The sequence below is a fragment of the Microvirga sp. genome, assembly GCF_014699075.1.
Lineage (GTDB): Bacteria > Pseudomonadota > Alphaproteobacteria > Rhizobiales > Beijerinckiaceae > Microvirga.
On record NZ_JACXAB010000012.1, the window covers coordinates 57,399 to 108,637 of the forward strand.

Here is a 51,239-nt window from a genome sequence, read left to right on the forward strand (position 1 = left end):
GACGAGATCCTCGATCAGATCGAGATTGCGCCGCACTGTTGCAATCGTCGGCTCATCGAGAGATTGCTGGCCTTCCAGAACCTGTGAGAACAGCGCCTCAAGCTGGTGCGCAACCTCTTCCACTACAGGCAGATCGACGGCGCGAGAAGCGCCTTTCAGGCTGTGCGCCCGGCGAAAGACATCCGTCAGGTCGATCTCGCCCCGGCCTGCCTGATCGAGCGCTGACCGGATCGCACCGAGATGCTCCCGATGCTCCGCGTCGAAGGCTGCCAGCAGCTGTTTGCGGATGTCCGTCACGATGCGCGCATCTCCCTATCCGCCCCGTCAGAGACGGTAGCGCTCGGCGAGGCCGAGGAGTTGCTGCGAGAGCTGGGACAGATTGGCCGCTGCGGTGTCGAGTTGCCGTGTGCCGGCCGCCGTCTGCTGGCTCGCCTGGCGAATGTTCTGGAGGGCGCCCATCACCTGCTCGATGCCGAGCTGCTGCTGGTTGGTCGAGGCGACGATCTGCTGAAACGTCTGCACGCTCTCCTGGATCTGGCCCGAGATGCCGGTGATCGTCTGCTGCGTGATGTCGGTGCGTTCCTTGCCGGCGGTCACGCGCTTCACGGCCTCCTCGGTCAGCATCACCGACGAGTTGATGCCGCGCTGAATGTCGCCCAGGATCGAACGCACCTGCGTGGTCGCGTCCTTGGCCTGGTCGGCGAGCGTCTTCATCTCGGATGCCACGACCGCGAAGCTGCGGCCGTTCTCGCCGGCTGCTGCCGCTTCGATGGCTGCGTTGAGTGCCAGAAGATGCGTGCGCTCGGAAATATCGTTGACGGAGGAGATGATCTCGCCGACAGCCTGGGTCTTCTCGCTCAAGGCGACGATGTTTTCCGCCACCGCTTCGGCCTGCTCGCGGATCGCATCCATGGCGCGCGCGGTGTCGTCAACAGCCTGGAGGCCGGCCATGCTGGTCTGCGCCGCCGCCTGTGCGGAAGCGATGACCTCCTGCGCACGCTTGCCGATCTGGGCTCCCGAATGGGTGATCTCATCGACTGTCGCGGCGGTCTCCTGAACGGCAGCCAGTTGCTCCTCGACGGAGGCCGCCTGCTCCTGGGTTGAGGCGCGGATCTCGGCTGCGGCCGCATTCAGGTTCTCCGTCGCCTCACGGCTCTGGCGGGCGAGCTGGCGCAAGCCCTCGACCATGGAGTTGAGCGTGGCGCCGAGATGCCCGATCTCGTCCTTGCCGGTCGTGGCCATCTGGCCACCCAGCTCTCCGCGTCCGATCCGCTCGACAAAGCCCATGAAAGCACCGAGGGGCGTGATGATGGAAGAGCGCAGGAGATAGCTGATGATCAGGCTCAGCAGTGCGATGCCCGCGATAGCGACGATGATCGAGGTTCGGCTCCTCTCATAGATTTCGCTGGCCTGCCGCTGACCGACCGCATTGGCCTCGAGCATGACGGCTCTGGCGCTGTCGAGCGTTCTGACCCATTCGCTGCGCCGCGCATCCAGGATTGCTTGCGTTCTCTGCATGGTGGCGAGGTCGCCACTCCGCAGTTCCGCGAATTGCTGTTCACTTGCGGCTCGCAACTGGCGGAGACCTTCGTTGGCTTCTTTGAGAAGTTCCGCGACCCGTTGCCAGGCGGCTCCGCGCTCCTGGGAGATGGACTGCGCGGCGAAGCCGTTCGCCATGGCTGTCGCATGGGCGATATCCGCCTCCGCCTTCGCCGCCACCCTGCTCCATTCCTGGATGCGATCCTCAAAGGAAGCCTGCTGGCCCAGGGCGCGAAGCAAATATCCTGCCATGATCTGCTGCCGCAGGTTGCGCATGACGTTCTGGTCGTCGTCGATGACCTCGAGCTGGCGCATCAGCGAGATGTCCCGCGAGACGATCCGCTCGGTTGTCTGACGAACGTCGTCGAGCCGGTTGATGGCGTAGAGACCAAGCCCGACCATCAGGGTGACGATGACGGCGAAGCCGAGAAGAATACGATTGGCGATCGAGATCGTCACGTCAGACTCCAGGAACAGGGGAAGGGGACAGGAAGGGGCGCAGAAGCCGCTCGGGATCGAGAAGCGACAGGATGTCGGTTTGATCGTCAGCGATGTCCTGCACGCGGGCATAGCCGGTCACTGCATCGCTCCGGTAGCCCGTGGCGTCCTCGCGGGTCAGCAGACGAATGTCGGCGACTGCAAAGGCGCGCTCGACCCTGAGAGCCACCTGCGGCTGATCGCGGCGGAGCAGCACGAAATGGTGGTCTCCATGCTCGGTGGAGGATGGTTCGATGCCCAGCGCGAGCGCCAGATCGATCACGCTCACCAGCCGCCCGCCCCGACCGAACAAGCCGACCAGTGCCGGCGGTCCATCCGGGACAGGCATAACTTTCTGTGGAGGCAGCACTTCGGCGACAGTCTCAATCGGAATCCCGAAGCGCTCGCGGCCTGCGCCGCAGACAAGGGCGCGCGGCAGGGTCTCAACCGGCGCTGCCTTATCCTTCCGCCGCGATGCAAGGCTCTCGGTTCTCTCATCAAGGATATGCTGCACCCGCTCCTCGGCCGAGCGGATCCTGCCTCTCTCGATCTGCCTCAGCTTCCGACGCACCGATTTCACCATGGTCATGCCTTCCGCCTGGACGGCGTTGCCGCGTCGAGGTGGATGCGGATCAGGTCACGCAGTTCCTTCGCAGTCACACCGTCGCCTTCGTCGAGCGGGTGATCGTCAGCCAACGCTGCGACGCTCTGGGCCGCATGGGTGAGCGAGCGCCGCCCAGGGGCCGTTTTTCCCTCAGAGAGCAGCAGGAGTCCGAGATGGTAATGAGCCATGGTGAAGTTTTTATCGAGATAAAGACTTTTGAGGAAGCTTTTCTCAGCCTCGTCAGGATGCTCGAGCGCCCGAAGAACCAAGCCTTGGTAGTAATGCAGCGCGGCTTTCAGCGGCTCGGCGATGAGAGCCTTCCGGCAGAGATCTGCCGCCGCAGCGAAGTCGCCCGCATCGGCGCGCGCCCTGATATCGCCGAGCAGGTCGCCGACTGATTGAGGGGCAGGACAAGCAGGCGCCTTTTGCGGAGCCTTCGGGGGGCGCGGGAGGGCTGGTCTGTGAGCTGACGCTTCAGGTTTCGGTTCAGGCAGGAGCGGCTTCCACTCCGGCAGGGTGGTCTTGGGTTGCAAGGGAGCAGGCACCGGCACTGGCGCATCACCGGCGCCACGCCGGTAGGCGACAGTTCCCGGCAGGCTCAGGGCCTGCATCATTGTCGCGAATACAGGATTCGGCTCGGCATGGCCCAGCAGCATCCAGCCATCGTGGTCCAAGCGGTCGCGCAGGGCTCCGACGATCCGGGTGACCGTGTCGGGATGGAAGTAGATCAGCACGTTCCTGCACAGGATCAGGTCGAAGTCTGAGAGTTCAAGCGGCGAGGTGCCATCGAGAAGGCTCAGCAGGTTGTGCCGCTCAAACCGCACCAGGGAGCGGAACTCCCGCCTCACTTCCCATTGCTCCTTGCCTGCTTCGGTAAAGTAGCGCTGTCGCTGCTCCTCCGGCATGGAGCGAAGCGCCCATTTGCCGAATCGCGCCTGCCGGGCCGCTTTCAGGAAGCTGTCGTTGATGTCGGTTCCGACAATGCTGACGCGCCACGTCCCGAGGCTCTCGCCGAGAATTTCATTGGCCAGAATCGCAATGGAGTAAGGCTCGGCCCCGGTGGCGCATCCGGCGCTCCAGATCCGCAGCCGTCGCGTGGCGGCCTTCCTGGCGATGATCTCGGGCAGAATGGTCTCGCGCAGGGCCGCGAACTGTTCCGCGTAGCGGAAGAAGAACGTCTCGCCGATGGTGATCTCGGCCTCTAGCTTTCCCCATTCCGCCGGGCCCGAGATTGGATCGTCCAGCAGGGTCAGATAGGCGCCGGAATCGGACAGGCCCGTGGCGCGCAGGCGCTTGCGCACGCGCTCCCACAGGAGGTCGTCCTTGTCCTGGTAGTAGAAATGTCCCGTGCGCTCGATCACACGGCTTTTCAGATGAGGAAAGCCGGCATCAAACAGCGGAACAGGATCGGGTCGTGCGGCCATCAGGCCGGCACCGCCCATTCATTGAGGCGGCTCTGCGCCTGGTGTCCGAGTTCCGCCAGCGCCTGCTCTTCTTCCGTAAGCAGGATCCGCTCGGCAGAGAGAAGATGAACGAGCCGGTCATTCCAGGTGACCTCCGCCTCGACGCAGCCGTTCAGGCTTCCCGCCTGCCTGACGTCGGAAACCTGTGCGGCATTCACTGTCGCCACATCCAGAACGCGGTCGACACGGAGCGCAGTGGGGCTGGCTGAGCCGCTGGCTCCGATCAGGATCAGGTGCCGGTAGAGATCGGCCTCCGGATCATCCTCATCTTTCTGGAGGCCGAACAGCACGTCGAGCCGGAGCACGGGAACCGCATCTCCGCCGAGATTGAAGAAGCCGGCGACTGGCCGGGGCAGGGCTGGCGGACGCCACAGGCGGGGCAGGGGCAGGAACTCGCGCACGGCGCTCCGGTGCAGGGCACAGGCGGTGCCGCACACGTCGAAGATGATGATCTGCAGGCTCGCCATGGATCAGATCGCTGGACGCCGGTTCCGGGGGAGGGGTGAAGGCCTTGGTGAGCATTAGATAGGCACCGGGTGACCTCCGGCAACCGCGGCCAACCTATTGAGACACCTGGTCCGTGGCCTCTTGAATGGCGTTCAGGCCCACGCTGGCCTCTTCGGAGTGCCCCGTCCGCTGGACGGCCCGGAAGACCTGCTCGGCGTCTTTGTAGCGGCCGAGATTGAAATACGACCAGCCGCGAATCAGCAGCAGATCATTCTGCTCCGGCACGAGCCGCGCCCGCTCGCTGAGGGCAAGAAGAGTCTCGACGTAGCGCTTGTCGCGGTATGCCGCCAACGCCCGCTGGGTCAGGATCGACGCTCCGAGCTCGACCTGACGCGACCGGGTCTGCGGTGCCTCGGCCGCCGCAATGGCTGCCTCGGAGGTCAGGTTCTTGCGCAGGTAGGCCAAAGACTTGCCGTAGGCGGCTTCTTCGCGGGTGCGGCCACTGCCGGTGGCGATGGCTTGGTCGAAGGCGGCGACCGCCTCCAGAGGCCGGTTGATCTCCATCAGGCACCAGCCCCGGGTGAGAGCCGCGTCACCCGAGAGACCTGTGGGGTTGCGCGTCATGGCGCAGCCGCGCCCCAGAGTGGAGCGGGCCTGGGTCTGGCGGAGCCGCACTCCTTCCTCGGTCCGGGCGAGAGGCTGTTCGACCTCGATTCGCTCCACGGCAACTTGGCGGGCGGCAGCAGGGCGGGGCGCTGTCTCCATCTCGGCCCGAGGCTGGACGGGAGCGGATCGCCGTCCGGAGCCGGGGTTGGTGCCGTCCGCGAGATCCGCGATGCGCTCGGAGCGCCCCCGCCATTGGGAGACGACGGCGTTGAAGGCGGCGCGCTCGTTCAGGCGCTGGGTCGACAGGGCAAGGCCATAGGCCGAGGGTTCGTCCTCAGGCCTCCAGCCGAGAGCGGTTCGGAACCAGTCCCGCGCGGTCCGGATCTGCTGCGTGTTGTAGGAGTACCAGCCAAGCGCCTGAGCACCGTCGGGGAAACGCTGCGCCGTCACAACCGGGACGATCCGCGCGACCACCCGGGCATCGAGCCGCGGCGCCGGATCCTGGCTGAGGAGGGCCGTGGCGACGTCCAAGTAGATCTTCATGTTCTCGGGAGCGCGCTCGCGCCACTCATAGGCGAAGGCCTCGGCGTCCGTGAGGCGCTCGAGCGCCCTTAAGGACATGGCATAGCCTTCGGCCGCCTTGGCGCCGCCGTTGCGGTCGAGAGCCGTCTTGAACAGTTCGAGCGCCCGCGCCGGATTGCCATGGTGATAGTTGTACCAGCCGAGGATCAACACGGGGCCGGCCTCATTGGTATTCCGGATCAGCCGCTCGACCGCCGCGAGATCCTCGGCCGACGCGGTCATTTTGCTGTCGAGAGACGCCCGCTCGACCCTGCGGCGGGCCAGCTCGTCGCGGATGGAGCTGAAATCGTCCGGGCTCTCGCCGGTCCTGCGCTCGAACTGGAGCAGATCGGCTACCTGCTGTTCGGGCAGGAGGGTGAGAGCCTTCTGCAGCGTCGCGAGGCGTTCGGCCGGATTGGCGCAGTTCGTCAGGAGATAGGTGTACACATCCCGGGTGCGGATGGGCTGATCCGTCCGGGCGAACGCCTCCGCCACGCGCCAGAGCACATCCACATTGGTGCAGGTGAGAAGGCTCGGCGACTCGGTCGCCACGGACAGCACGGTCTGCCATTGGCCGGAATCGGAGGCATTCACCAGACGGCGACGCGCCTCCACCGTTTCCAGAGCCGTAACAAGCTCCTCCGGCGGCTTCCAGTTCGTGTCAGCGGCCTGGCGTTCGGCGATGGCGGCGCGGACTTCGGCGATCCGGTCCTCGCGGTAGAGGTTCCATAGGCGCTCGAGGAGCGGATCCGGCGGTGCGCTTCCCCCTGCCGAGAGCTGCGACAGATCGCTGGGCGGTGTCCAGTTCGGATAGAGCGCCCTGAGCCGGGCGATTTCCGCATTCACCCGGCGTGTGTCGCCCTGGGACGCGAAATAGCGAAGCGCCGATTCATCGACCTGCGGCTGAGCGCCGTTGGCGGGAGGTGACCCGGACGGCAGCGATCCGGCGGGCGGTTGGGAGCCGCCGGGGCCGGTCTGCTGCGCGATCGCTGCGAATCCCAGGATCAGGATCGCAGTCGTTATGGCGCTGCCGACGAGACGCATTGCGGATATTTCTCACCCAGCAGGGATTTCGCCAAAAGGTACAGGGTGGACGGATAATAGAGGCTCGGCTCGAAGGTCCTCAGCGCTGCCGGAACGGGCGTTCCTTCGAGCGCACAGGCCAGAGCGGCTTGAAGAATGGCATAGCCCTGGTCCGTGAGCCGCTCCCGGATCTGACCGGTCACAACGTTGACCACGGCAACGCCTTCGTTCTCCGCAGACCAGCGCTGCTTGAGGGCTCTCAGCCACTCCAAATCAGTCATCCCTGCTCTCAACAGGTAAAGCGGTATCCTTAAGGAGTTGTAACCAAACTCGGGCGGGAAGCCGTCTGCCGGTTTGGGCTGCAATCCGCTCTGAAGGGAGAGCCAGTCCGCCGGAAGCCGCACGCGGCCCGCGGTTGACTGCTGAAGAAGCATCACCCCATCGCGCCAGACGCGGTTCCATTCGTATTCCGGCGCAAGCACCGCCATCACGGGGAAAGCCTCGAAGACCCAGTAGGAGAGGTTGACCACCGGACCATCGGGACGGTCGCCCGCTCCGAAACCGTCAGCGCCTGGCAGAAGCACGAGGGAGCGACCGCTGCGACCAAGGGTGTTCTTGCCGATCGCCCTGGCGATTTTCTGCGCGGCGGTGGTGTAACGGGGCTCCTGCCAGACTTCTGCAGCCTTTGCCAGCGCATAGGCGATGAGAAGATCGCCATCGGTGGCGTTGTTGCGGTCCGTCACCCTGGGCTTTGCGCCGGGATCCCACTTCCACACCGCCAGGCCGTCGTCACGAATGAGGAGTTCGGTGAAGGTGAAGCTCAAGATCTGCTCGAAGGAGCGTCGGTCGGACGCCGCCAAGGCGAGGAGGAGGCCGTATCCCTGCCCCTCGCTGTGGCTGATATTGCCGTTGGCCGTATCGACCACGCGGCCGCTGTCTTCGACGAAGCGGGAGCGGTAGGCCTCCCAATCCGCCGACGAAATGGTACCGGCAATCTTCAGCGGCTGCACGGAGAGGCTCTGGGAGGATGCCATCGATGTCATGACGAGGGAGATCATGGCGAGGAGCCATGGCAGAAGCGATGCGCGCCTGGCACATCGTGCAGAAAAGGGGTCCCGGTTTTCTGCGCTAAACGATGCGCTATTAAACAGATTGAGCATCGGATGGATCCCAAAAATGGTGTCCACTTTTGGGTCCGATGCTCTGGGCACCTGCCGCGTCATGAACGTCGTCCCAGCCTGCTCAGGAGCAAGGCGGTGGCGACGCCAAGGAACGTGCAGCATGCCAACATGACAAGAGCATATTGGAGGATGTTGGCGGACATCCAGTTCGCTGCGACAAGGCGAAGATTCGTCAGCGAAGGCGGCTGGGTCTGCACAAAGCGATAATCGCTGATGGGCTCCACCTGCAGCTTCATCTCCCTCGGCTCCAGAGCGATGGCGCGCCCCGAGACCTGGGACCAGAGCAGGGGATTGGACAGACGGGCCATCTCGTCCGCCAGCGCACGATCGGTGCGGGCCGTCACCAGGGTCCAGACTCCGGCTCCCTCACTGCGGCTCTGCGCCATGAGAAGGGATGCGCGCTGCGGCGGTTCGTAGGGCGCATCGGTCCGCTCTTCCAGCTTCAACGACGAGAGAGAGAGGCTGAAGGTCTTTTCCAGCCAGTCCTGCACGGAGCCGATGGTCTGCTGAACGATGCCGCGGCGCTGGAACGTGTCCGACCAGCGCCTGCGGACCTCGTCTGTCGAGGCCGTGGCCGTGCGGTCGGGCGAAGCCTGGCTCAAAGGCATGGTGAAATCCGCGCTTGCCGTCTGTGACGCTCCTTTGTCTGCGACCGGCGTCGACGGCCACATCATGCGCAGGTGCTCCGTCACTCTCACGCGGTCGAGCATGCCGGGCGGGATCTGGTCGACGGCGCCGATGAACAGCACGGAGTCATCCTCGGCGGAGGCCGCATTGGCGAACTGCGCCTGCACCGGCCGGCCGGCGTTGCGGGCCATGCGGGCCAGCAGGGTTCCGGCAGCGGACAGGTTCAGCGCGTCCGGACGCGCAAGGACGACGGTGGTGGGGAGGTCTTCGTCCGAGAAACGGCCGGCTCCGAGAACCGCCAGATCGGGCAGGCGTCCGATCCGGCCGAATTTCGGGAATTCCAGGGTGGTGGTGTCGAACAGAACGAAGCGCTTCGTCTCAGATAGGGTTTCCCCCGGTGCGCAGCGGGCGTCTGCGTCCGTCATCAGGGCCGCCTCGATGGTGACGCGGTTGAACCCGGACTTGAAATTCTTGAGTGGGACTCGGACGGTATGCCGCCGGACGATGTCTCCCTGCGTGGTGATCGTCATCTGCGTGCTGATCTGGCCGTTGACGAACACGTTCACATGACTGCCGGGCCGGACCGCGGACGTATAGGCTGCATCGAGATGCAGGATCGCTTCTCCATACTCGGTGGCATAGAAGTCCGAGGGAAGATTGATGGCGAGATCCGCCTTCAGGCGCCGACCGGAAAACTCCTGCGTCGGCACGCCCAGATCCGCAAAGCGGAAGGTCTGATCGCCGAATGCCGTAGGAACCTCGGGCCAATGCCAGGAGGCGGTGTCGATGATCCCGCGCTCGGCATTGAGAGGGTTGAGGGTCTGCGTTCGGACGATCCCGATTGCCGTGTCGAGATCCTGCCAGGTGGGTCCTGCCACCACCAGTGTTGAGCCGATGGAACCGGGCTCCTGCATCATCATGGTCAGCGGCTGCACTGAAGCGGCGTCCGGAATGCCGGGCACAAGGCCGCGCAGCTCGCTGGCCAAGCCCATAGCGACCTTGATGGTCCCGACAGGCGAGGGGCCCGGATCGGATTCCATCACCTGGATCACGGGATGGGCATAGCGTCCGCGCAGGGCAACCGTCTGCGCAAGACGCAGCAGCCGATCGCGGATCTCCGGCCGGTAGATCTTGGGGGCAACCACCCGGATCGTGGTGACGCCGGTGCTGTCGACTCCCACGGCGGGCAGATCGTCCAGGCCACGCAGGGTCTTCGTCGCCCCTTCGGCGAAGATGAGGCGCGTGGATGCCGAGTCCACATCGGTCCAGAGTTCATAGGTCGCCGCAATGGTGCAGTCCGTCCGGTGACGCTGAAGGGTCTCCATGCGGATAATGTTCTGCCCCGGACGCAGAAGGCCGGGACGGATCGACGATGTCACGCGCTTGATGTCGTTCGACGAGGCGATCGGCGTGTCGAGCACGGATTCACCGTTGATCGCGATCCTCAGGCGAGAGCCCTCGGGCATGACCACGACCGCGTTCTTGTATCCCATGGAGAAGGTCGCGCCGCTTGCGGCCTCGTCCTGCGTGAGATGGAAGGTCCAGGACCGGGCGTCCGTCTCACCCTCAAAACGGAGCGTCTCGAAGGGAAGAATCGGCCGCTCGATCCGCGCGACGTTGCGCACCGGTAGAGCATTGGTGACGACCGGCGCACGGACGGGCGAAGGAGCGTTTCCAACGGCTCCTGCCGAGGGCGCTGTATTGCGCGGTCCCATGCTGAAGGGCGCGGCTGTGCCGGCTGGGGATGCCGGCTGCGGATCTACCGGTCGGGGAGACGGCGCTGCAGCCGGTGGCGAGCCGGGCTGGCGCATGTCGAAGGGCCCGGCAGGTGCGGCCTGATTGGGCGCAGGCGCAGGGCTTGTCTGCGGCGCTCTCGCGCTGCCGGGTGCCATGTTGAATGGCGCCGCCTGGGCGAGGGCGTTTGGTGCACCGATCGCTTGCAGCCCTAGCAGGAAGGGGATCAGAACGCGGCGCACGACACACCTCTACTTGACGGCTGCGACTACGGACGGAGCCGGTGGGGAGGAGCGGCCGATCCGCTGCAGTCCCAGGAAGTAGGAGAGGCCCCGGCCGGTCTGATAGAACGCAACCATGAAGAACCAGAGCGTTCCGCGCAGCACGCCGATGTCGTAGTGGCGATTCTTTTGGAACTCGCTCCACTGATCCGCATTGGCGAACACGAGGTCTGCGATCATCTTCCGGTGCTCGGCCTTCTCGATCATGAAGCGGCATCCCAGCAGCAGCCCATCGTCATCCATGCCGACCTTGCGGATCTCCACCGGCAGATGCTGGATGGGAAGGTTGGCGAAGGGCTGGAACTCGATGGTGCCTGCGGCTCCCTTCTTCAGTCTGGGCTCGACGGATGGCGGCACGTGAACCCTCGCGCCGCCGACCGACACGTCCCGCAGGACAGCATCGATGATCTCGTCGCCCATCACAAAGCGGCAGGGGCGCTCGACGCGGACCCGGTGGCTCTGGCGGCGCGTCGCACGCTCCGACACGACGCCCAGGGCGCAGCCCGCAATGATCAGGTTGAGGATGTTCCAGGCTCCCGTGACAAGGGTCAGGTCCGCCTTGTAGGGCTCAGCCCAGACCCGCACTCCCGTCGCCACGACACCGAGGAGCAGGATGCCGAAGATGATGAAATAGGGGGTGCCCAATTCCGAGACCCGGCTCTCGTCCATGGTCTCGTTCTTGGACGTGACCTTGAATGTGGGCTTGCTCGGATTGGCGATCACCGACAGGACGGCGGGCAGAAGATAGATCGTCTGAACGTATTCGTAGAGATCCGAAATCCACGGCCAGCGATAGCGGCCATAGAGATAGTTCTGCATCATGAAGTTCACCATCATGTAGGTGAACGTATAGGCGAAGAACTCGCCTCCGGACGCAGTGAAGATCTCCAGCGAGAAGAAAAGATAGCAGAGCGGCGAAACGAGGAAGCAGAACCGCGAGAACGGGAACAGCCAGAACATGCTGCTCGACATGTAGCACAGGCGCTGCGACAGCTTCAGACCGCGCTTGAAGGGCGGGAACTTGTAGCGCAGGATCTGCATCATGCCCTGTGCCCAGCGCGAGCGCTGGCCGATGAAGCTGGCGAAGCTGTCCGGCTGCAGGCCCGCAATCAGGGGCTTGTCCACATAGGCGCTCTTCCAGCCCCGGGAATGGAGCTCAAGGGCGGTTTCGCAGTCTTCCGTGATGCTGACGCCGCTGAAGCCGTTGGTCTCCTGAAGCGCTTCGCGCCGGAGAACGGCGGCCGAGCCGCAGAAGAAGGAGGCATCCCACTTATCAAGGCCGCGCTGGATAACGCCGTAGAACATCTCGTTCTCCGACGGCATGGTCTGGAACGTGCCGAGATTGCGCTCAAGCGGATCGGGATTGATGAAGAAGTGGGGCGTCTGGACGAGAAACAGGTTCTTGTCCGATGTGAAGTACCCGACGGTCTCGGCTAGGAAGTTCCGGGCCGGGGCATGGTCGGCATCGAAGACCGCCACCAGATCGCCCGTGGAATGCTCGAGGCCGTTATTGAGATTGCCTGCCTTGGCGTGCAGGTTGCGGGCGCGGGTCAAGTAGCGGACATCGAGCGCGGCGCACAGGGCCTGCAACTCCGCGCGGCGTTCCCGGGCCTGCAGCGCCGCAAGTGCATTCTGCGAGCTGCATTTCTCGTCCGTGCCGCCATCGTCCAGAAGCCAGACTGTCAGCTTGTCCTCCGGATAGGTCATTGCCTTGGCGGCCGCCAGCGTGGTCGCAAGGAGATCGGCTCCCTCGTTGTAGCTCGGGACGAAGACATCGACGGTGGGCAGGTTGTGCGGGTCGATCTGGGGCGCCTTGCGCGAGGGCATCGGGCTGGAGACCACGAAGAGGCTCAAGAACAGCATCATGACGCTGTACATCTCGGCCAGGTACAGCAGGAAGCCGGGGATGAAGTTCGCCACTTCCGTGATCGGCGGGATGGTGCTGGTGGTCCGCCAGAACACATAACGCAGGACAATCGCAGTGCCCAAAGCCAGGGCGATCTGGCGCCAGATGCCTTGCGCCCGGAAGAACTTGATGATGATCATGCAGGCCACGACAGTGAGGCCTGCCACGAGGTGCGCCTGAAGACTGATGGGAAGAACGACAAGCGAGACAATCAGGATCGCCGCCACTGCCCAAAGGGCCACGATAAGACCTGCTCGCATTTGTCCGGATTCTCGGCCTGAGTGTTCGCGTGAGAGAGTGCACGCTTAGTTCAACACTGGGGGCAGGTCTATTAATATATCTCTATCGTTGCTTAGGCCTATTGTCACATCGATAAATAAAATTTTATATAACGTTATTACATAAAACAATATAGACTTGGCTTTACTCAGCCGGGGGAGGCGGCACCACAGGATATCCCCCCAGCGGAGGTGTGTTCAGTGGCGCAGGCGTGCCAGGGCCAGCGGGCACGACCGTATCCTTGTCGATGAGGCGCCCCGATGCCTCATCTGGGGGAGGCGCGCGGCGGCTTTCCGACGACAGGGCGCGCCGGCGGATGACGGTGGCGTCCTCCCTCCTGTCGAGGCCCAGGGGGTACATCGGCGCACCGGTTTGCCCGAAACCGGCAGGCGGCGATGGCGGATCGCCGTAGGGATTCCAGGATTCCTGATGGTAATAGGCGGCAATCGTGTAGCCGTACATGACCCGCAGCAGCTGGTCGACATTGGCATCGGCGTCGCAAAGGCGCAGGCGAACCGAGATCGCTCCCCCGGGCACCAGAACGGCGGGCTTGTCGGGTTCGATCTGCTGCCAGGCGTAAAGGCAAAGATCGCCCCGAGAGGAGCGCCCCGTCGCAAAGCCGAAGGGGCCGAACTTGTTCTGGACGTAGACGAGAGACGTCTCCATCGTGACGCCGGGGATCCGCTCCTCCATCTCCCGCTCGATCCGGTCCGGGGTCAGAGGAGGCAGGGAGAGTGTCTCCGGGATCTCCATGTTGCTCGCGGTATTGTTGAGCAGGCTGACATAGAAGGCGTTCTGCCCGCTTGTCAGCGAGGCTGTCGATAGGGCGATCTCCTGCGAGATCCCGTTCTGGTAGGTCTGCTGCAGAACAGCCACGACGGAGGGCCCTCCCGGCGGAGGGACGATGATCGCGCGGGTTGCCGGCACTTCGGAATTCAGGGCGGCGTAACCGAGATCCGAGCGGCCTGCGCAGGCGGCAACGGTCAGCAGCGCTGCCGCGGCGGTGAGCCACTTCAGGAGCTTGCCATAGCCGCCTGCATGCCGATGGTCACAGGCGATGCAGGCCTCGGGCGTCGGGGCGCCGAAGTGCATCTGAGTCCTGTGCGTTGAGGCGATCATGCGGAACGTGAAAACTCTATTAGCTGGTCAGCCGAGAAGAGGCTTGCTCATTGAAGGGATGCCCCTGGAGCGGATGGGCCCATTCAGCCGGATGGTTTAACCAGCTATGACCATTCATGGTTAACGAACAGTAAGCATCGGCTTAGGGGCGGATTTTAATCCGGCCCGGATGGGTGCTTCGCCTTGACCTCCCGGCCGGACGGCATACAAACGGCGAACCGCTTTCAGGCATGATTGGCTCTGAGGCGCCTCCCGAGTCTCCCGATGACATTGCTTGGCCTGTCTGATGGACCGGGCAGGCCGATTTTCGGTTCCGGCCCTTGGGCCGGTTTGAAGAAAGCCTTTTCGATGCAATCCGCCTTTTTGCGCAACGCGCTTGTCCTCGGCATGCTCTCCGCCGTGGGGCCGTTCGCCATCGACATGTACCTGCCTGCCTTTCCGGCAATCGCCCGGGAGTATCAGGTCGATGTGAGCGGCGTGCAGATGAGCCTCATGAGCTTCTTCCTGGCCGTTGCCCTTTGCCAGAGCGTGTATGGGCCGCTCTCCGACCGGTTCGGACGCAAGCCGCCGCTCTATGCCGGGTTAGGATTGTTCGCACTGGCCAGCATCGGCTGCAGCTTCGCGCCGAATGTCGAGACCCTGATCGCCTTCCGCTTCCTGCAGGGCGTCGGCTCCTGCGCGGCCATGGTGATCCCCCGGGCGATCATCCGCGATCTGCACACCGGACACGAGGCAGCCCGCTTGATGGCGACAAGCATGCTGGTCTTCAGCGTCTCCCCGATCCTGGCGCCGCTGGCTGGAAGCGCCCTGACCGCATTCTTCAGCTGGCGCGTAATCTTCTGGGCCATCGCGCTCATCGGCCTGGGCGGCCTTGCCGTCGTGCTCTTCCTGTTGCCTGAAACCCACAAGCCGGATGAGGGCAAGGGAGGCATCGCTCAGGCTTTCCGGACTTATGGCAGCCTGCTGAGGGACCGGCGCTTTCTTGGCCTCGCCTTCATCGGCGGGTTCAGCAGGCGAGCTTCTTCGCCTATCTCGCCGGCTCCTCGGTGATCTTCATCGAGCATTTCGGCATGACGCCCTCGGCCTACAGCATGATCTTTGCGTCGAACGCCATTGCGTTCATCGGCAGCGCCCAGTTCAACAGCACCCTCATGCGCCGCTTCGGCGCCGAGCGCGTGGTGCGGATCGCGATTTCCTGCTTCGCCAGCTTCGTGACGCTGCTCTTCCTGTTGACCGTCTCCGGCGTCGACAACGCGTTCGTCCTGTGGGGCCTTCTGTTCGTATCGTTCGGCTGTCTCGGCTTCGTCATTCCGTCCACGGCGGTGCTCGCCCTTGAGGAACAAGGCGCCGTGGCCGGCACGGCCTCGGCCCTCATGGGCACCCTGCAGCTCGGCACGGGTGCCATAATCATCGCGCTGGTCAGCGCCCTCTATGACGGCACGTCCGTCTCGATGGTCAGCGCCATCTACTTCTGTGCCCTCGTGGCGCTCACCTTGAGCTTCCGGACGATGAAGCCGAAGCGTCTCTATCCCTGACGGGTCTGGTCGAGGATCCAATCGCGGAAGGAGCGCAGCAGCGGTGTCTCCGCCTTATGCTCCGGGTAGACGAGATAATAAGCCCCGCCGCTGACGAGACTGTTGGGGAAGAGGATCTCCAGGCGTCCCGATGCCAGCTCGTCGGCGATCAGGAAGTGCGGAATGAGAGCGGCGCCGAGGCCCGCAGCGGCCGCCTGGGCCACCATGGCGAATTGCTCGAAGCGCGGGCCGCGGAGCGGATTGCTCGCCTCCACGTCAACGCTCGCAAACCACTCAGCCCAGGCGGTGGGGCGCGTGCTCTGCTGGAGCAGGGTGGCCCGGGCCAAGTCTCGTGGCGAATGGAGGTTCTCGCGCTCCCGGTAGGCCGGGCTGCAGACGGGCACCGCTTCCTCGGTCCGCAGCAATTCGCACACGGCGCCGGGCCAGTGCGGCTCGCCGAAGTGAATGGCGGCGTCGAACGGCTCCGTGTCGAAGTCGAACGGCACGAGCCGGACGCCGAAATTCACCGTTGCACCCGGATGCTGGGCGAAGAAGCCCGGAATGCGCGGGATGAGCCATCGCGTGCCGAAGGTCGGCAGGGTTGCGAGGTTGAGCACGCCGGTCGTGCCGGACAGCGCAATGGCCTGGTGGGTGGCGTCCGACAGCTCGGACAGGGTGCTGCGCACCTGCGACGCATACAGGCGCCCCACATCCGTGAGCACCACCCGCTGCCGGGAGCGGCTGAACAGGGAGACGCCGAGCGATTCCTCCAGCTGCTGGATCTGGCGCGAGACGGCGCTCTGCGTCAGGTTCAATTCCTCGGCGGCTCGCGACACGCTGCCATGGCGGGCCGTGGCCTCGAAGGCCAGGAGATTGCCCACATTGGGCAGGAAGCCGCGACGAAACACACGTTCATTCCAATTATGAATAACCTGCTGCGAAGATGTCGATTTACTTTTGGCCTGTCCAGCGCGATTTTGCCGGTCAAATTCAATGGGTTTGTCTGGCCTGACGCCAGTACCCGAACGCTCTCATGGGAAGGATGAACATCATGGCCGGTGCTCAACAGGAACTCGCGAAGCTCAAGTGGGAGGATCCTCTCCTTCTCGATGACCTTCTGACCGACGACGAGCGCATGATCCGCGACACGGCCCGGGCCTATGCCCAGGACAAGCTCCTGCCGCGCGTGATCGAGGCCTATCGCGAGGAGAAGACGGACCGCGCCATCTTCAACGAGATGGGCGAACTCGGCCTTCTCGGGGTGACCCTGCCGGAGGATTACGGCTGCGCCGGCGCGTCCTACGTGGCTTACGGCCTCGTCGCCCGCGAGGTGGAGCGGGTCGATTCCGGCTACCGCTCCATGATGAGCGTGCAGTCGTCTCTCGTGATGTACCCGATCTATGCCTACGGCTCCGAGGAGCAACGCCGCAAGTACCTGCCCAAGCTCGCTTCCGGCGAGTTCGTGGGCTGCTTCGGCCTCACCGAGCCCGATGCCGGTTCGGATCCGGCCGGCATGAAGACCCGCGCCGTGAAGACCGATGGCGGCTATCGGATCAGCGGCTCCAAGATGTGGATCTCCAACTCTCCCATCGCCGACGTTTTCGTCGTGTGGGCGAAGTCGGAAGCCCACGACAACCAGATCCGCGGCTTCGTGCTCGATAAGGGCATGAAGGGGCTGTCCGCTCCGAAGATCGGTGGCAAGCTCTCGCTGCGCGCTTCCATCACCGGCGAGATCGTCATGGACAATGTCGAGGTGGGCGAGGACGCCCTGCTGCCGAACGTATCCGGCCTCAAAGGCCCCTTCGGCTGCCTCAACCGCGCCCGCTACGGCATCTCCTGGGGAGCCTTGGGAGCGGCGGAAGATTGCTGGCACCGGGCGCGTCAGTACACGCTGGACCGCAAGCAGTTCGACCGGCCGCTCGCCGCGACCCAGCTCGTGCAGAAGAAGCTCGCCGACATGATGACCGAGATCACGTTGGGCCTTCACGCCTCGCTCCGCGTCGGCCGCCTCTTCGACGAGGGCCGCGTGGCGCCGGAGATGATCTCGCTGGTCAAGCGCAACAATGTCGGCAAGGCCCTGGATATCGCCCGCGTCGCCCGCGACATGCATGGTGGCAACGGCATCCAGGAGGAGTACCACGTGATGCGCCATGCGCAGAACCTGGAGACCGTGAACACCTATGAGGGCACCCACGACGTGCATGCCCTGATCCTGGGCCGCGCCCAGACCGGCCTGCAGGCATTCTTCTAAGAGGGCACATCGATGGCGCTTCGGATCACCCTGGCAGGATCGACCGGCTGGGTCGGCAAAGCCCTCGTGGAGGCGATTGTGGCATCCGACGACCTCGCGTTGGTCGGTGCCGTGAGCCGCAGCGCTGCCGGTCAGGATGCGGGAGAAGCCGCGGGCCTCGCTCGCCTCGGTGTTGCGATCAGCGCAACCCTCGAGGAGGCGCTGCGCGAGCCGTCCGATGTGGTGATCGACTACACCAAGCCCGGTGTCGTGAAGGCCAACACCCTCACGGCTCTGGCTCAGGGCCGGCATGTGGTCGTCGGCACCTCAGGGCTCAGTGCCGAAGATTATGCCGAGATCGACGGTGAGGCGCAGAAAGCGGGTCGCGGCGTGCTCGCAGCCGGCAATTTCTCGATCACCGCGACGCTGCTGCGCCGCTTCGCCCTTGAGGCCGCGCGCTACGTGCCGGATGTCGAGGTGATCGACTACGCCTCGGCCAAGAAGCCCGACACGCCGTCAGGCACCGCCCGCGAACTGGCCGAGCTCCTGAGCGAGGCGCGCCAGGCTGCCACCTCAAAGCCCGTCGACGAGCTGACCGGCGTTCGCGAAACCAGAGGCGGTGCGCTCGGCGCCAAGGAGCCGGTGCAGGTCCATTCCCTGCGCATGCCCTCCTTCGTCCTGTCCTGCGAAGCCGTGTTCGGGGCCGATAATGAGCGCCTCGTGATCCGTCACGATGCCGGGTCGTCGGCGGCCCCCTATGTGGCCGGCACTCTGCTGGCCGCCCGTCGCGTCGGCTCGTTTACCGGCCTGCGGCGCGGTCTCGACACCATCATGGATTGATCCGCATGAAACCGCTCGCTGGCCTTAAAGTCCTCGAACTCGCGCGCATTCTCGCCGGTCCCTGGGTCGGCCAGCTGCTCGCCGATCTCGGTGCCGATGTGGTGAAGGTGGAGCGGCCGGGCGCGGGCGACGACACCCGTGGTTGGGGGCCTCCCTTCGTGGAGGCCGTCGATGGCGGCGATCTTTCGGCGGCTTACTTCCATTCCTGCAACCGCGGCAAGCGATCCATCGCGGTGGACTTCGAGACGCCTGAGGGACAGGAGCTCGTGCGCAAGCTCAGCGAGCAGGCCGATGTGGTGATCGAGAACTTCAAGGTCGGTGGCCTGAAGAAGTACGGACTTGACTATGAGAGCTTGAAACAGGTCAACCCGCGCCTGGTCTACTGCTCGATCACGGGCTTCGGCCAGGACGGGCCTTATGCGTCCCGCGCCGGCTATGACTTCATGATCCAGGGCATGGGCGGGATCATGGACCTGACGGGCGATCCCGCAGGCGAACCGCAGAAGATCGGCGTTGCCTATGTGGACATCTTCACCGGCGTCTATTCGGTGGTCGGCATCCTGGCTGCCCTTCGCCAGCGCGACGCGACAGGCGAGGGGTCGCATCTCGACATGGCGCTCCTCGACGTGCAGACGAGCGTGCTGGCGAACCAAGCCATGAACTACTTGGCCTCCGGCAAGTCGCCGCGGCGCATGGGCAATGCCCATCCCAACATCGTGCCGTATCAGGTTTTTCCGGTGGCGGACGGTCACGTGATCGTGGCGGTGGGCAACGACGGGCAGTTCGCCCGCTTCGTGTCGGTTCTGGGGAAACCTGAACTGGCCCAGGACGAGCGTTTCAGTTCCAATGCAGGCCGGGTGGGCCGCCGGGCCGAACTCGTGCCGATCCTTACCGAGCTCACCCTGAAAACCACCCGCGAGGCGCTGCTGTCGGCACTCGAGAAACAGGGTGTTCCGGCCGGCCCCATCAATACAGTGGCGGATGTCTTCGCCGATCCGCAGGTCATCGCCCGGGGCATGAGGATCGACCTGTCCTCCCCAGGGGCCAAGGGTGGGGCGATCCCGTCCGTCCGCTCGCCGATCGTCATGAACGGGGAGCCGATGGCGGCCCAGCGGCCTTCGCCGCGCCTTGGCGAACATACGGATGAGGTGCTGAGCGACCCATCCTGGATGGCCTGAGCAGCAAGCTGCCTATTCGACGATTCCCTTGGCCAGCAGGCGGGTGATCGCCTGCAGGATCCGATCCCTGTCTTCGGTCGAGAAGGGGCTGAGGTCGTGCATCTCGAAGCTGTTGAGGCCCTCGACGGCGAGCCAAGCGATGAGGGCCGCGTCGAGATCGTCCGACGTTTCCTTGAATGACCTCAGGGTTTCCCGGATGACCTCCCGCAACGGATCGAGGAGGCGCGGGTTCTCGGCCGTTGCGGCCAGCATGCCGTTGGCCGTCTCCTTCATCTGACCGCTGCACAGCTTCAGCAGGGCCGCCGTGCAAAGGCGCGCCTCCAGGTTACGCCCAGGCGGTGTCCTCTTGCGGATCTCTTCTTTCTCAGCCGCCACATTGTCGATGAGGCGCTGGATCATTCCCTGAAGCAGGGCTTCCTTGGTGGGGAAGTTGTAGAGCAGCCCGCCCTTGCTGAGCCCGGCCTTCTCCGCCACGGCCTCGAGCGTCAGCCGGCCGGCTCCGATCTCGCCAACAAGTTCTGCGGCCGCATCGAGAATTTTTTCTCGTGAACTCTTACGGCCTCGGGTACAGGGAAACAGCATCCACCACTCTTGTTTTGTGCGTTACCGCACTTGCGACTAAACCGTCCAGACGGTATATAAATTATTCCACGGCATTGGCGTCAAGGAAAAGTCGCGTTAATGCCGCACCTCCTTAGTCTTAGATGAGCCTGGTGACCCGGGTTCGCAATGTCGGAAGAAGCCTATGAAACGGCGCCTTGTAGTCGGTCTTGTGTTCATTCTCGCGGTTGGCCTGTGCGGCGGCTTGATCTGGTTCAACTTCTTCCGCGACAAGATGATCACGCAATTCTTTGCCACCATGCAGCCGCCGGCGCAGACGGTCTCGGCTGCCAAGGTCGAGGCGAAGACTTGGACGCCGGCAATCGCCGCCATCGGAACGGCCAAGGCTGCCAACGGTGTCGAACTGGCTTTCGAGACGGCCGGTATCGTCAGCCAGATTAAGTTCAAGGCGAACCAAAACGTTCGTCAGGGCGAGGTCCTCGTCCAACTCGACGACACTGTCGAGCGGGCTGACATTCAGGATGTCCAAGCGAATGTGAAGACTGCCGAAAGCAACTTCGAGCGCGCCAAGACCCTGTCGGCCCGTGGCTATGGGACGGAAGCGAACCTTGATCAGGCGAGCGCCCTGCTCGCGGCTGCCCGGTCGCGCCTCGCACGCCTGCAGGCCACAATCGAGCAGAAGACCCTGAAGGCGCCGTTCTCCGGCGTTACCGGCATTCCGCGGATCGATGTCGGGCAGTACCTGCAGCCGGGAACGGTCATCGCAAGCTTCCAGGATCTGTCGTCGATGAAGGTCGATTTCACGGTTCCGGAGCAGCGGGCCGGCGAGATCAAGCTTGGGCAGGAAATTCGTGTTGGTGTGACCGAAACGGATCTGCCCTTCAAGGGACGTATCATCGGTAAGGATCCTCGCGTCGATCCGGCGACCCGTTTGGTTTCCGTTCAGGCGCTCATCGAGGACAACAAGGACGGGGGCATTCTCCCCGGTCAGTTCCTCCACGTGGAGGCGATCCTGCCGGAGCAGCCCAACGTCATGACCCTGCCACAGACGGCGGTTATCACCAGCCTCTACGGGGATTACGTCTATACGATCGAGCAGGAAGAGCGGGCGGGCCAGCAGGTCCAGGTGGTCAAGCAGGTCTTCGTGAAAACCGGCCGCCGCCGCGGCGGGGCTCTCGAAATCGTCTCCGGCCTCGCTGTCGGTCAGCAGGTGGCTGCCTCGGGGCAGAACAAGCTGCAGGCCGGCTCGACCGTCAAAATCGACAACACCATCGATGTGACCAAGCTCGACGCGACGAAGCTCGCAAGCGGGCAATAGGCATCAGCCATGAGTTTCACAGAACTTTTCATCCGCCGCCCCGTCCTGTCGATGGTGGTGAGCCTCCTGATCCTGCTGCTGGGTGCACAGGGTCTGATGAACCTCCAGGTGCGCCAGTATCCGGAGGTCGAGGAAACCACCATCACGATCACGACGGTCTATACGGGCGCCAGCGCCGACCTGATCCAGGGCTTCATCAGCACGCCCATCGCCAAGTCCGTGTCGAGTGCGGAAGGCGTCGACTACGTGACGACGCAGAGCCGCCTGGGCGTGAGCACGGTGTCCGTGCGCATGCGCCTCAACACGGATCCGAACGCGGCGCTTACCGAAGTCACCTCCAAGGTGCAGCAGATCCGCGCGCAGCTTCCCTCCGAGGCTGAGGATCCGGTGATCATGAAGGGTACGGGGCAGAGCTTCGCCCTCATGTACATCACCTTCGGCAGCACGGAGATGAACCCGGAGCAGGTCTCCGAATTCCTCACCCGCGTGGTGCAGCCGCGTTTCGCCACGCTCGAAGGCGTCGGCAATGCCGAGATCCTCGGCGGGCGCGACTTCTCCATGCGTGTCTGGATCGATCCCGTGCGCCTGGCGGCCCGCGGTGTCACGGCCGGCGACGTGGTGGCGGCGATCCGGGCCAACAACTTCCTGGCTGCACCCGGCAAGACCCAGAGCGAGTACGTCGCCTACAGGCTCGACATGCAGACCACCCTGCAGACGCCTGAAACTTTCGGCACGCTGCCGATCCGCTCGAACGGCGACCAGGTCGTGCGTCTGCGCGATGTGGCGGATGTGGAACTCGGGCCTGAAAGCACGGACACCATCGTCAGCTTCAACGGCAGCCAGGGCACCTTCATCGGCATCACGCCGACGCCGTCGGCCAACCCGCTGACTGTTGCCGAAGAGGTGACGAAGGCCATTGAGGGCATCCGCGCGACCCTGCCTCAGGGCATGAATGTCGAGATCGTCTACGATGCATCGAACTTCATCTCGGCTTCCATCGAGGAGGTGTTCAAGACCATCGGCGAGGCGGCTCTCATCGTCGTGGTGGTGATCCTGCTGTTCCTGGGGTCGTTCCGCTCGGTGCTGATCCCCATCGTGACGATCCCGCTCTCACTCGTGGGCGTGTGCTTCTTCCTCTATGCGCTGGGCTACTCGATCAACCTCCTCACCCTGCTGGCCATGGTCCTGGCCATCGGCCTCGTGGTCGACGACGCCATCGTGGTGCTTGAGAACATTCACCGCCACATCGAGGAAGGTCTCAAGCCGGTCGATGCGGCCGTCACCGGCATGAGGGAAATCTTCGTGCCGATCGTCTCCATGACGATCACGCTGGCGGCCGTGTACGCCCCGATCGGCTTCACGCAAGGGCTGACGGGCTCGCTCTTTCGCGAGTTCGCCTTCACCCTGGCCGGAGCCGTGATCATCTCGGGCATCGTCGCCGTGACGCTCTCGCCCATGATGTCCTCGAAGCTGCTGAAGGGACACGGCGGCCAAGGGCGCTTTGCCGCTTTGGTCGACCGGGTCTTCACCCGGATCGAGAACTGGTACGCCCGGCGCCTGAAGGGATCGCTGGACTATCGCGGCGTGACGCTCGTCATCGTTGCGGTCCTGCTCGGCACCACGGCGTTCATGTTCACCAAGACCTCCTCCGAGCTTGCGCCGGAAGAGGATCAGGGCGCCTATCTCGGCATCCTGAATGCGCCGAAATATGCCACCGCCGAATATACCCAGGCCTTTTCCAAGCAGTTCACCAATGCGGCGGAGAAGATCAAGGAAATCGACGATAGCTTCCTGATCGTCGGCATTGATGGCGGCGGCGGCGGCTTCTTCGGCTTCAAGCTGAAGGAATGGAGCGAGCGTGAGAAGAAGGGGGCAGAGACCAAGCAGGACATTCAGAACCTTCTGAATGAGAATGCCGGCCTCCAGGCCTTCGCCTTCGCGCCGCCATCCCTGCCCGGAGCCGGTGACGGCCTGCCGATTCAGTACGTTCTGCGCACCATCGGCGACTCCTCCCAGGCCTATGAGACCGCGGATGACATCCGCAAGCGGGCCATGAAGTCGGGCAAGTTCATCGTTGTCCAGAACTCCATTTCCTACGAGTCCCCGCGGGCACGCATCACGGTCAACCGTGATCGGGCTGCAGCTCTGGGTGTGCCCGTGTCCGAGATCGGCAACACGCTCGGGGCTCTCGTCGGCGGTGCGCCGATCTCTAAGTTCGACCGGGACAACCGGAGCTACGACGTCGTCAGTCAGGTCCGGCAGGAGGACCGTCTCAATCCGGAGCGGCTTGCCGCGTATTATGTCCGCGCGTCCGACGGCTCCATGGTTCCGTTGTCGGCCCTCATCAGCATCAAGACGGATGCGGCTCCGGCGGTTATCGAGCAGTTCAACCAGCTCAATTCGGCAACCCTGTCGGCCCTGCCGCTGCCTGGGGTGACCACCTCTGAGGGTCTGGCGACCCTGCGTTCCATTGCCAAGGAAGTCATGCCGCAGGGCTTCTATGAAGACTATGCCGGTCAGTCGCGCCTGGAGATTCAGGAAGGCAACTCGATCTTCCTGGCCTTCGGGCTGGCCGTCATCGTGATCTACCTGGTGCTGGCGGCGCAGTTCGAGAGCTTCCGCGACCCGTTCATCATCATGATGTCGGTTCCGCTCTCCATGTTCGGCGCCATGATCTTCCTGAACTTGGGTCTGGCCACCCTCAACATCTACACGCAGGTGGGACTGATCACCCTCGTGGGCCTGATTACCAAGCACGGCATCCTGATGGTGGAGTTTGCCAACGAGCAGAAGGAGAAGCACGGGGTCAGCAAGCGTGAGGCCATTGAAGAGGCGGCGCGCGTCCGTCTGCGTCCGATCCTGATGACCACGGCCGCCATGGTGCTTGGCGTCGCGCCTCTGCTTTACGCCAGCGGCGCCGGTGCGGCGGCCCGCTTCTCCATGGGCCTGGTGATCGCGTCCGGGATGTCCATCGGGACGATCTTCACACTCTTCGTCGTACCGATGTTCTACACCTTCATCTCACGGGAGACGGTGCGGGCCCATCGGGCGGAAGACAGGGCCCCTGAGAAGCGTCATCACCATCAGCCGGTTGCGGCGGAGTGATAACGAAAAGGCCGGGCGATGCCCGGCCTTTTACGTTTCGTCCTGAGAGGCAGGTCGGTGTCGATCCTGCCTCTTCCTGTATTATTGAGCGATCTCGCCTTCGACTTCCATGAACGGCGAGACCGATTTGAAGCCGGCCTGCTCCGCAGCCTTGCGGACAGCCTCGGCAACCTCGCTCGAATGAACCTCGACGGTCTCACCGGTCTTCGCATCCACGAACATGATCTTCATCGCGTTCATGTCTGGCTGACCGTGGGAGATCACATAGGAGTTCTGGGTGGCCAAGCGATGGACGAGACCTGCGTCGCGCAGGAAGTCCAGGGCACGGTAGATGGTCACCGGAGCAAGACGCTTCTTCTCGTTGCTCAGGCGATCGACCAGATCGTAAGCCCCGACCGGGCCGCCGCTCTGGACCAACTCGCGATAAACACGCTCCCGGATCGGGGTGAGCCTGAGGTTGTTCTGCCGGCACAGATCGTCGGCACGACGAAGGAGGTTTTCCTCTTCTTCCTTCCTGAGGGCCTTGGTGCTCATGAGCCACACTCCTGTTATTACGGAACCTATACATTCATATAGGTAAAATCTGGCCCTGACAATGTGCTATCGTTGCGAAAGGTGCCAAAACTACACTTTTTCCTCAACGGAAGGCACATGATAGCCATCAGACATCCCGCTGATAAGTGGAATATCATGTAATAACGTGATAATTGTAATTAAGTTCCAGCCTTGGTGACTACTTGGCGCAAACTTCGCAAAGGCCCCGGATTTCCACCGTCACCTTCTTGGCCGAGAACGCGTGGTCGTCGCCCCAGTGGGACAGGCGCTCGCTGATATGCGGGTCGGTAAATTCCTTGACCAGACCGCAGCTTTCGCAGATCGCAAAAGCCGCCATGTCCTGGTGGTCATGGGGGTGCTTGCAGGCGACGTAGGCGTTGAGGCTCTCAAGTCGATGGGCGAGACCCTTCTCGATGAGCTTGTCCAGCGAGCGGTACACCGTCGGCGGCGTAACGGCCCCCTTGCCGCGCATCTTATCGAGAACCTCATACGCCGAGAGCGGGCCCTGGGCGGAGCACAGAATCCGATGAACCCGCTTCTGGGTCTCGTTCAGGTCGTCGAGGCTGTGGTGATGCGTATGGGCCATCTGGTATCGTTGGTTCCGCCGGGCATGGTCACCCTATACGTCATGATTGCGGAAGCGATTTCAAGACACCTGGGCCGATTGCCCTGCCGAGATACCCGGCAGGGACTTTCAGTCTGTAGACTTCCTTACAGATCCACCCAGGCCGCCTTGCGCTGCGAGGAGCGCACCGCCGCTTCGATGAAGCGGACGCCGCGAACACCGTGGTCGACGGTGGGGACCTGAAGCGCGAAGGGATTGGGCTCACGCTTTTCGATGCGCGCCGTGATCTGCTCGGCCACATCCGTATAAAGCTGGGCGAAGCCCTCAAGATAGCCTTCCGGATGCCCGCCAGGGATACGCGAGGCGGCGCGAGACGCCTCGTCCGCCCCGTAGCCGTTGCGGCGAATGGTGCGGGGCGGCTCACCGAGAGGCGAAAAGGTGAGGTAGTTCGGGTTCTCCTGGTGCCACTCGAGGCCTGCCTTCTCGCCATAGACGCGGATCTTGAGACCATTCTCAAGGCCTGCCGCCACCTGGCTGCACCAGAGCATGCCTTTCGCGCCGGAGGCGAAGCGCAGCATCATATGCGCATTGTCGTCGAGCCTGCGGCCCTCCACGAAAGTGTGAAGCTCCGCAGAGAGCGACGCGACCTCGTCGCCCACGATGAACTCGGCGAGGTTGAACGCATGCGTGCCGATGTCGCCCACGGCGCCCGCGGGGCCCGAGCGCGCCGGGTCCGTGCGCCATTCGGCCTGCTTGCTGCCGGTCTCCTCCATCCGGGTGGCAAGCCAGTCCTGCGCGTATTCCACCTGGACGACGCGAATGGCTCCCAGCTCTCCCGCCTGAATCATGGCGCGGGCCTGCCGCACGAGCGGGTAACCGGTGTAGTTGTGGGTCACCGCGAAGATGAGGCCTGACTCGCGGGCGAGCTTGGCGAGCTGATCGGCCTCGCGCCGCGTCGTCGTGAGCGGCTTGTCGCAGATCACATGGATGCCGGCTTTCAGAAACGCACGGGCGGCAGCGGCATGGGCATGATTCGGGGTGACGATGGCCACCGCATCGATTCCGTCCTTCAGCCGACGCTCGCGGCGCGCCATCTCGTTGAAGTCGCCATAGATCCGGTCAGGCTTTAGGAGAAGATCCTCGCCCGAGGCCTTGGCGCGATCCGGATCGGACGAGAGGGCGCCTGCCACCAGCTCCCACCGGTCGTCGATGCGGGCAGCGATGCGGTGCACCGCGCCGATGAAGGCGCCGCGTCCGCCGCCGACCATGCCGAGGCGCAAACGGCGGTTCAGCTTCTGATCGGGAGATCCTGCAATTGTCATGTCGTGCCCCCGTCTCGCTTAAGCTGCGCCGATGCCGAGCATCCGGCGGTTCGCCGCCTCGTCCGTTCCGCCAGCGGCGAAATCGTCGAAGGCTTTTTCCGTCACGCGGATGATGTGCGCCTTGATGAACTCGGCGCCTTCGCGAGCACCGTCTTCCGGATGCTTGAGGGCGCATTCCCATTCCAGCACGGCCCAGGACTCGTAGTCATACTGGGCGAGCTTGGAGAAGATCGCGCCGAAATCCACCTGTCCGTCGCCGAGCGAGCGGAAGCGACCGGCGCGGTTGATCCAGCTCTCATAGCCGCCATAGACGCCGATGCGACCGGACGGATTGAACTCCGCGTCCTTGGCGTGGAACGCCTTGATGCGCTCGTGGTAGAGATCGATGAAAGCCACATAGTCGAGCTGCTGTAGCAGGAAGTGGCTCGGGTCGTAATTGATGCAGGCGCGGGCATGTCCGCCGACCGCATCCACGAAGCGCTCGAAGGTGGCGCCATCGTGAATGTCCTCGCCTGGATGGATCTCATAGGCGACGTCGCAGCCTGCATCCTCGTAAGCGTCGAGGATCGGCCGCCAGCGCCGCCCCAATTCCTCGAAAGCGGTCTCGACGAGACCGGCCGGACGCTGCGGCCACGGATACATGAAGGGCCAGGCAAGCGCCCCGGAGAACGACACGCTGACGTTGAGCCCTAGGCGCTTCGAGGCTTGTGCTGCCATCAGCATCTGGCCCACGGCCCATTCCTGCCGCGCCTTCGGATTGCCCCTGACTTCGGGCGCCGCAAAACCGTCGAAGGCCTCATCGAAGGCCGGATGAACGGCCACGAGCTGGCCCTGCAGGTGGGTGGAGAGCTCCGTAATCTCCAAGCCGTGGGAGCGCACGACCCCTAAGATCTCGTCGGAATATGTTTGCGACTCCGCAGCCTTCTTCAGGTCGATGAGCCGCGCATCCCAGGTGGGGATCTGCACGCCCTTATAGCCGAGGGAGGCCGCCCAGCGGCAGATCGCGTCCAGCGAATTGAATGGAGCCTCGTCGCCTGCGAACTGCGCAAGGAAAAGGCCGGGGCCCTTCATGGTCTTCATGGGTGAACTCCCGAGGTGGCGTGGGGAAGGCGGAAAAGCCGGCAAGGGGAAGCCGCCCTGAGCATCGGACTCAAAAGTGGATTTGCACTTTTGGGATTCATCCGATGCTCCTTCTTAGAAGAGCGCATCGTTCGGTGCGGACCCGGAGGGCCGCGTCAGCGAAAACCGTTTTCCACTTTTCCGCACGATGCGCTAGCGAGCAGCTTGCCGTTGCCTCGTCCCTTCCCGGAGGAAGGGACGAGAGCGTCACGCGCCTTAGAACGGGGAGTTCGGGAAGTAGTGGTCCTTGGCGTTGTCCTTCGTGATGAGCTGGGCATTCAGCGTGTAGGTGCCGCGCATGGGGGCATTGGTGTAGAAATGCGCTGCGGTCACGCCCATGGCGGTCGAGATCATCGACGGCGGGTAGGACACGTCGGCCGGGATCATCTTGTCGCCGTCCATCACCTTCTTGATCATGTCCTTCATGCCGGCGCCGCCGAGAACGAACTTGATGTCCTCGCGCTTGGCCTGACGGATCGCCTCCATGACGCCGAGCGCCATGTCGTCATCCGATGCCCAGACCGCGTCGATCTTCGGGTGCTTGGACAGGTAGTCCTGCATCACCTTGAAGGCGTCGTCACGGTTCCAGTTGGCATATTGCTTGTCGATCACCTTCACGCCCGAGCCTTCGAGAGCCTTCTCGAAGTTCGTCACGCGCTCCTCGTCGATCACGGTCGGAATGCCGCGGAAAACGACGACGTTGCCCTGCTTCAGGTTATCGACGAAGTACTTGCCGGCAACGCGGCCGAATTCCGGATTGTTACCGGCAACATAGATATCCTGGATTGCCGGATCCTTGAGGCCGCGGTCCACGATGGTGATGAGCGTGCCGCGCTTCTTGATCTCGCGAAGCGGGTTCGTCAGCTCATCCGAGTTGAAGGGCAGAACCACCAGAGCGTCGACCTTCTGCGAGGTGAGGTCATCGAGGGCGTTTGCCTGGGATGCGCCATCCGGCGAGGTCTTCACGATGACCTTCAGGCCCGGATAGCCCTTCTCGAGCTGCTTGGCGGTTTCCTGCGCGTGGTAGACGACGCCGCCGGTCCAGCCATGGGTCGCGGCTGGGATCGAGACGCCGATGGTGACGTTCTTCTGCTGGGCCGTCGCGCCGGTGGCAACACCTGCCATCAGGCCTGCCGCGAGGGCGAATTTCAGTACCGTTGCTTTCATCTCATTCCTCCCTGGAGGGTTGGTTTTATAAGCCCTTCGTCCCTTTTCCGGTGGGCTTAGCCCGGTTTCATCGCCCGCGGTGGACTGACCGCTGCACGAGCATGGCGATAATGATGATGGCACCTTGAACCGCGCCCACGAGGAACTCGGAGACGAAATTCGACAGCACCATGATGTTGGCGACGAGTTCGAGGATCACCGCGCCGACGACGGTGCCCCAGACGCGGCCGATGCCGCCCTTGAGGGCCGTGCCGCCGATCACCACGGCGGTGATCGCCTGCAGTTCCCACAACAGGCCCGTGGTCGGGGTGGCCGAGCCGAGGCGCGGCACATAGACCAGCACAGCGATGCCGACGCAGATGCCCTGGATGATGTAGGTGAGCGTGCGCACGCGCCAGATCGGCACGCCCGAATAGCGGGCCACGTCCTCGTTGGAGCCGAGCGCCACCACATGGCGGCCGAAGGACGTGCGGTAGAGGATCAGCGCCCCGATGGCGGCCACAACGAGAAAGGCGATAATCGGATAAGGGATGCCGAAGATGCTGCCGAAATAGACCGGGCGATAGAGTTCGCGCAGCTCGAAATTGCGCATGGTGATGGTGCCGCCGGCCGCCAGCCAGATGACCAGGGAGCGGAAGATGCCCATGGTGCCCAGCGTCACGATAAAAGGTTCGATGCGCCCGAAGGTGACGATGAGACCATTGGCCAGCCCGCAGGCTGCACCGAGCGCGATGGCGGCCAGCAATCCGAGCGCCAGCGTGCCCACATCCCCGCCGCCGAGATTGTTAAGCGTCAGAATCATCACGCCGGCGATCAGCGCCGCCATGGAGCCGACAGAGAGGTCGAGCCCGCCGCCGGCAATCACGAAGGTGGCGCCCACTGCGATGATGGCGATGAACGCCGAGCGCGTCACCACGTTGAGCAGGTTCGAGGCGGTGAGAAAATCGGGATTGATCAGCGCGCCTGCGATGATCAGAACGATCAGCGCGATGAAGGGCGAGAGCGCCCGCATATCGATCGCGAACTTGCGCTTCTCGGCGCGGGTGGGGAGCACGGTTTCTGTCATGCATGGCCCGCGGCGATTTCCGCCGCCCTTTCTTCATGAACGCCTGTGGCGAGGTAAACGATAGCGTCTTCCGACAGGTCTGCCTGCGCAACCTCGCCGGCGACGCGTCCATTGCGCATCACGATGACCCGGTGGCAGAGGCCGATCAGTTCCTGCATTTCGGACGAAATGACGACGACGGCCTTGCCCTCCGCCGCAAGCGACGCGATGAAGCGGTAGATCTGTTCCTTGGTACCGATATCGACACCGCGTGTCGGCTCGTCGATGATGACGATCCGTGGCTCCAGCAGCATCATCTTGGCAAGCAGGAGCTTCTGCTGGTTGCCGCCGGAGAGCTGGCCTGCCAGCAGGTCGCGGCTCCGGGTGCGGATGTCGAAATCCTTGATCGCCTGATCGAGCGCCTTCTCCTCCGCGCCCGTGTCGATGAAGGATCCGCGGCTGAACTTGTCCAGAGCCGCGAGGGAGAGGTTGATCCGCAGGTTCTGCTGCAGGAGCAGGCCCTTGCCCTTTCGATCCTCCGAGAGATAGACGATGCCGGCTGCCATTGCTTCCCGCGCGTCGCGGAATTGGACGTTCCTGTCGTCGAGCGTGACAGTGCCGTGGCCCGGGCGCAAGCCGACGATGCCTTCGAACAGCTCCGTTCGGCCCGCACCGATCAGCCCGCCGAAGCCAAGGATCTCGCCGCGACGCAGTGTGAAGGAGGCGTTCTCCACATAGCCCGGCACGGCCATGTCGCGCACGGTCAGCACGATCTGGTCGGAGGCGGTCTGCGGCTTCTCGGGGTAGAGCTTGGACATGTCACGCCCCACCATGAGACGCGCCATTTCGAGGGGTTCGAGCCCTTCGACGTCGCGGGTGGCGATGTGGCGCCCGTCCCGCAGCACGGTCACGCGGTCGGCAACCGCCTTCACCTCGTTGAGGCGATGGGAGATGTAGAGCACCGCTACGCCCTGGGCTCGCAGCTTCCGTATGATCTCGAACAGGCTCTCGGCCTCGATCGGGGTCAGAACGGCAGTCGGCTCGTCGAAGGCGACCACCTTGTGCGGCACGAGAAGCGCGCGGGCGATCTGGACGAGCTGCCGGTCCGCGATGGACAGGCGGCTGACCTCGCGGTCGGGATCGATATTGGTGCCGAGCTCGCGCAGGATGGCCCGCGTGCGATCCCGCATGGCCTTGTCGTCCACGAAGCCAAAACGCTTGATCTCGCGGCCCAGAAAGAGATTCTGCGCAACCGTCAGATCCGGGGCGAGCAGGATTTCCTGATGCACCAGAACGATGCCGTGAGCCTCGGCATCCACAGGGCCCGAGAAGGTGATCGGCTGGCCGTTGAGGTGCAGACTTCCCTTCGTGGGCGGGAGATGCCCCGACAGGATGCGCATGAGAGTCGATTTGCCGGCTCCGTTCTCGCCGATGACGGCATGAACCTCGCCTGGCCTCAGATCCAGCGAAATGCCGCTCAGAACCTCAATAGGTCCGAAGGATTTCGAGATGTTCTCGGCGCGAAGAACGGAATCCATCACCTGCTCCGGATGCGCAAAATCTCTCGCCTTCGATCATGTGAAGGCGGGCACAAGAAGTCTCTACCGGATGCAGATCAGCTGGACGGCACGGGAGCGGGCATTCATGTCCTCCTGTTTGTCGACTGGTCCTCTGTCGGGACCTTTCTTGAAGAGGTGCTGTCGAACGGCTCGACAACAACCCCATGTAATCGATTACATGCAACTTTACCGAAATGCTGGCATCTGTCAAACAGTACCATAGTCGGGGAGAACCATGGACGATTTGGGACAGAGCGACAGTGCCGAGCGGGAGGATCCCCGGATCCGTGCCACGCGAATCCAGGATGTCGCCAAGCTGGCCGATGTCTCGACCGCGACGGTGAGCCGGGCGCTTGCCACGCCAGAGCGCGTGTCCCCCGAGGCCCGTGCCCGGGTTCTGGAAGCCATCGCCAAAACGGGTTACGTGCCCAACCCCGCTGCCCGGTCCTTACGCTCGCAGAAGACCTTCATGGTGCTGGTGGTTCTGCCGGACCTGTCGAACACCTTCTTTTCGAAGATCTTGCGCGGCATCGAGGAGACGCTCTTCGATGCTGGTTACGGGATGATCATCAGCGATCTCGACGGCTCGCCTGCGAAGGAGGCGCATTTCGCAGCCTTCACGGCTGCGGGCCGTGTAGATGGCGCCATTCTGCTCAACGGTCACCTGTTCGGGCAAAGCCGGGAAGGGGAGGGGCAGCCTGCCCGGATTGCGATCCCCCTCGTGGCTTTGTGCGAGGCGATTCCGGGGGCCGACATTCCGCAGATCGAGATCGACAACCGCGCCGCCGCTTCTCGCATGACCCAGCATCTCGCCTCGCTGGGACACCGGCGTATCGCCTATGTGAGCGGACCGGCGAGCAACATCCTGGAGCGCGAGCGCTTCCTAGGCTTCAAGGACGGTTTGGAGGCCGCAGGCCTGCCGTTCGATCCGGCGTTCGTGATCCCCGGCGACTACACGATCGAATCCGGCGTGGCGGCAGGCCAGGGTCTGGTCGCCCGAAAAACACGCCCGACGGCGGTGTTCTGCACCAGCGACGAGATGGCGATCGGGCTCATGCGCACCCTTCTGTCTGCCGGGTTGCGGGTGCCGGAGGACATTTCGGTTGCTGGGTTCGACGATATTGAATTCGCGGCCGTGGCCGAGCCGTCACTGACCACAATTCATCAGCCGCGTCGGGAGCTCGGGCAGGCGGCCGCGACGGTTCTCATCGATCTGCTCCAAGGCCGCCCGACGCGCAAGCAGATCCGGCTCGAGACGGAACTTGTCATCCGGGACAGCGTCGCACCGGCTGGTTAATCCCAGAATATGGAAAACGCCCCGACGAACAGCACCAGCACGAGACCGATGAACCCCACATAGCCGGCAAGCGCTTTGCGCGAGTGCTGGTGGGCATAGCTGTCCTTGGCGTTGCCGTTCTGCCAGCGCGCCGATGATTCCTGATGCCGGGCGATGTCGACCTGTTCCGGCGTCAGCGGGGTGCCGCCGGCTTCCTCGTCCGTGCCGAGAGGGGAGAGGCCGGGATCGAACACTTCGTTCTTGTCCCCTGTGCGACCACTGTTGATGTCGCCCTTCAGCTGCGCCGTGGTCGAGCCCTCGTTCATGGGCGGAGGATCCATCGGCTTGATCGTGTGCGTCCGAGGAATATCGGTTTGGTTGGGGTTGTCTGAACGGGTGGTCATGAAAGCTCTCCTCGGATCCGCTCATGGGGAAACCGCCGGAGGAGTGCGAGGTTCCTGTTCCGCCCCCGCGGTGCGGGCTGGCCGGTCAGGCCGGAAGCTGTTGTACAGACAAGAAAAAAAGGCCGTTGTTGCCAACGGCCCGAAGTTTAGGGAGGAAACGCCCTAGAAGGGCTGCAACGCTGCGACGCCAATCGCCGTGTTGCACTGCAATAAGTAAAAGCTGCGCCGGCGGGTTTCAAGGCTAAAAGGTCAGCATCGTTGCCCAATTTTTCACCTCATCGCCGCGTCAGGCATCGGGGAGGTCTGGACAGGAGAGGGTCGACAGAGGCCAAATGGGCGGCATGGGAATTCATGAGGCCCGGGATGCCGACGCTCAATGCCGTGCTCGAATCCGCTCTCTATGTGGACGATCTGAACCGCGCCAGGGCGTTCTATGAAGGCAGCCTCGGCTTGCCGCTCCTGCTGGCCAACCAGCGCATGTGTGCATTCAATGTCGGCGGCCGAAGCGTGCTCCTCGTCTTCCTCCGTGGCGGGTCGAGCGAGGACATGACAACGCCCGGTGGCACGATTCCTGGCCATGACGGGCATGGTCCCCTGCATATCGCCTTTGCAGTTGCGGCTAACGAGCTTGATGCGTGGGAGCGGAGGCTGGAGGAACGCGGGGTTCCCATCGAGAGCCGGGTAACCTGGCCGCGAGGAGGCACCAGCGTCTACTTCCGCGATCCGGACGGGCATGTTCTCGAACTGGCGACGCCCGGACTCTGGGCCACCTATTGATGGCCGAAACCCGGGCTGATCGGGATCAGGTGATGACGCTGGGCTCATCGCGTCCCGTGCGAGCCGCGATCTCCGCAATCTCGTTTGCCGCTTGCACCACAGGAGCCAGAACGTCGGCGGTCGGCAGGTCATGCCGGTCGGTGTCGGGCTCGAAGCGTTCCAGATAGACCCGCAGCGTCGCGCCCGATGTGCCGGTTCCCGACAGGCGGAACACGGCGCGCGCGTCCTCCTCGAAGAGAATGCGGATGCCCTGTTTCGGCGTCACGGATTGATCCACGGGATCCGTGTAGGCGAAGTCGTCGCAGGACTGGACCGTGAGGCTGCCGAAGCGCTGGCCCGGAAGAGCGGGCAGCTTCTTGCGCAGCGCGTCCATAAGTTCGTTGGCAGGTGCGGTCTCGAGTTCCTCGTAATCATGGCGCGTGTAGTAGTCGCGCCCGAACGCGGCCCAGTGCTCGCGCACGATCTGGTCTGCCGGCTTTCGCGTGACGGCCAGGATGTTGAGCCAGAGCAGCACCGCCCAGAGCCCGTCCTTCTCGCGGATGTGGTTGGAGCCCGTGCCCGCGCTCTCCTCACCGCACAGGGTGATGAGTCCCGCGTCGAGAAGGTTGGCGAAGAACTTCCAGCCCGTGGGAGTCTCGAAGAAATTGATGCCGAGCTTCTTGGCCACCCGGTCGGCGGCGCGGCTCGTGGGCATGGAGCGCGCGACGCCGGCCAAGCCCTTGGCGTAGCCGGGCGCGAGATGCGCATGGCTCGCGAGGATGGCGAGACTGTCGCTCGGCGTCACGAAGAGCCCGCGCGCTACGATCATGTTGCGGTCACCGTCCCCGTCCGAGGCTGCGCCGAAATCGGGCGCGTCGGGGCCGAGCATCAGCTCCATCAAGTCATGGGCATGAACCGGGTTCGGATCGGGGTGGTGGCCACCGAAATCGGGCTTCGGCTCCCCGTTGACGACGGTGCCCGCCGGAGCACCGAGACGGCCTTCGAGGATCGCCTTCGCGTAAGGGCCGGTGATGGCGCTCAAGGCATCGAAGCGCATGCGAAAGCCTGAGCGGAACAGATCGGCAATCTTCCCGAAATCGACCAGCTGCTCCATCAGCTCCGCATAATCGGCCACCGGATCGATGACCTCGACCGTCATCTCGCCGACCTTGGTCGGGCCGATGCGGCTGAGATCGATGTCGGGAGCGTCGACGATTCTATACTCGGTGATGGCGCTCGCCCGCTTGAACACGGCTTCCGTGAAGGATTCCGGCGCAGGCCCGCCATGGGACATGTTGAACTTGATGCCGAAGTCGCCGTCGGGGCCGCCCGGGTTATGGCTTGCGGACAGAACGAGCCCGCCGATCGCCTTGTGCTTGCGGATCACGCAGGAGGCGGCCGGTGTCGACAACAATCCGCCCTGTCCGACGAGAACACGGCCGAACCCATGGGCGGCCGCCATCCTGATGGCGATCTGAACCACGGCATCGTTGAAGTAGCGCCCGTCGCCGCCGATCACCAGGGTTGAGCCTTGTGCGCCCTCCACATTGTCGAAGATCGACTGGATGAAATTTTCCACATACCGAGGCTGCTGAAAGACGGTGACCTTCTTGCGCAGGCCGGACGTGCCGGGGCGCTGATCGGAAAAAGGCGTTGTCGGGATACGGGTCGTCACCATCGGGGCTGATCACTTCCTTGCGTGGCTCTTGGAGAACGCTTCGCGGGATACTTGCTGATCCTGAGAAGGACCAGCGACCATTCTAGGGTCATTTCAAGCAGATGCCACTGCCAAGATGAAGCCAGGATGAAAGCTGCCCTTGATCCACCCATCCACATGCAACCCAAACAACTGGAGCCGCGGCTCTGGTCGCAGAGGACGCCCCTCCTATGTGCAGGTCTACGACCTGAACCATAAGCAAGTCGATCCTGGGAGAACGCCATGAACCAGACCCGCCGCAGCCTCCTCGTGACGATGGCCGCCGCCTCCGCAGCCTCAGCCCTTTCACCGTGGCGGGCCTTGGCGCAAGCCGACTATCCCACGAGGCCGGTCCGGGTCACCGTCCCCTATGCGGCCGGCGGCGGGACGGATTTTTTCGCGCGGCTCGTCTTCGGCGCCATGGGAGAGCAACTGGGGCAGCAGTTCGTTGTCGAGAACAAGCCGGGGGCAGGCACCAATATCGGCGCCGAGGCCGTCGCACGGGCGGAACCTGACGGCTACACGCTGCTCTTAGGGGATTCGGCCACCTTTGCGACGAACCGCTCCCTGTATCGCAAGCTCTCCTTCGATCCATACAAGGATTTCAGCCCGATTTCGCTCACCGGTCGCTTCGCGCTCGTGCTGCTCGTGAATACGAACAAGCTGCCTGTGAACTCGCTTCAGGAATTGATTGCCGAGGCGAAGAAGACGCCTGGCCGGATCAATTATGCGACTCCTGGCTTGGGCAGCCCCTTCCACCTGGCGACGGAGCTCCTGTCACAAGGCGCCGGAATCAAGCTCACCCATGTGCCGTATCGGGGCGCCGCTCCCGCCGTGCAGGATCTGGTGGCAGGACAGGTGGATATGATGTTCATCGACTTTGCGACTGCTCGCTCCCAGCTCTCCGGCCCGATCAAGGCCATTGCCGTGGCTTCTCCAAAGGAGTTTGCCGGCCTGCCGGGAGTGCCGCCCGTCGCTGCCGATTTTCCGGGCTTTGAGGCCTGGGCCTGGCAGGGCTTCGTCGGCCCAGCGCGCCTGTCGCCCGAGATCGTCACGAAGCTCAATGGCACGTACCGGCAGGTTGTCGCCAGACAGGACATTCGCGACAAGCTGACCGGCGCCGGGATCGACGTGCTCCAGAGCTCGCCTTCCGAAATGGCCTCCTACATGCAGGAAGAAGGCTCCAAATGGGAGAAGGTGATCAGGACGGCCAACATCACCCTGGAATGACGGGAGCCGCAGTTTCGGGACCGCGTCAGTTGCGGTCCCAGCGGTACATGCGCTGCTCGCCCTCGGCACAGCTCACGGATGGTTCGGCTTGAACTTTCTGGATCCTCGGGTTGGCGGGCAGTGCGGCGATCTCACGGATGATCTTGGTCCGGATGGCGGCGGCGAATTGCTGGCGCTCCCGCACCGGCACGATGAACGAGCCTTCGCCGCCGATCACGCAGTTCTTGTAATAGAGATCGAGATGCTCCATGTCGCCGAAGCCGCTCGGCCGCTTGAGCATGATGGGAAGGCCGTTGATGGTGATGCCCTTGGCGATGGCCTCGTCCCGGGCCGCCACGACGCCTCGCCCGCTGCTGTTGGGTCCGTCGCCGGAAATATCGATGACCCTCCGGATCGGCTCCACGCCGGTCTGCTCCAGAAGCTTCACGCCGAAATCGATGGCGCCGGAAATTGACGTACGCCGGATGCGGCCGATGGGGGTGCTGCTCAGGCCATCGGCGAATTTCAGGGCGCCTTCAGGGCCGTCGATGATCGTCCAGGGCACGATGACGTTCTGATACTCCACGCCCGACCATTCCACATAGGTGACGATGATCCGCCCCACCATCCCGTTGCGGATGGCCTCATGCACCTGCGGCGAGCGGAAAGCCTCCATGAAGCCCTGGCGCTGAAGTTCCTGCTCATCGGGATCCATGGAGCGCGAGACGTCGACGGCCAGCACCAGCGCGACATCGACTTCGGTCTCCGCCTGGGCGACAAGTGGAGACAGCCACAGCCCCGATAGGACAGCCACAAGAGCGCCAAGAAGCCTTCGATTCATCCGTGCCTCCGTTTGCCAGACGCAAGAAGCTGACAGGAAACATCCGGCAGGCAAGGTTTGACGGCCCTGGGACGGGTCTGCGGGCTGTCAATTTAACGTGAATTCCATGTGAAACGTCTGTGGCCGCCCACAGCCGGAGGACCGAAATAGAACGTCACGCCGAGCAGGGTTTTCCTTCCGGCCTTCCGCTTTATATGGGCGGCAGGAAGCTTCGCCCCATTAGGCCGGCGGTGCTCAGAAGGAAATTCCGCAAATGTCGTCTACGCTCGATCGCTGGTCACCTTACGCCCTGGCCGCCTTGAGGATCGTTACGGCGCTGCTGTTCATGGAGCATGGAACACAGAAGCTGTTCGGCTTCCCGGCTCCTCCGGAAAGCGGCACCCCGCCCCTCCTGTCGCTCTTCGGCATTGGAGCTATCCTGGAATTCGGCGGCGGCCTGCTGATCCTGATCGGGCTGTTCACCAGACCCGTTGCCTTCGTGCTCGCCGGTGAGATGGCTGTCGCGTACTGGATGTTCCATGCTCCTCGGAGCTTCTATCCGGTTCTGAACGGCGGGGATGCGTCCATCCTGTTCTGCTTCGTGTTTCTCCTGCTCGCCTTCACCGGCCCGGGTGCCTTGAGCATCGATGGAGCAAGGCGGCCGACAGGCCCACGGCACTCCTGGGAACGCTGATCCAGTGGCCGTGCCGCCGGACGCAGGAGCGGGAACTCTATTTTCTACTCCGGAAGAGTTGGGTAACGGCTTGGACGTTTGTGACTCTGAAGTGGAACGGCTGCCGTCAACCCTATAATTTTAGGGGACGGCGCATGACTTTTGCGCGGGATAAGCGTTAAGAGCACAGGCAAGTTCGTTGCGTAGGAGTTAGGACATGGCCGAGATCATTGCCTTCAAGGATCTCAAGAGGATCGCCGACAGGTGCGAGGTGCTGGGCCTTTTCGAACCCAAGCGCCCTGCAAGATCGAAGTCCCGCACCGAGAGCAGGAGCTTTGATTTTCCGAGTTCCCGCCCCTTCATCTCCGGTAACCTCACGGATCTGTTCGAGCAAGCGAATGCGGTCGCGATGCGCCATCATCATGGAGATCCCAAGGTCTCGGCCATCGTGGCCGAGAAGTGCCTGGAGCTGATCCAGGCCCTGGAAGATCATGCGCAGCCGGAATGATCTCCCTGGGCCTAGGAACTTGGTGAAGCCATCAGGGACCTGCTTCTTGCTCGAAGAGAGTATCGCCTAATATTCTCATGTCCTTTACGGAATTATGGTCTCGGAAAGAACTGTTAACTCTAAAACCCAAAGCATGCGGTCGGACGAATTCTTCCGTTGATTTTTGACGCCCGCCGTAGAAATGATCATCTCTACGATAACACCTGTGGCAGGTTGAGCTCGCGCCGGAAGTCCATGCGCCGCTCAAAGGCATGATGCCCCTCTGTCAGGCCGGTGAAAGTCCGGCAGGTTCGTTCCCAAAATTCATTTGCCCGAGGTCGATCGTTCGGCATGCCGCCGTTTGATCGAGGTCCGGAGGCGTTCCGGTGCGGCCATGTTGAGTATTTTTCTGTCGTCCACCCGAGCAGAGCGCCCCTTTATTCGCGGCGTTCTGTTGCCTGTCGTTCTGGTTGCCTTCACGACGCTGGCGATGGGCGCGGGGGCAATTCTGTGGGCCGTCGACAGGAGCAATGACATCTCCGCCGAACGTCAGCTCCGAACAACGGAGGCCAGCATACGGGCCGCTGTTCAGGAACTCGCTCAACAGCAGGAAATGGTCGCCATCTGGGACGATGCCGTGGTGGAGCTCAACAAGCGCTCCCTGGACCTCAAATGGGTCGACGCCAATTTCGGCGTCTGGCTCAACAAGACTTTCGGACAGGATGAAATCTATATCCTCGATGAGCGCAACGAGCCGCTCGTCGCGACCGTCGGACCCGCACGCGTGCCCGCGCAGGAATATGAGCGGGTCAGAGGGAGCGTCAGCGACCTTGTTGCAGGCCTCAGGGGAGTTCCAGAATCCCTGCACCATGCGCACGTGGCGGACCTCGCGACCGCATCCTACCTGAAGACCGGACAAGCTGTTCACGACGCTCATCTGCTGGAGCTCAACGGCCGACCGGCGGCCGTCAGTGTGATGAAGATCATCCCTGAGTCCGAAGATGTTCCCTATCCGCATGGAAGGGAGTTCCTTTTGCTCAGCATCCGCTTCCTCGATGGAAGTTTCATCACACAGCTGTCCGAGCAAAACCTGATCGATGGTCTGCGCTTCTCCAGCACCGATACCCCCCAGCTGGATGAAATCTCGGTGCCGGTGAAATCGGATGTGGGCCATCTCATCGGCTATTTCATCTGGAACCCGGAGCTGCCGGGCGATCGCGTCCTCAAGTCGGTCGGCCCGGTGATGGCTGCGGCTGCTGCCATGATCCTTCTGCTGCTCGGAGCGCTGGTCCGCCGGCTGAGGCAGTCCACGAAGGCACTGGAGAGAACGGTTCTTGAGCTGAAAGCGAGCGAGGCGCAGGCCCACCATCTTGCGTTCCATGATGTGCTGACTGGCCTGCCCAATCGTGCCCTGTTCGCAGACCGGCTCGACCACGCGATCGCTCAGATGCAGGATGGCGAGCAGGTCGCCGTCATGATGCTCGACCTGGATCGCTTCAAGCATGTGAACGACACCCTCGGCCACCATGCGGGCGACAGTCTCATTCAGGAGTTTGCAGCGCGGTTGTCAAAGCTCGCGGATGGTGAGGTCACCATCACCCGATTGGGCGGAGACGAATTTGCCATCGTCCAGACCTTCAGGGCAGGAACCGATGCGCCGCAGACCTTGTGCGAGCGTATTCTTGCCGCATCCACGCGGCCCTATGATGTCATCGGCAATCAGGTCTTCGTGGGCGTCAGCATCGGGCTTGTCTTGGCCCCAGAGGCGGGTTTGGACCGCATCGAACTTCTGCGCAAGGCCGATATCGCGCTTTACCGTGCCAAGGGAGAGGGGCGGAACTGCTACCGTCTCTTCACCCCGGATATGGACGAAACCATCATCATCTCCAGGATCATCGAGGAGGATCTCCGCACAGCGCTTGCGACAGGGGAGGGGCTTGAGGTTGCCTATCAGCCGCAGATTTCCCAAGGCGGTTCAGTCGTCGGTGTGGAGGCCCTGGCCCGCTGGCGTCACCCGACGCGCGGGTGCATTCAGCCCAGCCAGTTCATCCCCGTGGCGGAGCAGACCGGACTGATCGTCCCGCTCGGAGAATGGATCCTGCGTCAAGCCTGCATGGCCTCCCGGCGCTGGCCCGATCTCTTCGTCTCCGTCAATCTCTCACCCGTTCAGTTCCGGTCGGGTGACTTCGCCGGCCGTCTCATCGCCATCGTTCGAGAATGTGGCGGGCATCCTCAACGCATTGAACTTGAGGTCACGGAGGGGGTCCTCCTCGAGGAGGACGGGAGAACAACCGATGCGATCCGGAGGCTGCGGGAAGCGGGCTTCCGCATTGCCCTGGACGATTTCGGCACCGGCTATTCGAGCCTGGGCTACCTTCATCGCTTCGAAGTCGACAAGATCAAGATCGACCGGTCGTTTACCCAAAGCCTGGGAAAGGGCGGCAAGGCCGCCACCGTGATCAAGGCTATAGTGGCGCTCGGGCATGCCATGTCGATTACTGTCACGGCGGAAGGCGTCGAGACAGAGACACAGCGGAACTTTCTGGATACGGCGGGCTGCAACGAGATGCAGGGCTTTCTTTTCTCGAAAGCCGTATCGGAAGATCAAATCGTGCGGATTCTCAGTCGCTCACCCTCAAATAAGGCGCAGAATTATATGAATACTACCCCAGCTAGAAGTATAGTTTGAGCTTGTATAAAAAAATACCAGCAAGCTTGACCATATCGTGAAGGAGGTGATTTGAGATGCTATCACAAAACCATCGTGACACGACGGATTACCTCTTAGGTGACGTTGAGGAAGAGGAACTAAATCTTCTAGGCGCCGTTATCGCCACGCCTGATCTGATCGGATCGGCTTCCCGGACATGGTTCCCGCCTCTTTTGTTCTAGCCTGCGTATTTCGGATAGGCGGCGCCATGATCCTTGACTTTGATGAACACTACCAAGGGGCTAGAGCCAGCATGGGCCATAACGTCGTCTATAAAGAGCAAATCCTCCCCATCGCCCAAGATCCCTTTCAGAACGTCACGACGGTTCTCATCTGCCAGAACATTCTTCTCCGGACGGGGATCAGCCATATCCTTTCGGGCACCCGCTTCGACATCGCGGAGCAAACCGGAGACCTGTCGACCCTGTCCACATTCCCCGAAGGGGTGCCGGTGCTCTTCCTCATCTGCGACGGGCGCTCCCTTGGCGAGTATTCCCAGATGGTCAAGGAACTGAAGGCGCAGCACCCTCATGCTCGGGTGGTGGTTCTTGCGGACAACATGGCTCCGCAGGAAGTGATCCAGATCTGCAAGGAGGGTCTGGACGGGTTCTGCACGACGACAATGGCTCGTCACTCCATCATTAAGGCTCTGGAACTCGTGATGCTTGGCGAAACCTTCATTCCGGGATCGGTCGGGCTGGAACTGCTCGACCAATTCCGCGGCGGCCAGACCGGTGGTCTGGGCCAAACGGTTTCCCTCATGCCCGCCAACGATCCGGCTCTGCTCCTGAACAAGCTGTCGGAGCGTGAAGCACAGATCCTGCGCTGCCTGACCCAGGGCGCCTCGAACAAGCTGATCGCCCGTGAGCTCGGAGTGGCGGAAGCCACCGTCAAGGTGCATATCAAGGCCATCCTGCGAAAGGTGAAGGCCGTGAACAGAACCCAGGCCGCCATGTGGGCTGCCGGTCACTTCGCCTCCGCGCAGGAGAGCAGGCCTCTGGTTCCAGGCGAATAAGAAGAACTCGGATTCCGTATACGGAATCGAGGTTTGCAGGAGTATCGTCTCATCGGGACGTGGGCACGCGGGAAGCCTCGCGTGCTCTACCCCTTTGGGAGTAGCCCAAGTGGCGAGTTGCGGATCACTCGACACCAAAGGTAAGCCTGACAGCACCCTGATGGTGCGCCGGATAAAGACTCAGTGACAGCGTACTGACGCCCCAGGTTCGAACTGAAAAAAATAAATACCTAAATGATGCGGTGGGGCAAACATGGATTACCAAGTGGAATTGGTGGCTCGTGCATTCTTTGAGGCCGAGCACGACGACTTCTTGTGGGATAGCGAAGCGGAATTGGTCAGGGAAGAATTCCGCGAATATGCCCGCAACGCCATCAGTCTCCTCGATGAAGACATCGGCGTTCTCCTGCTGGCCCTTCAGCGCGCCACGGCAGAGGAGCATCCTGAGCGCTCCAGAGCCGCAGCCTGACAATCTGCCTTTTGATCGAGCGGCTTGAGATCCCTGCCTGAGGCGGCATCTCAAGCACGCCCGCGCTCAAACGCGTCCAGGCGCAGGAGTGCCGGTGATCAATGGGCATCCGGCGGCAGATCGGCAATCCGCTTGATCTCATAGACAGCTAGCATCAGAAAAACCGACATGATCATAAGCCCGAGCGTGCTTGTGAGAACACTCGCGCTGACGCCCGATGCAGACGAGACGATGGCCAGCAGGATCAGGAAGGGAAGTCCAAGGGTGATGGCGAGAACGGTAAAAAATGACCGCGGCATGGGGTGGACGCCCTTTGTTCTTGAGGAAGAGGTCTTGAGGAATTCAATAGCCTTCAAATCATGGAAAAAATGAGATTGCGCTCGGGCTCTGCCTCTCTCAAGTCTTCTCGGTGAATGTAACCCGAAAGAGCCCTTAAGTTAGAAATCCCATCGCTGTGCCTTTGCGACGAGGAAGTCGCGAAAGACCTGCACCCGTGCGACGGAGCGCAGCTCCTCCGGATAGACCAGGTAACTGTCGAGAACCGGCATCTGCACATCGCGGAGAACTTGCTTCACCCGAGGGTTGCCGCTCATGGCGTAATCCGGCGCCATGCCGATGCCGGCCCCGTTCTCGATGGCCGTGCGAAGCGCAAGGCTGTCATTCACCACGAGACGGCTGGGACGGGGATCCTTGGGATCTCGTCCCAGGCTGGTCAGACGGTGCAGGTCCAGGATGAAAGCCGGCTGGTCGCCTCCCAGGCAGAGGAGGGAGTGGTTGTCGAGATCCTCGACCCGCTCAGGTTCTCCGGCGCGCTCAAGATACGAATGGGCCGCATAGGCATGATACTGGATTGTGAAGAGGCGGCGCTGGATCAGGTCCGGCTGCGCCGGCCGGCGCAGCCGGATGGCGATGTCGGCTTCGCGCATGGCGAGATCCAACTCCTCGCTCGTCAGGATCAGCTGAACGCGCACATCCGGGTACAGATCAAGAAATTCCTTGATGCGCCGCGCCAGCCAAATCCCTCCAATGCCGACCGTCGCCGTGACCCTGAGCTCGCCGGCCGGCCGCTCGCTGGTTTCCGTGAGGCGCTGACGGGTCTCGTCTAGGCGCAGGCGGATGTCCTGGGCCGCGCGGAACAGCACCTCTCCATGCTCGGTCAGGATGAGACCGCGGGGGTGACGATGAAAGAGCGGAACTTTCAGGTCGTGCTCGAGGGCGCTGATCTGGCGGCTCACCGATGACTGGTTGACCCCGAGCTTCTCGCCGGCACGGGTGAAATTCCCGGCGTCGACCACCTCGTAGAACAATCTGATTTTGTCCCAGTCCAAGACAGATCCTCAAAAGTGGGAGCAACTCTCCGTGTCTGATGCCAGATGGGAGGCCGGTGCGCGCTGCAGGTCAAGCGCTTCGCTTCCGAAACGCAATCCGTTCCTGCGCCTCCCAAAGGATTATTCCAGATCGGGAGTGGCCGCTACAGCAAAGACGATCGCGTCTTCTCCGAAGAACGGCCCTGATGTCCAGCGGTGAGCGGATCATGATCCAACAGTATTTCATGGGGCCGGTCGACGCTGAAGGATAAATTTCGTTAACTTTACCCAAGGGTAAGGCAGGTGAAACGAAGGCATTTATTGACTTTCAGAGCCATATTGTGAAAGTTCAACGTAGCGATACGCCACAGACATGGCGGGTTGGCCGGCATACCTTGAGCGATGCGCGTCCAAAGGCATGATGCCGTCCCGCCATACCGGTGCAAGCCCGGTATGTTCCCCCCAAAATTTCAAGCTTCTGCACCCCCACGGCCGAATGGCCAAAGGTCGCGCTATGAACAGGTCTGCTGCCGCATCCGAGGCCTTGGCGGCATCCTCGGGCCCATGGCTGACACGCCCCTTCCGGGGGCTGATCGGCCGCTTCGGCATCGCCTTTTTCATGCCGGTGCTCGAGGCAACGCTGCTGATCACCCTGTTGGCGCTGGCGCTGCCCGCTGCCCTGCTGCAGGTCTACGACCGGATTCTGCCGAACAAGGCGACCGGCACCCTGGTGGTTCTCGCCATTACGGTAGCTCTGGCCATTGTTCTGGAGGCGCTGCTTCGGCACGTGCGGGGCAGGCTTCTGGCCCGAATGGCGGCAACCTCCGAGGCGCAGGCGCATCGTCAGGCCATGGAGTGCCTGCTTCACGCTCCTCTCTCAGCCCTGGAAGCCAACGGCAATGGCTATTATGCGGAGCGCCTTTCCGCCATCGGCACCCTGCGCGAGGCATGGTCGGGGCCGGCTCTGCAGGCCATGCTCGATCTGCCTTTCGCACTGCTTTACCTCGTTGGGATCTGGTATCTCGCCGGCCCGCTCGTGATGGTGCCGCTGGCCCTGTTGTTCGGTGTCGCATTGCTTGCGGCGTTGACGGGCCGGCGCGTGCGTCGCGCAGCGCATAACCTCGCGCTTGCCGAAGAGCGCCGTTTCAATTTTCTGTTCGACACGCTCAGCTGCATTCATCCCATGAAGGTCCTCGGCGCCGAGCCCCTGCTCGAGCGCCGCTACGAGCGCCTGCAGGGCGGCTCCGCGCAGATGCGCCGAACCCTGGCGCAGGCCATTTCGGCCGGGCAGGAGGGTGGGCAGCTGCTGGCCCAGGCCGCCACCATCGGCGTGGCAGCCTTCGGCTGTCACATGGTGCTGAACGGTCAACTCAGCGTCGGCGGACTGGGTGCCTGCACGATGCTGGTCGGACGCACGATGCAGCCATTGCTCGGTGGCGTCGCTCTCTGGTCGCGTCTTCAATCGCTTGCGGAAAGCCGGCGGCGGGTCGCGGAGATCGCCCTTCTCCCGCAGGAGCGGCATCTCGACCGGCCGGCGCTCCAGGTTTCGGACGGGCACGTGGTTCTCGACAACGTTCGTCTGCGCACCCCGCCCCACAAGGATTGGCTGTTCGACGGTTTGACCCTGGACATCAGGCCCGGCGAGATCATCGGTGTCACCGGTGCGAATGGCTCCGGTCGTTCCGCCATGCTGCGGCTGATCGCGGGCGACCTGCCGCCAACCGAAGGCCGCGTGAGGATCGACGGACAGGACCTCGCGCAGGTCGAGATGGGGCCTGCACGCCGGCAGGTTGCCATCGTGCCGCCCGATCCGGCCTTGGTGCGCGGCACGCTCCTGCAGAACCTCACGATGCATCAGCCGCATCGGGAGGCCGCCGCTCTGCACCTGGCGACGAAATTAGGCTTGGATCAGGTGGCCGGCGCATTGCCGGGCGACTGGCATACGCCCGTCGGCGTTTCGGCGACGCCCTTGCCCCGTGGCGCAGCCCAGCGCATCGGTGTCGTGCGCGCTCTGATCGAAGAGCCGCGTATCCTCCTGCTCGACGACATCACGTCTCAGATCGACGGCGACAGCGATGCGCGGCTCGCCCAGCTCCTGGCCGGACTGCGCGGCAAGGTCACGGTCATCATCGTCACGCACCGTCCCTCGACGCTCGGGATCGCGGACCGGGTCTTCGCGATCCGTGACGGCAGACTGGAGCCTGTGTCATGACCCTCGCAATGGATTGTGGCCCTCAGGCTCCGGTGCATGTGTCAGAGGACCTTCTGGCGCCGTCCGATCTGGCTCGCTGCCTACCGGTTCTGCTGTGGCTGATGGAGTGGTCGGGCAGCGCGGATGATCTGCTCTCGGCACTCCCGCATGCGAAGCCCGACATCGATCTCACGGATCTGCGCAACACGCTTGCCGTACTCGGCTACCCGACCCGGATGCAGGGCCTCAAGCGGGGAGGTCTCGACCTGCGGTGCCTGCCGGCGATCCTGCTGCCGCCGGGAAAGGCTGCTGCAGTCGTCTACCGCGACGAATCCGGTCAGCTTCTGCTGTTCGATGGTGCCACTGGCGATGTGAAGCCCTGCGCGCCGGAGAAGCTGCGCGGAACCTTGATCCTTGCCGCCGAGGCGAATGTCGGCTCGTCCCGTCAGAACTGGTTCAGCGGCATCGCGCGACGGTTTCGGGGATCTCTACCGCCCCTGCTCGCGATCAGCGGGCTCATGGCGGTGCTCGGGCTCGCGGTTCCGATCTTCACCATGGCGGTCTTCGATACGGTGGTTGCCGGCTACAGCCCGGAAACGCTGCCCATGCTCATCATTGGCGTTGGCGCCGCGGTCGTGTTGGAGGTTCTCTTCCGCGTCATCCGCCAGCGTGCCCTGCTGCGCATCGCGGAGCGCCTGGATCGACTGGTTCCAAGTGCCGTCTTCACACAATTGCTGTCCCTGCCAACCGCGCTCGTGGAGCGCGCCGGCACAGCATCTCAGGTGTCGCGTCTGCGCGATTTCGCGGCGATCCGCGAATTTCTCACCGGCAGTTTCGCCGTGGCTCTTCTGGACCTGCCGTTCACGATTCTCGTGGTGGTGCTGATGGTGGTTCTCGGCGGATGGATCGCACTCGTGCCTGTTGGAACGGCTGTTGGATTCGTTCTTCTGTTCTGGATCTCACGCGGGTCCATGCGGCTGGCCATCGATCAGGCCGCTCGCGCCAACCAGGCCCGCGAGGCCCTGGCCGTCGAGGCGCTGGAAACGGTGCGCACGCTGAAGCTCGGGGGAGCGGAAGAGCGCTGGATCGACCGCTATGCGGCCGCTGCCGCTGCCGCCGCCGTGGCGTCTGCACGGGTCGGCACCCTGACGGGTTCGGTGCTCGCCGCAAGCCAGGCGCTCGTCACCCTGTCGGGTCTGGCTGCGGTGGTCTTGGGCGTTCTCGCAGTGCTGTCCGGTGCAATGACGGCAGGCGCGCTGATCGCCGGCATGATGCTGATCTGGCGCGTTTTGGGCCCGATGCAGACGTGCTTCGTGATGCTCTCGCGCTGGGAGCAGACCCAGGCCTCCATCCGTCAGGTGGATGGATTGATGGCGCTTGAGACGGAGCGGCCGCCGCCGCTCGAGGCTCGTATGGCGCCTCCGGAGCAGGGCGCCATCGTGTTCCACCGGGTGACCTTGCGCTATCTGCCGCAATCCGAACCCGTGCTGGCCGGCGCCAGTTTCGCCATTCAGCCCGGCCAGGTTGTGGCCGTCACCGGTGCGGAGGGCACGGGCAAATCGACCCTGCTGCTGCTGACCGCTGGCCTGTACCGGCCGCAGGGCGGTCTCGTGCGGATCGACGGGCACGATGTGCGCTCCTTCAATCCCGCCGTTCTCCGGCGCAGCATCGGTTGGGTGCCGCAATCTCCAGGATTGCTTTATGGCACGATCGCCCAGAACCTGCGTCTGGCGCGGCCCAGTGCTTCTGACGCACAACTGCGCGCCGCCGCCGCGGAAGCCGGTGTGCTGGACGCGATCGAGGCGCTGCCGCGCGGCTTCGATACACGGGTCGGCGACAACCACAGCGGTCGATTGCCCCGCAGCATCCTGCAGCGGATCGCGCTCGCCAGCGCCTTGCTGCGTGAAGCGCCCATCCTGCTTCTCGACGAGCCGGTCGCCGGACTGGACGATGCCTGCGCCAAGGCGTTCACGGACGTCATCGCCTCCCGCCGGGGGCGCTGCACGATCCTCATGGCAACGCACAGGCCGAGCCACATTCGGCTCGCCGACCGCATCCTGCGCCTGCGGGACGGGCAGGTGGAGGAAGTTGAGCAGCCCGCTGCTCCCTCCGGTCCACGTCCGACGCGCACGCCCGTGGGCTTGCCGCTAGCGAATGCAGCCTTCGCAAATCTTTCTGCCGCTAACAGCCCCAGAGTTGGTTGATGAGCACCGCCGCAAAAACCGCCCCCGAGGCCGAAAAACTGACGCTGGCTGCACATCAGCACACGGTGGCACCTCTGCCGCGCGCCAGCCGCCAACCACGCCCCGACAGTCATGTGCTCGCGCTGGAGGAACTGCGCATCCACGGTCTGGAGCGCGCCGTCGTTCTGGGAACCGGCCTGCTGGTGGCCGCAACCCTTGCCTGGGCTGCGCTCACCCATGTGCCGGAGGTGGCCATCGGCACGGGTGATCTCGCGCCGACGGTCGCGCCGGCACCTGTTCAGCATTTCGAGGGCGGCATCGTCACGGAAGTGCTGGTCCACGAAGGCGACGTGGTCGAAGCCGGTCAGCCCTTGCTGCGCATGAACGATGCGGCGGCCCAGGCCGAACTCTCGCAGGCGCGGTTCCGCCTTGAGTCGCTGCAGCTGCAGTCACAGCGCCTGACCGCAGCCGCCGAGGGCAACATCATGGCGATGGAATTGCGGGGTCGCGAAGGAACCGCGAGCATTTCCGTGGCTGATGCAAGCGGAGAGGGCAGCGTCGTTCCCTCGCTGAATACCAGTCTCTTCATAGGGCCCCAGCGCGCCGCACTGGATGCACGCCTGCGCTCCTTGAGCGATCGCATTGCTGTGCTTCACGAACAGGTGGCGCAACGGCGCAGCGAACTGGCGACCTTGTCTGGACAGATCTCTGCCCTGCAGGAGCAGATGGCGCTGCATTCCAAGGAGCTCGGCATCCGCGAGGAACTCGCGCGCAACGGATTGACCACGCGTCTTGCGGTGCTTGAGGCGCAGCGTCTGCTGATGACTTCGAAGGCCGAGCACGAGCGGCTGAACGGCCAGCATGCCACGGCCCTGCGCAGCCTGGCCGAGGCTGAGGCCCGCATTTCGGAGATGCAGTCCGCCGCTGTGGACGAGGCCCGGCAGGAAGCCGCCCGGGTGGCGCTGGAGATTGCCGAAACGGCGGAAGTCGTTCGCAAGCTGGAAGATCGAGCGGAACGGACGCTGCTGCGTGCGCCGGCTCCCGGTGTCCTGCGCGGGCTGGCGGTTCACCGTTCCGGCACGGTCTTGCCGCCTGGCGGGCTGATCGCCGAGGTCATGCCGCAGGATGCTCCGCTCGTGGCGGATGTCCGGATCACGCCGCGGGACATCGGGTTCATCGAGGTCGGTCAACCGGTGCACGTCAAGGTGCAGGCCTTCGACTATGCGCGCTACGGTGCCGTCGACGGCATCGTGGAGCGCGTCTCGGCCGGCACGTTCCTCGACGAGCAGCGGCAGCCGCATTATCGCGTGCGCGTCGCGCTCAAGCAGCAGCATGTGGGCCGTGATCCCGGCAAGGCGCAGCTCGTGCCGGGCATGACGGTCCAGGCAGACATCACAACCGGCAACAAGACGGTGCTGCAATATCTCCTGAAGCCGATCTACTCCGCCATGGCGGCATCTTTCCACGAGCGTTGAGGACGCTGATCCCATGAGCCAGCAACCTGATCCGACCATCCCGTTCGACGCCAGTGTGGTCGACGAGGAGGCCCTGCGCGCTCTCCGGGCGGTTCAGCGAAGCCTCCCGATGGGCGACGGAGGCGCCACCGGAAATCTGGTGGGCGGAACGGAGGCGGTTGCGGCGTTCGGGATGGTGAGGGGAGGGCCTTCCGGTGGCATCCACGTCAGGCCTCATGAGATAGACCCTCTTGAATGGAATCTGGCGCCGGCGCCGCAGGAGGCGCCATTGAAGCCCCTGGACCTCGCGCCGCCGGCCGGACCTGCGATTACTTTGGATGAGGGACCGTCCGGTGCCGATCTGTCGCTTTCTGCGGCGCCCGCGCCCCTGACAGGATCCAGAGCTAACCTGGCACGATCCTCGTCGCGTTATGTCGAGACTGAATTGGGCGATTCATCGGTGCAGTTGATGTCCCCGGTGTTCGCCGACACTCCTGACAATCCAGTCGTCGCGACTCCTCCTACCACCCTGAGGCCGGATCCGCAGGAACCGGCCGACATGCTTGCCGATCCGCCTGCAGTGATTGCGCGCGATGTTGGTGGTTTGGAGGACACGGGCATCCGTCTGGACCTGTCGGCGGGGCTGGTGGACCGGGACGGCTCG

At 63.3% G+C, this 51,239-nt stretch carries 41 protein-coding genes and 1 pseudogene (1 of these 42 only partly in view); 18 read left to right on the plus strand and 24 right to left on the minus strand.

Annotated elements, in window-relative coordinates:
• The 10 genes from IC232_RS17435 to bcsN all read right to left on the minus strand — a co-directional run.
• Window positions 1–297, minus strand: partial view of a response regulator gene (locus IC232_RS17435; RefSeq protein WP_190846250.1) — the start only. It extends 1,926 nt beyond the left edge of the window; 297 of the gene's 2,223 nt are visible here — the first part of the coding sequence; the start codon lies at window positions 295–297; the stop codon falls past the left edge of the window.
• A gap of 27 nt (window positions 298–324) precedes the next feature.
• The gene (locus IC232_RS17440; RefSeq protein ID WP_312895189.1) at window positions 325–1,998 is read right to left on the minus strand and encodes a methyl-accepting chemotaxis protein; all 1,674 of its coding nucleotides are present in this window, start codon (window positions 1,996–1,998) and stop codon (window positions 325–327) included.
• A 1-nt stretch (window position 1,999) separates the two neighbouring features.
• Window positions 2,000–2,605 (minus strand): chemotaxis protein CheW, encoded by a 606-nt coding sequence (locus IC232_RS17445; RefSeq protein WP_190846252.1) that lies wholly within the window; start codon window positions 2,603–2,605, stop codon window positions 2,000–2,002.
• Entirely contained in the window at window positions 2,602–4,044 is a 1,443-nt protein-coding gene (locus tag IC232_RS17450; RefSeq protein ID WP_190846253.1) for a CheR family methyltransferase, read from the minus strand. The genes IC232_RS17445 and IC232_RS17450 overlap by 4 nt, the downstream gene beginning before the upstream one ends.
• Window positions 4,044–4,550: a chemotaxis protein CheW gene (locus tag IC232_RS17455; RefSeq protein WP_190846254.1), complete on the minus strand. Its 507-nt coding sequence runs from the start codon at window positions 4,548–4,550 to the stop codon at window positions 4,044–4,046. Before IC232_RS17455 ends, IC232_RS17450 begins: the two co-directional genes overlap by 1 nt.
• 94 nt (window positions 4,551–4,644) lie before the next feature.
• A complete protein-coding gene (locus IC232_RS17460) occupies window positions 4,645–6,741 on the minus strand; it encodes a tetratricopeptide repeat protein (protein WP_190846255.1) in 2,097 nt (698 codons plus the stop codon).
• Window positions 6,717–7,763, minus strand: coding sequence for a glycosyl hydrolase family 8 (locus IC232_RS17465; protein ID WP_246812267.1), 1,047 nt, complete (start codon window positions 7,761–7,763; stop codon window positions 6,717–6,719). The genes IC232_RS17460 and IC232_RS17465 overlap by 25 nt, the downstream gene beginning before the upstream one ends.
• 176 nt (window positions 7,764–7,939) lie before the next feature.
• Window positions 7,940–10,504: a cellulose biosynthesis cyclic di-GMP-binding regulatory protein BcsB gene (locus tag IC232_RS17470; RefSeq protein ID WP_190846256.1), complete on the minus strand. Its 2,565-nt coding sequence runs from the start codon at window positions 10,502–10,504 to the stop codon at window positions 7,940–7,942.
• 9 nt (window positions 10,505–10,513) lie between these two features.
• Entirely contained in the window at window positions 10,514–12,709 is a 2,196-nt protein-coding gene (gene bcsA / locus IC232_RS17475; RefSeq protein WP_190846257.1) for a UDP-forming cellulose synthase catalytic subunit, read from the minus strand.
• Between the two features lie 163 nt (window positions 12,710–12,872).
• Window positions 12,873–13,820, minus strand: a complete 948-nt coding sequence (gene bcsN, locus IC232_RS17480; protein ID WP_190846258.1) for a cellulose biosynthesis protein BcsN — start codon at window positions 13,818–13,820, stop codon at window positions 12,873–12,875.
• A 375-nt stretch (window positions 13,821–14,195) separates the two neighbouring features.
• On the opposite strand from bcsN, the pseudogene IC232_RS17485 reads away from it, so the two are divergent.
• A pseudogene (locus IC232_RS17485) lies at window positions 14,196–15,382 on the plus strand (multidrug effflux MFS transporter).
• Here the strand turns inward: IC232_RS17485 and IC232_RS17490 are convergent.
• Window positions 15,373–16,269: a LysR family transcriptional regulator gene (locus IC232_RS17490; protein WP_190846259.1), complete on the minus strand. Its 897-nt coding sequence runs from the start codon at window positions 16,267–16,269 to the stop codon at window positions 15,373–15,375. The pseudogene IC232_RS17485 and the gene IC232_RS17490 sit on opposite strands and share 10 nt — an antisense overlap.
• 143 nt (window positions 16,270–16,412) lie before the next feature.
• Here IC232_RS17490 and IC232_RS17495 point away from each other — a divergent pair, with 143 nt between their 5' ends.
• Genes IC232_RS17495 through IC232_RS17505 form a run of 3 tightly spaced genes read left to right on the plus strand, consistent with a single transcriptional unit; the run spans window position 16,413 to window position 19,609 of the window.
• The gene (locus IC232_RS17495) at window positions 16,413–17,612 is read left to right on the plus strand and encodes an acyl-CoA dehydrogenase (RefSeq protein ID WP_190846260.1); all 1,200 of its coding nucleotides are present in this window, start codon (window positions 16,413–16,415) and stop codon (window positions 17,610–17,612) included.
• Window positions 17,613–17,624: 12 nt separating this feature from the next.
• Complete coding sequence (gene dapB, locus IC232_RS17500) at window positions 17,625–18,431, plus strand: 4-hydroxy-tetrahydrodipicolinate reductase (RefSeq protein ID WP_190846261.1); 807 nt, start codon at window positions 17,625–17,627, stop codon at window positions 18,429–18,431.
• 5 nt (window positions 18,432–18,436) lie between these two features.
• Window positions 18,437–19,609, plus strand: a complete 1,173-nt coding sequence (locus IC232_RS17505; RefSeq protein ID WP_190846262.1) for a CaiB/BaiF CoA transferase family protein — start codon at window positions 18,437–18,439, stop codon at window positions 19,607–19,609.
• 12 nt (window positions 19,610–19,621) lie between these two features.
• On the opposite strand, the gene IC232_RS17510 is transcribed toward IC232_RS17505, so the two are convergent.
• On the minus strand, window positions 19,622–20,191 hold the full coding sequence (locus tag IC232_RS17510; protein WP_190846263.1) for a TetR/AcrR family transcriptional regulator: 570 nt from the start codon (window positions 20,189–20,191) through the stop codon (window positions 19,622–19,624).
• A gap of 163 nt (window positions 20,192–20,354) precedes the next feature.
• On the opposite strand from IC232_RS17510, the gene IC232_RS17515 reads away from it, so the two are divergent.
• Complete coding sequence (locus IC232_RS17515) at window positions 20,355–21,488, plus strand: efflux RND transporter periplasmic adaptor subunit (RefSeq protein ID WP_190846264.1); 1,134 nt, start codon at window positions 20,355–20,357, stop codon at window positions 21,486–21,488.
• 9 nt (window positions 21,489–21,497) lie between these two features.
• Window positions 21,498–24,593 (plus strand): efflux RND transporter permease subunit, encoded by a 3,096-nt coding sequence (locus IC232_RS17520; protein ID WP_190846265.1) that lies wholly within the window; start codon window positions 21,498–21,500, stop codon window positions 24,591–24,593.
• Between the two features lie 81 nt (window positions 24,594–24,674).
• Here the strand turns inward: IC232_RS17520 and IC232_RS17525 are convergent, their stop codons facing one another.
• From IC232_RS17525 to IC232_RS17555, 7 genes are all read right to left on the minus strand, one after another.
• On the minus strand, window positions 24,675–25,127 hold the full coding sequence (locus IC232_RS17525) for a Fur family transcriptional regulator (protein ID WP_052003362.1): 453 nt from the start codon (window positions 25,125–25,127) through the stop codon (window positions 24,675–24,677).
• 199 nt (window positions 25,128–25,326) lie between these two features.
• Window positions 25,327–25,734: a Fur family transcriptional regulator gene (locus tag IC232_RS17530; protein WP_246812268.1), complete on the minus strand. Its 408-nt coding sequence runs from the start codon at window positions 25,732–25,734 to the stop codon at window positions 25,327–25,329.
• A 125-nt stretch (window positions 25,735–25,859) separates the two neighbouring features.
• Complete coding sequence (locus IC232_RS17535) at window positions 25,860–27,035, minus strand: Gfo/Idh/MocA family protein (RefSeq protein ID WP_190846266.1); 1,176 nt, start codon at window positions 27,033–27,035, stop codon at window positions 25,860–25,862.
• Window positions 27,036–27,053: 18 nt separating this feature from the next.
• The gene (locus tag IC232_RS17540; RefSeq protein ID WP_190846267.1) at window positions 27,054–28,115 is read right to left on the minus strand and encodes a sugar phosphate isomerase/epimerase family protein; all 1,062 of its coding nucleotides are present in this window, start codon (window positions 28,113–28,115) and stop codon (window positions 27,054–27,056) included.
• A 255-nt stretch (window positions 28,116–28,370) separates the two neighbouring features.
• Window positions 28,371–29,321, minus strand: a complete 951-nt coding sequence (locus IC232_RS17545) for a substrate-binding domain-containing protein (protein WP_190846268.1) — start codon at window positions 29,319–29,321, stop codon at window positions 28,371–28,373.
• A 67-nt stretch (window positions 29,322–29,388) separates the two neighbouring features.
• A complete protein-coding gene (locus tag IC232_RS17550) occupies window positions 29,389–30,387 on the minus strand; it encodes an ABC transporter permease (protein WP_190846269.1) in 999 nt (332 codons plus the stop codon).
• The gene (locus IC232_RS17555) at window positions 30,384–31,904 is read right to left on the minus strand and encodes a sugar ABC transporter ATP-binding protein (RefSeq protein WP_190846270.1); all 1,521 of its coding nucleotides are present in this window, start codon (window positions 31,902–31,904) and stop codon (window positions 30,384–30,386) included. Before IC232_RS17555 ends, IC232_RS17550 begins: the two co-directional genes overlap by 4 nt.
• 256 nt (window positions 31,905–32,160) lie before the next feature.
• Between IC232_RS17555 and IC232_RS17560 the strand changes: the two genes are divergently transcribed.
• Window positions 32,161–33,222 carry a LacI family DNA-binding transcriptional regulator gene (locus tag IC232_RS17560; RefSeq protein ID WP_190846271.1) on the plus strand — a complete coding sequence of 354 codons (1,062 nt, stop codon included), beginning with the start codon at window positions 32,161–32,163 and terminating at the stop codon, window positions 33,220–33,222.
• On the opposite strand, the gene IC232_RS17565 is transcribed toward IC232_RS17560, so the two are convergent.
• Entirely contained in the window at window positions 33,219–33,605 is a 387-nt protein-coding gene (locus IC232_RS17565; protein ID WP_190846272.1) for a hypothetical protein, read from the minus strand. The genes IC232_RS17560 and IC232_RS17565 overlap by 4 nt on opposite strands.
• A gap of 363 nt (window positions 33,606–33,968) precedes the next feature.
• Here IC232_RS17565 and IC232_RS17570 point away from each other — a divergent pair, with 363 nt between their 5' ends.
• Window positions 33,969–34,382 (plus strand): VOC family protein, encoded by a 414-nt coding sequence (locus IC232_RS17570; RefSeq protein ID WP_190846273.1) that lies wholly within the window; start codon window positions 33,969–33,971, stop codon window positions 34,380–34,382.
• A 25-nt stretch (window positions 34,383–34,407) separates the two neighbouring features.
• On the opposite strand, the gene IC232_RS17575 is transcribed toward IC232_RS17570, so the two are convergent.
• Window positions 34,408–36,039, minus strand: a complete 1,632-nt coding sequence (locus IC232_RS17575; RefSeq protein ID WP_190846274.1) for an alpha-D-glucose phosphate-specific phosphoglucomutase — start codon at window positions 36,037–36,039, stop codon at window positions 34,408–34,410.
• A 261-nt stretch (window positions 36,040–36,300) separates the two neighbouring features.
• Between IC232_RS17575 and IC232_RS17580 the strand changes: the two genes are divergently transcribed.
• Complete coding sequence (locus tag IC232_RS17580; RefSeq protein WP_190846275.1) at window positions 36,301–37,287, plus strand: Bug family tripartite tricarboxylate transporter substrate binding protein; 987 nt, start codon at window positions 36,301–36,303, stop codon at window positions 37,285–37,287.
• A gap of 25 nt (window positions 37,288–37,312) precedes the next feature.
• Here the strand turns inward: IC232_RS17580 and IC232_RS17585 are convergent, their stop codons facing one another.
• On the minus strand, window positions 37,313–38,107 hold the full coding sequence (locus IC232_RS17585) for a DUF1194 domain-containing protein (RefSeq protein WP_190846276.1): 795 nt from the start codon (window positions 38,105–38,107) through the stop codon (window positions 37,313–37,315).
• 253 nt (window positions 38,108–38,360) lie between these two features.
• Here IC232_RS17585 and IC232_RS17590 point away from each other — a divergent pair, with 253 nt between their 5' ends.
• From IC232_RS17590 to IC232_RS17610, 5 genes are all read left to right on the plus strand, one after another.
• Window positions 38,361–38,780: a DoxX family protein gene (locus IC232_RS17590; RefSeq protein ID WP_190846277.1), complete on the plus strand. Its 420-nt coding sequence runs from the start codon at window positions 38,361–38,363 to the stop codon at window positions 38,778–38,780.
• Between the two features lie 196 nt (window positions 38,781–38,976).
• The gene (locus IC232_RS17595; protein ID WP_190846278.1) at window positions 38,977–39,267 is read left to right on the plus strand and encodes a hypothetical protein; all 291 of its coding nucleotides are present in this window, start codon (window positions 38,977–38,979) and stop codon (window positions 39,265–39,267) included.
• Window positions 39,268–39,640: 373 nt separating this feature from the next.
• Window positions 39,641–41,935, plus strand: a complete 2,295-nt coding sequence (locus IC232_RS17600; protein ID WP_190846279.1) for a putative bifunctional diguanylate cyclase/phosphodiesterase — start codon at window positions 39,641–39,643, stop codon at window positions 41,933–41,935.
• Between the two features lie 274 nt (window positions 41,936–42,209).
• Complete coding sequence (locus tag IC232_RS17605) at window positions 42,210–42,971, plus strand: LuxR C-terminal-related transcriptional regulator (protein ID WP_190846280.1); 762 nt, start codon at window positions 42,210–42,212, stop codon at window positions 42,969–42,971.
• Window positions 42,972–43,224: 253 nt separating this feature from the next.
• Entirely contained in the window at window positions 43,225–43,440 is a 216-nt protein-coding gene (locus tag IC232_RS17610; RefSeq protein ID WP_190846281.1) for a hypothetical protein, read from the plus strand.
• Between the two features lie 98 nt (window positions 43,441–43,538).
• Here the strand turns inward: IC232_RS17610 and IC232_RS17615 are convergent, their stop codons facing one another.
• The gene (locus tag IC232_RS17615; protein WP_190846282.1) at window positions 43,539–43,739 is read right to left on the minus strand and encodes a hypothetical protein; all 201 of its coding nucleotides are present in this window, start codon (window positions 43,737–43,739) and stop codon (window positions 43,539–43,541) included.
• 138 nt (window positions 43,740–43,877) lie between these two features.
• Window positions 43,878–44,768, minus strand: a complete 891-nt coding sequence (locus tag IC232_RS17620; protein WP_190846283.1) for a LysR family transcriptional regulator — start codon at window positions 44,766–44,768, stop codon at window positions 43,878–43,880.
• A gap of 493 nt (window positions 44,769–45,261) precedes the next feature.
• On the opposite strand from IC232_RS17620, the gene IC232_RS17625 reads away from it, so the two are divergent.
• The 4 genes from IC232_RS17625 to IC232_RS17640 form a co-directional block, all read left to right on the plus strand.
• Window positions 45,262–46,959, plus strand: a complete 1,698-nt coding sequence (locus IC232_RS17625; RefSeq protein WP_190846284.1) for a peptidase domain-containing ABC transporter — start codon at window positions 45,262–45,264, stop codon at window positions 46,957–46,959.
• A complete protein-coding gene (locus tag IC232_RS17630; protein WP_190846285.1) occupies window positions 46,956–49,142 on the plus strand; it encodes a peptidase domain-containing ABC transporter in 2,187 nt (728 codons plus the stop codon). The genes IC232_RS17625 and IC232_RS17630 overlap by 4 nt, the downstream gene beginning before the upstream one ends.
• The gene (locus IC232_RS17635; RefSeq protein ID WP_190846286.1) at window positions 49,142–50,596 is read left to right on the plus strand and encodes an HlyD family type I secretion periplasmic adaptor subunit; all 1,455 of its coding nucleotides are present in this window, start codon (window positions 49,142–49,144) and stop codon (window positions 50,594–50,596) included. Before IC232_RS17630 ends, IC232_RS17635 begins: the two co-directional genes overlap by 1 nt.
• 13 nt (window positions 50,597–50,609) lie before the next feature.
• Window positions 50,610–51,239: hypothetical protein (locus IC232_RS17640; protein WP_210335404.1), on the plus strand; the 630-nt coding region annotated here is incomplete at its 3' end.

Bases quoted from the DNA above. Each gene is read 5' to 3' on its own strand.
- dapB (WP_190846261.1), top strand. From the start codon at position 17,625: ATGGCGCTTCGGATCACCCTGGCAGGATCGACCGGCTGGGTCGGCAAA.
- IC232_RS17570 (WP_190846273.1), top strand. From the start codon at position 33,969: ATGCCGACGCTCAATGCCGTGCTCGAATCCGCTCTCTATGTGGACGAT.
- IC232_RS17515 (WP_190846264.1), top strand. From the start codon at position 20,355: ATGAAACGGCGCCTTGTAGTCGGTCTTGTGTTCATTCTCGCGGTTGGC.
- IC232_RS17495 (WP_190846260.1), top strand. From the start codon at position 16,413: ATGGCCGGTGCTCAACAGGAACTCGCGAAGCTCAAGTGGGAGGATCCT.
- IC232_RS17540 (WP_190846267.1), bottom strand. From the start codon at position 28,115: ATGAAGACCATGAAGGGCCCCGGCCTTTTCCTTGCGCAGTTCGCAGGC.
- IC232_RS17630 (WP_190846285.1), top strand. From the start codon at position 46,956: ATGACCCTCGCAATGGATTGTGGCCCTCAGGCTCCGGTGCATGTGTCA.
- IC232_RS17555 (WP_190846270.1), bottom strand. From the start codon at position 31,904: ATGGATTCCGTTCTTCGCGCCGAGAACATCTCGAAATCCTTCGGACCT.
- IC232_RS17575 (WP_190846274.1), bottom strand. From the start codon at position 36,039: ATGGTGACGACCCGTATCCCGACAACGCCTTTTTCCGATCAGCGCCCC.
- IC232_RS17445 (WP_190846252.1), bottom strand. From the start codon at position 2,605: ATGACCATGGTGAAATCGGTGCGTCGGAAGCTGAGGCAGATCGAGAGA.
- IC232_RS17510 (WP_190846263.1), bottom strand. From the start codon at position 20,191: ATGCTGTTTCCCTGTACCCGAGGCCGTAAGAGTTCACGAGAAAAAATT.
- IC232_RS17525 (WP_052003362.1), bottom strand. From the start codon at position 25,127: ATGAGCACCAAGGCCCTCAGGAAGGAAGAAGAGGAAAACCTCCTTCGT.
- IC232_RS17565 (WP_190846272.1), bottom strand. From the start codon at position 33,605: ATGACCACCCGTTCAGACAACCCCAACCAAACCGATATTCCTCGGACG.
- IC232_RS17460 (WP_190846255.1), bottom strand. From the start codon at position 6,741: ATGCGTCTCGTCGGCAGCGCCATAACGACTGCGATCCTGATCCTGGGA.
- bcsN (WP_190846258.1), bottom strand. From the start codon at position 13,820: ATGCACTTCGGCGCCCCGACGCCCGAGGCCTGCATCGCCTGTGACCAT.
- IC232_RS17560 (WP_190846271.1), top strand. From the start codon at position 32,161: ATGGACGATTTGGGACAGAGCGACAGTGCCGAGCGGGAGGATCCCCGG.
- IC232_RS17600 (WP_190846279.1), top strand. From the start codon at position 39,641: ATGTTGAGTATTTTTCTGTCGTCCACCCGAGCAGAGCGCCCCTTTATT.
- bcsA (WP_190846257.1), bottom strand. From the start codon at position 12,709: ATGCGAGCAGGTCTTATCGTGGCCCTTTGGGCAGTGGCGGCGATCCTG.
- IC232_RS17610 (WP_190846281.1), top strand. From the start codon at position 43,225: ATGGATTACCAAGTGGAATTGGTGGCTCGTGCATTCTTTGAGGCCGAG.
- IC232_RS17595 (WP_190846278.1), top strand. From the start codon at position 38,977: ATGGCCGAGATCATTGCCTTCAAGGATCTCAAGAGGATCGCCGACAGG.
- IC232_RS17580 (WP_190846275.1), top strand. From the start codon at position 36,301: ATGAACCAGACCCGCCGCAGCCTCCTCGTGACGATGGCCGCCGCCTCC.
- IC232_RS17605 (WP_190846280.1), top strand. From the start codon at position 42,210: ATGGGCCATAACGTCGTCTATAAAGAGCAAATCCTCCCCATCGCCCAA.
- IC232_RS17545 (WP_190846268.1), bottom strand. From the start codon at position 29,321: ATGAAAGCAACGGTACTGAAATTCGCCCTCGCGGCAGGCCTGATGGCA.
- IC232_RS17505 (WP_190846262.1), top strand. From the start codon at position 18,437: ATGAAACCGCTCGCTGGCCTTAAAGTCCTCGAACTCGCGCGCATTCTC.
- IC232_RS17455 (WP_190846254.1), bottom strand. From the start codon at position 4,550: ATGGCGAGCCTGCAGATCATCATCTTCGACGTGTGCGGCACCGCCTGT.
- IC232_RS17530 (WP_246812268.1), bottom strand. From the start codon at position 25,734: ATGGCCCATACGCATCACCACAGCCTCGACGACCTGAACGAGACCCAG.
- IC232_RS17465 (WP_246812267.1), bottom strand. From the start codon at position 7,763: ATGACATCGATGGCATCCTCCCAGAGCCTCTCCGTGCAGCCGCTGAAG.
- IC232_RS17590 (WP_190846277.1), top strand. From the start codon at position 38,361: ATGTCGTCTACGCTCGATCGCTGGTCACCTTACGCCCTGGCCGCCTTG.
- IC232_RS17585 (WP_190846276.1), bottom strand. From the start codon at position 38,107: ATGAATCGAAGGCTTCTTGGCGCTCTTGTGGCTGTCCTATCGGGGCTG.
- IC232_RS17615 (WP_190846282.1), bottom strand. From the start codon at position 43,739: ATGCCGCGGTCATTTTTTACCGTTCTCGCCATCACCCTTGGACTTCCC.
- IC232_RS17635 (WP_190846286.1), top strand. From the start codon at position 49,142: ATGAGCACCGCCGCAAAAACCGCCCCCGAGGCCGAAAAACTGACGCTG.
- IC232_RS17550 (WP_190846269.1), bottom strand. From the start codon at position 30,387: ATGACAGAAACCGTGCTCCCCACCCGCGCCGAGAAGCGCAAGTTCGCG.
- IC232_RS17625 (WP_190846284.1), top strand. From the start codon at position 45,262: ATGAACAGGTCTGCTGCCGCATCCGAGGCCTTGGCGGCATCCTCGGGC.
- IC232_RS17450 (WP_190846253.1), bottom strand. From the start codon at position 4,044: ATGGCCGCACGACCCGATCCTGTTCCGCTGTTTGATGCCGGCTTTCCT.
- IC232_RS17535 (WP_190846266.1), bottom strand. From the start codon at position 27,035: ATGACAATTGCAGGATCTCCCGATCAGAAGCTGAACCGCCGTTTGCGC.
- IC232_RS17520 (WP_190846265.1), top strand. From the start codon at position 21,498: ATGAGTTTCACAGAACTTTTCATCCGCCGCCCCGTCCTGTCGATGGTG.